The sequence below is a fragment of the Proteus sp. fly-1089 genome (assembly GCF_040138965.1).
GTDB classification, from domain to species: Bacteria; Pseudomonadota; Gammaproteobacteria; order Enterobacterales; family Enterobacteriaceae; genus Proteus; species Proteus vulgaris_B.
In genome coordinates this window covers 123097-175995 of the sequence record NZ_JBEETS010000009.1, presented here as the reverse complement: position 1 = coordinate 175995, position 52899 = coordinate 123097, and the positions used below count along the sequence as shown (strand labels likewise).

General features: G+C 38.5%; 48 protein-coding genes and 1 tRNA gene. 17 read left to right on the top strand and 32 right to left on the bottom strand.

The window, feature by feature from the left end:
- Positions 1–209 precede the first annotated feature (209 nt).
- Positions 210–776: a D-glycero-beta-D-manno-heptose 1,7-bisphosphate 7-phosphatase gene (gmhB, locus tag ABN080_RS17070; protein ID WP_349441590.1), complete on the bottom strand. Its 567-nt coding sequence runs from the start codon at positions 774–776 to the stop codon at positions 210–212.
- A 194-nt stretch (positions 777–970) separates the two neighbouring features.
- Here gmhB and metN point away from each other — a divergent pair, with 194 nt between their 5' ends.
- The 6 genes from metN to proS all read left to right on the top strand — a co-directional run bounded on the left by metN (position 971) and on the right by proS (position 6972).
- Positions 971–2002 carry a methionine ABC transporter ATP-binding protein MetN gene (gene metN / locus ABN080_RS17065; protein WP_196554681.1) on the top strand — a complete coding sequence of 344 codons (1032 nt, stop codon included), beginning with the start codon at positions 971–973 and terminating at the stop codon, positions 2000–2002.
- On the top strand, positions 1995–2648 hold the full coding sequence (locus ABN080_RS17060) for a methionine ABC transporter permease MetI (protein ID WP_036933988.1): 654 nt from the start codon (positions 1995–1997) through the stop codon (positions 2646–2648). Before metN ends, ABN080_RS17060 begins: the two co-directional genes overlap by 8 nt.
- Before the next feature lie 67 nt (positions 2649–2715).
- Positions 2716–3531, top strand: a complete 816-nt coding sequence (locus ABN080_RS17055) for a MetQ/NlpA family lipoprotein (protein ID WP_036933990.1) — start codon at positions 2716–2718, stop codon at positions 3529–3531.
- A 130-nt stretch (positions 3532–3661) separates the two neighbouring features.
- Positions 3662–4072: an envelope stress sensor lipoprotein RcsF gene (gene rcsF, locus ABN080_RS17050; protein WP_082151821.1), complete on the top strand. Its 411-nt coding sequence runs from the start codon at positions 3662–3664 to the stop codon at positions 4070–4072.
- The gene (gene tsaA, locus ABN080_RS17045; RefSeq protein WP_349439621.1) at positions 4069–4776 is read left to right on the top strand and encodes a tRNA (N6-threonylcarbamoyladenosine(37)-N6)-methyltransferase TrmO; all 708 of its coding nucleotides are present in this window, start codon (positions 4069–4071) and stop codon (positions 4774–4776) included. Before rcsF ends, tsaA begins: the two co-directional genes overlap by 4 nt.
- A gap of 480 nt (positions 4777–5256) precedes the next feature.
- Positions 5257–6972 carry a proline--tRNA ligase gene (proS, locus tag ABN080_RS17040; RefSeq protein WP_196554683.1) on the top strand — a complete coding sequence of 572 codons (1716 nt, stop codon included), beginning with the start codon at positions 5257–5259 and terminating at the stop codon, positions 6970–6972.
- A 91-nt stretch (positions 6973–7063) separates the two neighbouring features.
- On the opposite strand, the gene nlpE is transcribed toward proS, so the two are convergent.
- On the bottom strand, positions 7064–7744 hold the full coding sequence (gene nlpE / locus ABN080_RS17035) for an envelope stress response activation lipoprotein NlpE (RefSeq protein ID WP_349441589.1): 681 nt from the start codon (positions 7742–7744) through the stop codon (positions 7064–7066).
- A 262-nt stretch (positions 7745–8006) separates the two neighbouring features.
- Here nlpE and rof point away from each other — a divergent pair, with 262 nt between their 5' ends.
- On the top strand, positions 8007–8267 hold the full coding sequence (rof, locus tag ABN080_RS17030; RefSeq protein WP_072069997.1) for a Rho-binding antiterminator: 261 nt from the start codon (positions 8007–8009) through the stop codon (positions 8265–8267).
- A gap of 36 nt (positions 8268–8303) precedes the next feature.
- Here the strand turns inward: rof and tilS are convergent, their stop codons facing one another.
- From tilS to rpsB, 19 genes are all read right to left on the bottom strand, one after another.
- Positions 8304–9632: a tRNA lysidine(34) synthetase TilS gene (gene tilS, locus ABN080_RS17025; RefSeq protein ID WP_349441588.1), complete on the bottom strand. Its 1329-nt coding sequence runs from the start codon at positions 9630–9632 to the stop codon at positions 8304–8306.
- A gap of 212 nt (positions 9633–9844) precedes the next feature.
- Positions 9845–10588 carry an SDR family NAD(P)-dependent oxidoreductase gene (locus ABN080_RS17020; protein ID WP_349441587.1) on the bottom strand — a complete coding sequence of 248 codons (744 nt, stop codon included), beginning with the start codon at positions 10586–10588 and terminating at the stop codon, positions 9845–9847.
- A 234-nt stretch (positions 10589–10822) separates the two neighbouring features.
- Positions 10823–11782, bottom strand: a complete 960-nt coding sequence (gene accA, locus ABN080_RS17015; RefSeq protein ID WP_196554685.1) for an acetyl-CoA carboxylase carboxyl transferase subunit alpha — start codon at positions 11780–11782, stop codon at positions 10823–10825.
- Between the two features lie 12 nt (positions 11783–11794).
- The gene (gene dnaE, locus ABN080_RS17010; RefSeq protein ID WP_349441586.1) at positions 11795–15277 is read right to left on the bottom strand and encodes a DNA polymerase III subunit alpha; all 3483 of its coding nucleotides are present in this window, start codon (positions 15275–15277) and stop codon (positions 11795–11797) included.
- A gap of 21 nt (positions 15278–15298) precedes the next feature.
- Entirely contained in the window at positions 15299–15889 is a 591-nt protein-coding gene (gene rnhB, locus ABN080_RS17005) for a ribonuclease HII (RefSeq protein ID WP_006535883.1), read from the bottom strand.
- Positions 15889–17061 (bottom strand): lipid-A-disaccharide synthase, encoded by a 1173-nt coding sequence (lpxB, locus tag ABN080_RS17000; protein WP_349441585.1) that lies wholly within the window; start codon positions 17059–17061, stop codon positions 15889–15891. Before lpxB ends, rnhB begins: the two co-directional genes overlap by 1 nt.
- Positions 17062–17068: 7 nt before the next feature.
- Complete coding sequence (gene lpxA / locus ABN080_RS16995) at positions 17069–17872, bottom strand: acyl-ACP--UDP-N-acetylglucosamine O-acyltransferase (RefSeq protein ID WP_072070003.1); 804 nt, start codon at positions 17870–17872, stop codon at positions 17069–17071.
- Positions 17873–17875: 3 nt separating this feature from the next.
- The gene (gene fabZ, locus ABN080_RS16990) at positions 17876–18328 is read right to left on the bottom strand and encodes a 3-hydroxyacyl-ACP dehydratase FabZ (protein WP_006535887.1); all 453 of its coding nucleotides are present in this window, start codon (positions 18326–18328) and stop codon (positions 17876–17878) included.
- A gap of 124 nt (positions 18329–18452) precedes the next feature.
- The gene (gene lpxD, locus ABN080_RS16985; protein WP_196554688.1) at positions 18453–19481 is read right to left on the bottom strand and encodes a UDP-3-O-(3-hydroxymyristoyl)glucosamine N-acyltransferase; all 1029 of its coding nucleotides are present in this window, start codon (positions 19479–19481) and stop codon (positions 18453–18455) included.
- 3 nt (positions 19482–19484) lie between these two features.
- Entirely contained in the window at positions 19485–19982 is a 498-nt protein-coding gene (locus tag ABN080_RS16980) for an OmpH family outer membrane protein (protein ID WP_036934019.1), read from the bottom strand.
- A gap of 90 nt (positions 19983–20072) precedes the next feature.
- Complete coding sequence (gene bamA, locus ABN080_RS16975) at positions 20073–22466, bottom strand: outer membrane protein assembly factor BamA (protein WP_072070005.1); 2394 nt, start codon at positions 22464–22466, stop codon at positions 20073–20075.
- Between the two features lie 39 nt (positions 22467–22505).
- Complete coding sequence (gene rseP, locus ABN080_RS16970) at positions 22506–23858, bottom strand: sigma E protease regulator RseP (protein ID WP_349441584.1); 1353 nt, start codon at positions 23856–23858, stop codon at positions 22506–22508.
- Positions 23859–23867: 9 nt separating this feature from the next.
- Positions 23868–24731, bottom strand: coding sequence for a phosphatidate cytidylyltransferase (gene cdsA, locus ABN080_RS16965; protein WP_349439624.1), 864 nt, complete (start codon positions 24729–24731; stop codon positions 23868–23870).
- Position 24732: 1 nt separating this feature from the next.
- Positions 24733–25434, bottom strand: coding sequence for a polyprenyl diphosphate synthase (uppS, locus tag ABN080_RS16960; RefSeq protein WP_208105101.1), 702 nt, complete (start codon positions 25432–25434; stop codon positions 24733–24735).
- A 281-nt stretch (positions 25435–25715) separates the two neighbouring features.
- A complete protein-coding gene (ispC, locus tag ABN080_RS16955) occupies positions 25716–26909 on the bottom strand; it encodes a 1-deoxy-D-xylulose-5-phosphate reductoisomerase (RefSeq protein WP_349441583.1) in 1194 nt (397 codons plus the stop codon).
- A gap of 191 nt (positions 26910–27100) precedes the next feature.
- The gene (frr, locus tag ABN080_RS16950; protein WP_072070010.1) at positions 27101–27658 is read right to left on the bottom strand and encodes a ribosome recycling factor; all 558 of its coding nucleotides are present in this window, start codon (positions 27656–27658) and stop codon (positions 27101–27103) included.
- A 112-nt stretch (positions 27659–27770) separates the two neighbouring features.
- On the bottom strand, positions 27771–28499 hold the full coding sequence (gene pyrH / locus ABN080_RS16945; RefSeq protein ID WP_023582710.1) for a UMP kinase: 729 nt from the start codon (positions 28497–28499) through the stop codon (positions 27771–27773).
- A gap of 134 nt (positions 28500–28633) precedes the next feature.
- Positions 28634–29485, bottom strand: a complete 852-nt coding sequence (tsf, locus tag ABN080_RS16940) for a translation elongation factor Ts (protein ID WP_023582711.1) — start codon at positions 29483–29485, stop codon at positions 28634–28636.
- 135 nt (positions 29486–29620) lie between these two features.
- Entirely contained in the window at positions 29621–30346 is a 726-nt protein-coding gene (gene rpsB / locus ABN080_RS16935; RefSeq protein ID WP_036934040.1) for a 30S ribosomal protein S2, read from the bottom strand.
- A gap of 597 nt (positions 30347–30943) precedes the next feature.
- On the opposite strand from rpsB, the gene map reads away from it, so the two are divergent.
- The 4 genes from map (at position 30944) to ABN080_RS16915 (ending at position 35857) form a co-directional block, all read left to right on the top strand.
- Positions 30944–31741, top strand: coding sequence for a type I methionyl aminopeptidase (gene map / locus ABN080_RS16930; protein ID WP_072070011.1), 798 nt, complete (start codon positions 30944–30946; stop codon positions 31739–31741).
- A gap of 154 nt (positions 31742–31895) precedes the next feature.
- Entirely contained in the window at positions 31896–34541 is a 2646-nt protein-coding gene (glnD, locus tag ABN080_RS16925) for a bifunctional uridylyltransferase/uridylyl-removing protein GlnD (RefSeq protein WP_349441594.1), read from the top strand.
- 34 nt (positions 34542–34575) lie between these two features.
- Positions 34576–35400 carry a 2,3,4,5-tetrahydropyridine-2,6-dicarboxylate N-succinyltransferase gene (dapD, locus tag ABN080_RS16920; RefSeq protein WP_072070013.1) on the top strand — a complete coding sequence of 275 codons (825 nt, stop codon included), beginning with the start codon at positions 34576–34578 and terminating at the stop codon, positions 35398–35400.
- Positions 35401–35470: 70 nt separating this feature from the next.
- Positions 35471–35857, top strand: a complete 387-nt coding sequence (locus tag ABN080_RS16915) for a DUF3461 family protein (RefSeq protein ID WP_006535910.1) — start codon at positions 35471–35473, stop codon at positions 35855–35857.
- 163 nt (positions 35858–36020) lie between these two features.
- Here the strand turns inward: ABN080_RS16915 and ABN080_RS16910 are convergent, their stop codons facing one another.
- The 6 genes from ABN080_RS16910 to syd form a co-directional block, all read right to left on the bottom strand.
- Entirely contained in the window at positions 36021–36464 is a 444-nt protein-coding gene (locus ABN080_RS16910) for a flavodoxin (RefSeq protein WP_340893695.1), read from the bottom strand.
- A gap of 214 nt (positions 36465–36678) precedes the next feature.
- On the bottom strand, positions 36679–38142 hold the full coding sequence (locus tag ABN080_RS16905) for a hypothetical protein (RefSeq protein ID WP_349441582.1): 1464 nt from the start codon (positions 38140–38142) through the stop codon (positions 36679–36681).
- A gap of 121 nt (positions 38143–38263) precedes the next feature.
- A complete protein-coding gene (ptsG, locus tag ABN080_RS16900) occupies positions 38264–39715 on the bottom strand; it encodes a PTS glucose transporter subunit IIBC (protein ID WP_349441581.1) in 1452 nt (483 codons plus the stop codon).
- Between the two features lie 302 nt (positions 39716–40017).
- A complete protein-coding gene (truC, locus tag ABN080_RS16895; RefSeq protein ID WP_349441580.1) occupies positions 40018–40782 on the bottom strand; it encodes a tRNA pseudouridine(65) synthase TruC in 765 nt (254 codons plus the stop codon).
- 8 nt (positions 40783–40790) lie between these two features.
- The gene (locus tag ABN080_RS16890; protein WP_072070020.1) at positions 40791–41114 is read right to left on the bottom strand and encodes a YqcC family protein; all 324 of its coding nucleotides are present in this window, start codon (positions 41112–41114) and stop codon (positions 40791–40793) included.
- Between the two features lie 466 nt (positions 41115–41580).
- Positions 41581–42132: a SecY-interacting protein gene (syd, locus tag ABN080_RS16885; protein ID WP_072070021.1), complete on the bottom strand. Its 552-nt coding sequence runs from the start codon at positions 42130–42132 to the stop codon at positions 41581–41583.
- Positions 42133–42288: 156 nt separating this feature from the next.
- On the opposite strand from syd, the gene queF reads away from it, so the two are divergent.
- The 3 genes from queF (at position 42289) to xni (ending at position 45352) form a co-directional block, all read left to right on the top strand.
- The gene (gene queF / locus ABN080_RS16880; RefSeq protein ID WP_349441579.1) at positions 42289–43134 is read left to right on the top strand and encodes an NADPH-dependent 7-cyano-7-deazaguanine reductase QueF; all 846 of its coding nucleotides are present in this window, start codon (positions 42289–42291) and stop codon (positions 43132–43134) included.
- A 91-nt stretch (positions 43135–43225) separates the two neighbouring features.
- On the top strand, positions 43226–44593 hold the full coding sequence (gene ppnN / locus ABN080_RS16875; protein WP_036913815.1) for a nucleotide 5'-monophosphate nucleosidase PpnN: 1368 nt from the start codon (positions 43226–43228) through the stop codon (positions 44591–44593).
- Between the two features lie 6 nt (positions 44594–44599).
- Positions 44600–45352, top strand: a complete 753-nt coding sequence (gene xni / locus ABN080_RS16870) for a flap endonuclease Xni (protein WP_349441578.1) — start codon at positions 44600–44602, stop codon at positions 45350–45352.
- 131 nt (positions 45353–45483) lie between these two features.
- On the opposite strand, the gene rlmM is transcribed toward xni, so the two are convergent.
- The 3 genes from rlmM to ABN080_RS16855 are packed head-to-tail and all read right to left on the bottom strand — an operon-like array spanning position 45484 to position 47935.
- Positions 45484–46581: a 23S rRNA (cytidine(2498)-2'-O)-methyltransferase RlmM gene (gene rlmM, locus ABN080_RS16865; protein ID WP_349441577.1), complete on the bottom strand. Its 1098-nt coding sequence runs from the start codon at positions 46579–46581 to the stop codon at positions 45484–45486.
- On the bottom strand, positions 46574–46969 hold the full coding sequence (locus ABN080_RS16860) for a DUF423 domain-containing protein (protein ID WP_087803510.1): 396 nt from the start codon (positions 46967–46969) through the stop codon (positions 46574–46576). Before ABN080_RS16860 ends, rlmM begins: the two co-directional genes overlap by 8 nt.
- A gap of 45 nt (positions 46970–47014) precedes the next feature.
- Positions 47015–47935 (bottom strand): transcriptional regulator GcvA, encoded by a 921-nt coding sequence (locus ABN080_RS16855; protein WP_072070027.1) that lies wholly within the window; start codon positions 47933–47935, stop codon positions 47015–47017.
- A gap of 661 nt (positions 47936–48596) precedes the next feature.
- On the opposite strand from ABN080_RS16855, the gene csdA reads away from it, so the two are divergent.
- A complete protein-coding gene (csdA, locus tag ABN080_RS16850) occupies positions 48597–49808 on the top strand; it encodes a cysteine desulfurase CsdA (RefSeq protein ID WP_349441576.1) in 1212 nt (403 codons plus the stop codon).
- A 5-nt stretch (positions 49809–49813) separates the two neighbouring features.
- Positions 49814–50254 (top strand): cysteine desulfurase sulfur acceptor subunit CsdE, encoded by a 441-nt coding sequence (csdE, locus tag ABN080_RS16845; protein ID WP_072070029.1) that lies wholly within the window; start codon positions 49814–49816, stop codon positions 50252–50254.
- Between the two features lie 116 nt (positions 50255–50370).
- On the opposite strand, the gene tcdA is transcribed toward csdE, so the two are convergent.
- Together tcdA and mltA are read right to left on the bottom strand one after the other, a co-directional pair.
- Positions 50371–51228 carry a tRNA cyclic N6-threonylcarbamoyladenosine(37) synthase TcdA gene (gene tcdA, locus ABN080_RS16840; RefSeq protein ID WP_349441593.1) on the bottom strand — a complete coding sequence of 286 codons (858 nt, stop codon included), beginning with the start codon at positions 51226–51228 and terminating at the stop codon, positions 50371–50373.
- A gap of 108 nt (positions 51229–51336) precedes the next feature.
- Entirely contained in the window at positions 51337–52431 is a 1095-nt protein-coding gene (mltA, locus tag ABN080_RS16835; RefSeq protein WP_196554703.1) for a murein transglycosylase A, read from the bottom strand.
- A 358-nt stretch (positions 52432–52789) separates the two neighbouring features.
- Here mltA and ABN080_RS16830 point away from each other — a divergent pair.
- Positions 52790–52866, top strand: a tRNA-Met gene (locus tag ABN080_RS16830).
- Positions 52867–52899: the final 33 nt, after the last annotated feature.

The following is a 52899-nucleotide window of genomic DNA, read 5'->3' as shown; positions in this document are numbered from 1 at the left end:
CGTTGTTGCGAGGAGGCGTATTCTACATCTTCCTCATTCAGTGTCAAGCGTTTATTTTCAAGGCTTTTCACTTTTTTTCTTTGTTCTCTCAGTCAGTTCGCTTAGCGCCCTGTTCCGTGACAACGAGGACGCATTATAGGGAGTTTTCTGAGGCTGGCAATAGTTTTTTTAAAAAAAATGATTGTTTGTTGGTAAATTAAACGAAGTGCTTATTTTTTGTGGCTTTTTAACCATTTTGGCAAGTCTGCAAGGCTATCAAGGACAAAATCCGCACACTTTTGTGCCTCTTCTGTTATCTCTTTTCCTGTACGAACTAGAATTTTATGACCAACACCTGCATTTTTTGCTGCCAACATATCTTCTTTTTTATCACCAACCATATAAGAAGAAGCCATATCGATGTTTAATTGTGCTTTTGCATCCATAAACATTCCTGCTGCTGGTTTACGACAGTCACATGCTTTTCTATATTCTTCTATATCAGCGTCAGGATGATGAGGACAATAATAGATACCGTCTAAATCAACACCTCTATCCGCTAAAGACCAATCCATCCACTCAGTTAAGTGTAAAAATTGATCTTCACTATAGTAACCTCGGCCAATACCGGATTGGTTAGTCACAAGAACTAAGGCATAGCCCATTGCTTTTAATTCAGCCATTGCCTCAATGACGCCATCAATAAACTCAAAGTTATCAATTTCAGATACATACCCGTGGTCTATATTAATAGTTCCATCGCGATCTAAGAAAATCGCTGAAATCCCCTTACTCACAGCACATTACTCCATTTAGATATTTTTATTAGTATCGCATGTTTTTTCTTATATAGAGAATGATATCCACGGCTTTCTTTCTTTATTAGCCTTCTACTCTTTTTTATTGACTTAGACGTCTAGACGCCTTAACATCTATTTTAACTCGGGCAGAATAGTCTCTATGTCCCATATCTACTTATATAAAGAAAAACATGATTAAACTGACGAATATAAACAAAGTATTTAAGCAGGGAGAGCGTTCTATACAAGCGCTATCAAATATAAACCTGCATGTGCCACAAGGGCAGATTTTTGGTGTTATCGGATCGTCAGGAGCGGGTAAAAGTACACTTATACGTTGCGTAAATATGTTAGAGAAACCAACTTCAGGTGAAGTATTGGTTGATGGACGAGATCTCACAAAATTATCAGATAAAGAATTAACAAAAGCGCGTCGCGGTATTGGCATGATTTTCCAGCATTTCAACTTACTGTCCTCTCGTACCGTATTTGATAATGTCGCATTGCCATTAGAACTTGATAATACGCCACGAACTGAAATTAATAAGCGTGTTAATGAATTGCTAGAATTAGTTGGTCTGTCTGATAAGAAAGAGTATTACCCAGCTAACTTATCTGGTGGACAAAAACAACGTGTTGCAATTGCACGCGCATTAGCAAATTCGCCTAATGTTTTATTGTGTGATGAAGCCACCAGCGCACTAGATCCAGCAACAACACGTTCTATTTTAGAATTACTGAAAGATATTAATCGTCGCTTAGGCCTCACCATTTTATTAATTACTCATGAAATGGACGTTGTAAAACGTATTTGTGACCAGGTTGCGGTTATTAGTGGTGGTGAGTTAGTTGAAAGTGATGCCGTCAGTGAGGTTTTCTCTCACCCTAAAACGCCTGTTTCTCAAGCTTTTATTCAATCAACACTGCAATTAGATATCCCTGAAGACTATAAAGAACACATGAAACCAGAGTGGGAGGAAGGTTTATTCCCATTATTGAGACTTGAGTTTAACGGTCAATCTGTAGATGCACCATTAATGTCTATCGTTGCACGTCGTTTTGACGCTGATATTAATATTTTAAGTTCTCAAATAGACTATGCCGGTGGTGTGAAATTTGGTGTGATGTTAGCTGAACTACACGGTAAGAATGGTAACACTGAAAAGTCGATTGCGTTTTTAGAAGAGCATCATGTAAAGGTAGAGGTTCTCGGTTATGTCTGAAGGAATGATTTATTTATTAATTAGTGGGATCTGGGAAACCTTAGTCATGACCTTTGTTTCAGGCTTCTTTGGTTTTGTTATCGGATTACCTCTGGGTGTTTTACTTTATGTTACGCGTCCTGAACAAATCATGGCAAACCCACCTGCCTACCGCATTATTTCAGCACTCGTTAATATTTTTAGGGCAATCCCTTTTATTATCTTATTAGTATGGATGATCCCTTTTACACGTATGGTGGTAGGGACTTCAATTGGCTTGCAAGCAGCCATCGTGCCATTAACTGTTGGAGCAGCACCATTTATTGCTCGTATGGTAGAAAATACACTATTAGAAATCCCTCAAGGATTGATTGAAGCATCCCGATCTATGGGTGCAACGCCAATGCAAATTATTAAGAAGATTTTATTACCCGAATCTTTACCAGGCTTGATTAATGCGGCAACCATTACTTTAATTACATTAGTGGGTTACTCCGCAATGGGAGGTGCTGTTGGTGCCGGTGGTTTAGGTCAAATTGGCTACCAATATGGTTACGTTGGCTATAATGCAACAGTAATGAATACAGTCATTGTTCTACTCGTTATTCTTGTTTTTATCATTCAGTTTTTCGGCGATCGCTTAGTGAAGCTGACAACACATAAATAAATAGATTGAAGGTTTCTATTATTAATAAGGAAACCTTTTAATTAACAGATCAAATAAGGGTAAATGTATGTCATTGAAATTTAAATCGCTCGCAGTTGTAAGTGCTTTAGTTGGTGCATTGGCATTAGCTGGTTGTGGTGAAAAAGAAAAAGATCCAAACCATATTCGTGTCGGTGTTATTTCAGGCTCTGAACAACAAGTCGCTGAAGTTGCGAAACAAGTTGCTAAAGATAAATATGGTCTTGATGTAGAACTCGTTACTTTCAATGACTTCGTTATGCCTAATGAATCATTAAGTCGTGGTGATATCGATATTAATGCATTCCAACATAAACCTTATTTAGACCAACAAATTAAAGATCGTAATTACAAAATAACAGCTGTAGGAAATACTTTTATTTATCCTATCGCGGGTTATTCTAAAAAGATTACTGATTTAGCCGATTTACCTGATGAAGCACAAGTGGCTATTCCTAATGATCCAACAAACTTAGGTCGCTCACTGCTGTTATTAGAAAAAGTTGGATTAATTAAATTAAAAGATGGCGTAGGTCTGTTACCTACCAAGCTTGATATTATTGAAAACCCTAAAAAATTACAATTAGTTGAATTAGAAGCACCACAGTTACCTCGCTCATTAGATGATCAAAAAATCTACTTAGCAGTAATTAACACTACTTATGCAAGCCAAGTCAATTTAACACCAGCAAAAGACGGTATTTTTGTTGAAGATAAAGACTCACCATATGTAAACATCATTGTTGCTCGTGAAGATAATAAAGACAGTGAGAATGTGAAGAAATTTATTCAAGCTTATCAAACTGATGAAGTGGATAGTGCTGCCAATAAAATTTTTAACGGTGGTGCAGTAAAAGGCTGGTAATACATTAATATTTAACTTAATTATAAAAAAGGCGGACATTTGTTCGCCTTTCTCTTTTTTACTTGGCTAAATTGCATTAAATTAGAGCCGTTTAATTTTTGTATAAATAATAATAAAGAGGATATTACCCATGCACATGCGCTTGCTACTTCTTGGCATCATGGCGCTGTTTATGACAGGCTGTTCAATGCAAAAATCATCTGATGTTGATCAGTCTAAATTTACGGATATGCGTTTAAATAAACCAGGACAACCACAAAAACCCAAATCACAGACGTTACCTTCTGTGCGTATTGTTGAAAAAACAGAAGACCTTTTAGGTGCTCCGTTTAAAGATCTCGGCATTGTTGCCGGTGAATCTTGCCGTCAAACATTACAAGATCCACCAGCAAGTTTGCCTATCGCAAAAAAAAGAATGGCTACAAAAGCAGCTTACAAAAATGCCAATGCTGTTTTATTGCATGAATGCCAAATTGTCACTGGTTTAGGTTGCTACCAATCTGCCATTTGTGAAGGCACAGCATTACTCATTACAAAATGAATACCTACCAAATGAATCCTATAGGGCATATATCAAGTCCTTATAAAGAAAAATTTGCCGTTCCACGCCAACCTGGGTTAATCCAGGATGGCGGTGGCCAACTTATTCTACATACACCTTACAATCACCCAGATGCAGTTCGAGGCTTAGAACAATTTAGTCACCTTTGGCTGATTTTTGTTTTTCATCAAACAGCACAACTGGGTTGGCATCCTTTAGTTCGCCCCCCAAGGCTTGGTGGGAATACTAAAATGGGTATTTTTGCAACTCGCTCAACTTTTCGTCCAAATCCCATCGGCATGTCTTTAGTCGAGTTAAAAAAAGTAAACACACAAAACCAGTCCGTTGTTTTAGACTTAGGCAGCCTTGATTTAGTTGATGGAACTCCTATTCTGGATATTAAGCCTTATTTACCCTTTGCAGAGTCTCGACCAAATGCGATTGCTGGTTTTGCACAAGAAGCACCAGATAATGAAATGTCTGTTTTCTTTTCACAACTCGCTTTAGAACAGCTGCAACATTATGCGAACGAATATCCTCATCTTTCGCGTTTTATTACTCAAGTATTACAACAAGATCCTCGCCCTGCTTATAAAAAAAACGAGCAAAGTGATAGGATCTATGCGGTACATTTACTTGAATTTAATGTTCGCTGGCAAGTCAGTGGGCAACAGACACTTGTTCTTGATATAGAACCGCGGTAACTTGCTACTATCTTCATTGATATTGCTATCATGAATACTCCAATCTGAACGTCATTCTCGTTGTCTTTAAACAAATCAGATTGAAAAAAATGCTTTGCCCCTTTTGGCAGACCTAAGTCACTGGTAGACTAGAGCGTGTTGACCTTTGATGGTCGATTTTTATTCGAATTAAAAGCATTTTAGGCAAGGAGAGGGGCTCGCCGCCTAGTGAACTAGGCTAGCGCCTCTCAACGCAGAATAAAATGAGTGAAACGCCTTTTAATCGAACCCATAGGGCTGTTTTTATTTTTAAGTGGTCATTGTTAATGTCAATCAATGCCCAAACTCAAAATAGTTGAATATGTTGCTTGTTTTATAAATTTCTTTTGCTGTAAAAATAAGCAGCAAAGATCAACACGCTCTAGAGTCTTTCTCTAATTATATTGATGTAGACTGGCGTGACAGTCAGCCTAAGTATTTTTGTTCTAATGGAACCTAATAATGCGTACTAGCCACTATTTGCTCTCTACTTTAAAAGAGACACCTGCTGATGCAGAAATTGTCAGCCATCAACTTATGCTTCGCGCAGGCATGATCCGTAAACTCGCTTCTGGTCTTTATGATTGGATGCCGACAGGGGTTCGTGTTCTGAGAAAAATTGAAAAAATTGTTCGTGAAGAGATGGACAATGCAGGATCACTTGAAATTTCAATGCCCGTTGTTCAACCCGCTGATTTATGGCTAGAAAGTGGTCGTTGGGAACAATACGGTCCTGAATTACTGCGTTTCGCAGACAGAGGCGAGCGTCCATTTGTTTTAGGCCCAACTCATGAAGAAGTTGTCACTGATATTGTTCGTAATGAAATTACCTCTTACAAACAACTTCCTCTGAATTTATATCAAATTCAAACTAAATTCCGCGATGAAGTACGCCCTCGTTTCGGCGTGATGCGTTCTCGTGAATTTATCATGAAAGATGCTTACTCTTTCCATATCTCTCAAGAGTCTTTACAAGAGACTTACGACAGAATGTATGAAGCTTATAGCAAAATATTCTCACGTATTGGTCTGGATTTCCGTCCAGTGTTGGCAGATACAGGTTCGATTGGTGGTAATGCATCTCACGAATTCCAAGTATTAGCAGACAGCGGTGAAGACGATATTGTTTTCTCTACAGGTTCTGACTATGCGGCAAACATTGAGTTAGCAGAAGCCGTAATGCCATCTACACCACGTGCAGCAGCGACTGAAGAATTACGTTTAGTGGATACACCAAACGCAAAAACCATTGCTGAGTTAGTGGAACAATTCAACCTGCCAATAGAAAAAACAGTCAAAACATTGATTGTTCATGGCACAAAAGAAAGTGGTCATAAACTCGTTGCTTTATTAATCCGTGGTGATCACGAGCTTAATGAAGTAAAAGCAGAAAAATGCGCTATTGTTGCAGCTCCTTTAACTTTTGCTACAGAAGCTGAAATTCGCCAAGCAGTAAATGCAGGCCCAGGTTCATTAGGCCCAGTTAATCTGCCACTTCCAGTTATTATGGATCGCTCTGTTTCTGTGATGAGTGATTTTGGTGCAGGTGCAAACGTTGATGGTAAGCACTATTTTGGTATTAACTGGGAACGTGATTTACCGGTTGCTGAAATTGCTGATATCCGTAATGTGGTCGAAGGCGACCCAAGTCCTGATGGAAAAGGCACATTACTTATCAAACGAGGTATTGAAGTTGGTCATATTTTCCAGCTTGGTACTAAATATTCAGAAGCATTAAAAGCAACGGTACAAAACGAAGAAGGTCATAACCAAATCGTTACTATGGGTTGTTATGGTATCGGTGTAACTCGTATTGTTGCTGCGGCTATTGAACAAAATCACGATGCACGTGGTATTATTTGGCCTGATGCGATAGCACCTTTCCAGGTTGCAATCTTACCAATGAACATGCACCGTTCTTATCGTGTTAAAGAAGTTGCTGACAGACTTTATGACGAATTACGAGCCCAAGGCATTGATGTTCTTTTTGATGATCGTAAAGAACGTCCGGGTGTGATGTTTGCTGATATGGAATTAATTGGCATTCCACACACTATCGTTATTGGCGATCGTAACCTCGATAACAACCAAATCGAATATAAAGCACGTCGTAGTGATGATAAATCACTGATTAATGTTGATGACGTTGTTGCCTTTATCAAAGAGCAACTCGCATAATCATTAAGCCTCTTGACGATAAGAGAGGCTTCATTGAGCAATAAAAAACCCGCAAAAGCGGGTTTTTTATTAGGAATAGAATAACTAAAACTTAGCTTCTGCTACCGCGATGGTTTCCACAAGAGCCATGACGATTAAAACGCGGTTTTTCATCAGTAACAACTAATGCTCTATCATATTTACCATCTTCCATTGAAGGGCGAATACTGTAATAACCATTCACTTCAAGGTAAACCGGTGTTCCACCATCAACACCTGTTGAGAAATAACCTTTTTCTAATTCAATGCCATTTGCTGCGTAAACACGTCCTGATTGACAATCTTTAAATGTTCCAGCATCAGCAAAATAGGTAAACTCGCCAGCAAGCAGCTTAGGCTGAACTTTAGCTAAAGTATAATTTAGCTCTGAATTAATGACGTTACCGTCAATATCAAGCATAACTAATTTATCTTCACGAGGTAAATAATAGCTTTTCTCACCATAACTATTAGTCAGTGTCAGCTTATCTTTACCTAATACCCAAGTTCCTGATTCAAAGAAACTACGTTTATCATCAGGTGAGCCTTGGTAGCTTTGCTCCATTACATAAGAGCCATCTTGATTGACAAGAATTGTGGTGTCGATACCAGAACAATCGGCACACGGCAGAATACTGTTGTAAGTTTGGTCTACAATTTTTCCATCAAGTGATAAGCCAATATTATTTTGGCAACCTGATAGTACAAATAACCCGGCAGCAACGGCTGCAAATAAAAATTTTTTCCCCATCATCGACTCCCTACATTCTGGGTACTTTTTAATAAATCATTCTCAATATGATTCTAACATTTTTTAAAATAAAAAGGGGGTAATAAATACGCTTTAAGATAAATGCACCCATAATTGTCAGTTATTTCTCAAATCACTTCGAATAAAGAACTATTTCAGAAAATTATTATAATAACTATTGTGCTCACATCGAATAACAGCATAATGATTTTATTCTGAATTATTCACTGGCGGCTATACCGCCACGAAAAAGTGGTGAGGGAATATGTCAACAAATACAGAATATCAACCAATTAACTGTGATGATTACGAGTATCTGGAGTTAGCATGCCAACGTGGTTTAGCGCTCCATATTGAATTACATAATGGTGAGCTTATTGAAGGCATTGCTGATGATCTTTTCTTAAGCAAAAAGGTTGAATACCTAAAGATAAAGACGTCTGAAGGCTCTAAAGATTTACGACTGGATATCATTGCCAGTTTTTCTAATCCCGAACTTGGGACTATTGTTATAAAATCGGAATAACCGAATAAAGAACAGCCGCCAGCAGGCGGTTGTTCATTAATGAGCCTCTTGCCACTCAATAGTAATTGCATATTCTGATGTTGCTTTTCCCTCAAAAGTCACAAATGTATTAATAGCAGCAATTAACGTATCATTATAATAAATCAAAGGAATTCGCGTCCTACGCCAAGGCGCAACGTCAAGCTCTTGCCAAATCTTTTTACTATGCCGAGCATGTTCTCGTCCAACAATACGCAAAGACGCTTGTGTCAAACCAAAACGAACGGTGACCTTTTCATCCTTTGAAGGTGCTCTAACAGTATTTTTTCCTGTTGCCGTTGTTAGTGATAAAACGCCTAATCCACTAGGTAAAGACAGTGATTGAGTAAGTGACCATTCAATAATTTTATTAACAGGATCATCAATCATTGGTACAAGATAAAGGCGTTGTTTATAACGCCTCACTTCATCTTGATAAAATTGTAATTTAGGCTCAGCATCGGCTTTGGCTAAAGCAACTTCCTTCCATAATCGTAAAATTTGTTGTCTAGAAGGCATGATTTTATTATGTTGAGCAAACCAACGCCTTAATAGCGCATTACGCTTTATCACACTACAAAGAGCAAGTTGCTTGATGTCTAAACTGTGCTCTCTATCCATTAAAGCATTAAGTTCTGGCTCCAACAGCTCATCCAATAGTGCCTCTTGTTCACCACACAGTGCTGCACTACGAGTTACCGATTGTGAAAAATGGGGCCATCGCTGCGTTAATAATGGCATAACTCGTAAACGTAAAAAATTGCGATCATAGCTATCGTCTTGATTACTATCGTCTTCAATCCATGTTAGCCCTTGCTCAGTAGCATAATATTCAATCTCTTCACGAGTAATATTAAGTAATGGCCGAAGCAAATAGCTATGCTCAAATACCATTTTAGCTGGCATTGAAGAAAGCCCTGATGGGCCACTACCTCGCTTTAACGCCAGTAAAAAAGTTTCGGCTTGATCATCTTGATGTTGAGCCGTCACTAACACTTGTTGTGGTTGTAAATTCCGACGAAAAGCTTGATAACGCGCTTCTCTAGCACCATTCTCAAGCCCTCCATCTTTAGGATCGACACGAACTTTTTCACTAATAAAATTTACCTGCCATTGCTGACAAAATTGTTCACAATGAGTAAGCCAATCATCTGCTTTGATATTTAATCCATGATGAATATAGATGGCAGTTAATTCTAAAGGTAATTGGAATTCATCACGTAAACGCACAAGCCCCTGCAGTAAAACAGTGGAATCTACTCCGCCACTAAAGCCCACCAAAATTTTGATGTGAGGATCAATGCGCTGTTTGATTTCTTTAAGAAGTGAGCCGTATTCCTGTTTCATCGCTTTGTCATTTATCAGTGAATTCAGGTGATTATGTTAATCTTTTCTCGCTGATTTTGCACGAGTACAAAGTATTCCTATAAATAAAACAAAGTGTAACGCTATTACACAAACATTAAGAGAAATAGAAATAAGATAAATACGAGGTTATAAAGAAATTAAAGAAGTAAAAAGCAGAATAACGATTATTCTGCTTTCTATTGAAAACAGAATTAAGCTGTAAAACCGCCATCAACCAAATAAGAAGCTCCAGTAACAAACGAAGCCGCATCGCTGGCCAAAAATGCGACAACATTAGCCACTTCCTCTGGTGTACCGAGGCGCCCAATAGGATGCAATGTCGCTAACTTTTGTTTATCTAATTCACGGCCATCCAGCAAAGGTGTATCAATATAACCAGGGCAAACCGCATTAACACGAATACCTTTGTTTGCGTAATCAATAGCCAATGTTTGTGTCAGTAATTTAACTCCGCCTTTTGATGCACAATAGGCAGGAAATTCATGCTGCCCAACAAAAGAACAAATTGAACTGCAATTCACAATCGCACCTGACATTTTGTTTTTTAGCCAATATTGAATTGCTGCTCGATTAATCAAAAAGAGTCCATTTAGATTAACATCTAAAACGCCCTTCCATTTTTCATACTCTAATTTATCAACAATGTTATCTGTTAAAACACCCGCATTAGCAAACAAGAAATCCATTCTTCCATACTTATTTACAACATAATCAACAAGTTGTTCATTTTCTTTTTCACTCTTCACATCCATTTGCACGAATTCACCGACAAATCCCTTCTCTTTTAGGTATTTTTCTGCTTTTTGTCCTCGTGCTAAATTACTACCAGTAATAACCACTGATGCACCTAGGGATAAAAATTTTTCCGCAGAAGCTAAACCAATACCGCTATTACCACCTGTAATAATTCCCACTTTGCCACTAAATGTAATCATCACCGATCCCTCATTTAATAAATCTTATAAAATGATAGGCGGGCATTATTATTTTTTTAGAAAAAATGCGAATTAATATTAATTTTGAGATCAAGTTAACATATTGATATATAATATATTATAGTTAATATCACAGATTCTAATTGTTTCGATAAAGATAGTTTAAAATAGATCAATAAAAAGCCCCATGTCATCAACATGAGGCTTATCTGAATTTATTCAAATATCTCGAGATCAGCAGTAGCCGTATTCCATTAAACGTTGGTAACGACGATTAGTTAGCTCTTCTGAATCAAATGCATCTAATTCTTCTAAATCAGATTGGATTTGTGCTTTTAATGAAGCAGCAATTTCGTCATAGTGACGATGAGCGCCACCTAAAGGCTCAGAAATAACGTTATCAATCAGTTTAAGCTCTTTTAAGCGGTTTGCAGTAATTCCCATTGCCTCTGCCGCTAATGGTGCTTTGTCTGCGCTTTTCCAAAGAATAGAAGCACAACCCTCTGGTGAAATAACGGAATAGGTGCTGTATTGCAACATGTTCACTTTATCACCCACACCAATAGCTAATGCACCACCAGAACCACCTTCACCAATGACAGTACAGATGATTGGCACACCAAAACGTGACATTTCACGTAAGTTACGTGCGATCGCTTCTGATTGGCCTCGTTCTTCTGCACCAACGCCTGGATAAGCACCAGGAGTATCGATAAAGGTGATAATAGGAAGATTAAAACGTTGTGCCATTTCCATTAAACGAAGCGCTTTGCGATAGCCTTCTGGCGCTGGCATACCGAAGTTTCGGCGAATTTTCTCTTTTGTTTCACGCCCTTTTTGATGACCAATAACCATAACAGGACGGCCGTCTAAGCGCGCAATACCACCGACAATCGCTTTATCATCAGCATAAGCACGATCGCCTGCTAATTCTTGGAAATCAGTAAAGATACGATGAATATAATCCAGTGTGTAAGGTCTTAATGGATGACGTGCAAGTTGTGCAACTTGCCATGCACCAAGATCAGAAAAAATCTTACGCGTTAGCTCTAGGCTTTTTTCTCTTAAGCGTGAAACTTCTTCATCGATATTAATATCAATTTTTTCATCATGTTGGCTAACTGCGGTTAGCGAATCAATTTTCGCTTCTAACTCGGCAATTGGCTGTTCAAAATCCAGAAAATTAAGACTCATAACATTCCTATTTTAGTCAAATTCTAATTCTACCTGCTCATTACCCAGCAGAGTTCGCAGATCCGTTAAAAGCATATCTGTTGGCGTTACGCGCCAAGTCGCACCAAATCGTAAGCGTGCGCAGGCATCATGCTTTTCAAAATAAAGATGAACCGGTATCGTGCCTGAACGATGAGGTTCTAAAACGCCGCGAAGACGATTTAATAATTGCTCATTAATTTGCCTGTCTGATAACGAGATAGCAAGTCCTCGTGCATATTTTTCACGGGCTTCGTTGATATCCATAAGTTCGCGGACTGTCATTTTAAGCCCACCATTGAAATCATCAAAGCTGACCTGCCCGGTAGCAATTAAAATCTTGTCTTGTTCTAATAAATGTTGGTATTTATCCAATGCATCAGAAAATAACATAATTTCTAAGCGACCTGAACGATCATCTAAGGTACACACGCCAATTCGGTTTCCTCGTTTTGTCGTAAATACTTTAGACGCTAACACTAAACCCGCGACTTTCACCATTTGGCCACGTGGCGTTGGTACTAAATCTTTTAGACGCGTTCCTGCGGCATATCGTTCAATTTCTTTTAAATAACGAGTGATCGGATGACCTGTTAAATATAAACCTAATGTCTCTCGCTCACCTTCTAAAACAACTTGTTCCGGCCATTTAGGTATATTGGCATAAGAACGCTCAACTTGTTCAGGAGCTTCTGCTAACACGCCAAACATATCCGATTGCCCTATTGCTTCAGCTTTGGCATGTTGATCTGCCGCTTTTAATGCATCTTCTAATGAAGACATCAATGCGGCACGATGAGGCCCTAACTTATCGAATGCGCCTGACATTATCAGTTTTTCCATCACTCGGCGATTCAATTTTTTCGTTTCTGTTCTAGCACAGAGATCAAAAATATCTTTAAAGTGACCGCCTTGCTGACGCGCTTCTACTATTGCCTCAATTGGGCCTTCACCCACTCCTTTTATCGCACCAATACCGTAAACGATTTCACCTTCATCATTTACGTGAAAATGATATAAACCACTATTAATATCAGGAGGAAGAACTTTTAATCCCATTCTCCAACATTCATCAACTAACCCCACCACTTTTTCTGTGTTATCCATATCTGCCGTCATTACAGCAGCCATAAATTCAGCAGGATAGTGGGCTTTTAGCCATAACGTTTGATATGAAACTAAAGCATAAGCAGCTGAGTGCGATTTATTAAATCCATAACCAGCAAATTTCTCCACCAAGTCAAAGATCCGCATGGCAAGTTCGCCATCAACACCGTTTTTGATAGCTCCTTCTTCAAATACAGAACGCTGCTTTGCCATCTCTTCAGGTTTTTTCTTACCCATTGCGCGTCGTAACATATCCGCGCCACCCAGCGTATATCCAGCAAGAACCTGCGCGATTTGCATAACCTGTTCTTGATATAAGATAACGCCATAGGTAGGCTCTAAAACAGGCTGTAAGCTCTCATGTTGCCATTTAACATCAGGATAAGAGATCTCTTCAACACCGTGTTTACGGTCAATGAAGTTATCCACCATACCTGATTGCAATGGACCAGGGCGAAATAAGGCCACTAATGCAATCATATCTTCAAAGCAGTCGGGACGTAGACGCTTGATAAGATCTTTCATACCACGAGATTCTAACTGAAATACCGCGGTCGTTTCAGAACGCTGCAACATATCGAAACTACGCTGATCCGTTAATGGGATCGCAGAGATATCAACTGGTTCCAGTGATTTTTTTTCACATCGGGCATTAATCATTTCTAATGCCCAGTTAATGATAGTGAGTGTTCTTAATCCTAAGAAGTCGAATTTAACAAGACCTGCATATTCAACGTCATTCTTATCAAATTGTGTAACTGGGTTATTTCCTTCTGCATCACAATAAAGCGGTGCAAAATCAGTAATTTTCGTTGGTGATATAACCACACCACCCGCATGTTTACCCGCATTACGTGTCACCCCTTCTAATTTACGAGCCATATCAATAAGAGATTTAACCTCTTCATCGGCTTCATAAATTTCAGGTAACTGAGGTTCTGCGGCAAACGCTTTTTCTAGCGTCATTCCAGGATCTGGCGGTACAAGCTTCGAAATTCTATCAACAAAACCGTAAGGATGCCCTAAAACACGCCCAACATCTCGGATAACCGCTTTTGCCGCCATCGTACCAAATGTAATAATCTGAGATACCGCATCACGACCGTACATATCAGCAACGTGATCAATTACCCTATCGCGTTTTTCCATACAGAAATCGACGTCAAAGTCAGGCATTGAAACACGTTCAGGGTTAAGAAAGCGTTCGAAAAGTAAATCAAATTCTAAAGGATCAAGGTCAGTGATTTTGAGTGAATAAGCGACTAATGATCCTGCACCCGAACCTCGTCCCGGCCCCACAGGAACACCATTATCTTTAGACCACTGAATAAACTCCATCACGATAAGGAAGTAACCAGGGAATCCCATCTGATTGATTACTTTTAGCTCTATATCAAGACGTTCATCGTATTCAGGGCGTCTTTTTTGTCGTTCTTCGGGATCTGGAAACAGAAAAGCTAAACGCTCTTCCAAACCGTCTTTAGATTTTTTAACGAGGAAATCTTCGGTACTCATATCCCCAGTTGGGAATTGAGGAAGAAAGTATTCCCCTAAACGAATGGTAACATTACAACGTTTGGCGATTTCAACGCTGTTTTCTAATGCTTCAGGTATATCAGCAAATAACTCACACATCTCTTCCTCTGTGCGCATATATTGCTGAGGACTATAATTTTTTGGACGCTTGGGATCTGAGAGTGTAAAACCATCATGGATTGCAACGCGAATTTCATGTGCATCAAAATCATCACTATCCAGAAAACAGACGTCATTCGTTGCAACAACTGGTAAGCCTTTTTCAGAAGCGAGTGCTACAGCTTCATGCAAATAGCTTTCTTCGTCAGGGCGACCAGTTCGAATAAGTTCTAAATAATAACTATCAGGAAAGTGAGTTTGATAATACTCAAGACATTGATCAACTAAGGCACGATTTCCTCGGAGCAAGAACTTACCTACATCGCCCATTCTTCCACCCGAAAGCAACAAGAGTCCTTCTTTATAGGTTGTTAGCCACTCTTGTTTAATAATCGGCCCTGCGGCGCCATAACCATGTTTGTAAGCTTCAGAAATCAGTAAGGTAAGATTTTGATAACCTACATTATTGCGAGCAAGAATGGTGAGGTGGGCATATTCATCGCCTAATAATTCTGTTTCGAGGTAAACATCGGCACCAATTATAGGTTTAATACCCGCACTATGTGCGGCACCATAAAACTTCACTAGCCCACATAAGTTAGTGAAATCAGTAATCGCAAAAGCAGGCATTCCCAGCGAAGCCACTTTCTTCACAAGAGGCCCTGTTTTTGCCAATCCATCGATCATTGAATAATCGCTGTGTACCCTAAGATGGATAAAACGAGGATCTGCCATAATATTTAATTACTCTGTGGATTACTTTAAATTTAATGCTCGTTTTACAGGCGCAAAACTTTTTCGATGATAAGGGGTTGCCCCTAATAAGGCCAGTTTTTCCATATGGAAAACTGTTGGATACCCTTTATGTTTAGCAAAACCATAATCAGGGTAAAGCTTATCTAACTCTTCCATTTCTCTATCACGAGTGACTTTAGCAAGTATAGAAGCCGCACTGATTTCTTGAACTAAACTATCACCTTTTATGACTGCTTGAGAAGCCATTGGCAATTTAGGACAGCGATTACCGTCAATCAAAACCATATCAGGCGTAATAGATAATCCTGCAACCGCGCGCTCCATTGCTTTCATCGTTGCCCAAAGAATATTTAATTCATCAATTTCTTCAGGCTCTGCACGACCGATTGCCCAACATAATGCTTTTTCTTTTATTTCGTCATACAGAGCATTACGTTTTTTTTCTGTTAGCTTTTTAGAGTCTGTTAATCCTTCAATCGGGTTTGCCGGATCAAGAATAACAGCAGCCGTCACTACAGCGCCAACCAGAGGTCCTCGGCCTACTTCATCAACTCCAGCAATAAGATTTGCTTTTGGATATACAAATTCCATTATTTCTCTGCCAATTCTAATACTGCATTTGCTGCTTGCTCATCCGCATTACAGCGAATAGCACTATGAAGTTGTAAAAATATCTCTTTTAATTGATGTGCTTTTTCTTTATCTGTTAAAAGAGGTAAAAGTTGTTCTGCCAACGCCCTTGGCTCACACTCTTCTTGTAACAACTCTTTAATTATTTCTCTACCAGCTAATAAATTGGGTAATGAAACATAAGGTGTTTTCACTAACCTTTTTGCTAACCAAAAAGTAAATGGTTTCATGCGATAGCCAACAACCATTGGGCATTTCGTAAGCATACACTCTAATGCAGCCGTACCTGATGCTAACAATGTTGCATCACTTGCTGTCATTGCTTCTCTTGCTTGCCCATCAAGTAACTGAATGTCGAGTTCGGGAGCAATATCTTGGTGGATCTGCTCGAATTGAATACGTCGTTTAGCATTCACCAATGGCACAACAATATGAAGTGTTGGTATTTGTTGTTTTAGTAACTGTGCTGTTTTTATAAAATCAGCGCTCAGCATCTCAACTTCTGCATGACGACTACCAGGAAGGAGAGCTAAACAAGAGACTTTTTCAGGTATTCCGAGATGTTTACGAGCTACTTTTTTATCCGGATTTAAAGCGATTGCATCCGCCATTGTATGACCAATAAAACGACAAGGAACCTGATATTTATCATAAAACGCTTTTTCAAAAGGCAAAAAAGCTAAGACAAGATCTGTCGCTTTACCAATTTTGAAAACACGTTTTTGGCGCCAAGCCCACACAGATGGACTGACATAGTGAATAGTTTTGATCCCTTTTTGCTTTAAACGACCTTCAAGGGTGATATTAAAATCAGGTGCGTCGATCCCCACGAAAACATCAGGCTTTAATTCTGAGAATCGTCGAGTGAGATCTTTTCTGATCTTTAATAATCTCGGTAAGCGTTCAAGAACTTCAACGATCCCCATGACGGCAAGCTCTTCCATCTCATACCAAGCTTCACAACCTTCAGCTTGCATAAGAGGCCCCGCGACGCCGACAAAACGGATATTAGGATGCTTTTGTTTAAGAGCGCGGATTAATCCCGCGCCCAAGATATCACCGGACGTTTCACCAGCGACTAAGCCGATAACTAACGGACGCTGAACAGTAGATAATTGGCCTGACAAGGTCATATCCTAATTAGCGAATGATGCCACGGTTAGATTTTGCTGAGTTTTCCAGAAAATCACTGAACAACTTAACATACGGATTATTATTATCTGCAACCAGTTGTCCAATTTCTTCACGTGCTTCCTCCAGTGTTTTACCATTACGGTAAAGAACTTTATAAGCATTGCGAATTGCATGAAGATCTTCTTTAGCAAAACCTCGGCGTTTTAATCCTTCAATATTCAGCCCATAAGGGGTTGCGTGGTTTCCTTGTGCAATAACAAAAGGAGGAACATCTTGTGCCACACCTGAACATCCGCCCACCATAACGTGAGAGCCAATTTGACAAAACTGATGAACTGCACTCATACCACCGATAATCACAAAATCACCTAAAGTGACGTGACCACCAAGTGTTCCGTTATTAGCAATAATACAGCGGTCACCAATAATACAATCATGTGCGACATGCGTATTAATCATCAGTAAGTTGTCATTGCCGATTTTTGTGATATTGCCACCTTGGGTTGTTCCACGATGGATAGTCACACTTTCACGAATAAGGTTACGATCACCAATAATAACTTGTGTTGGCTCACCACGATATTTCAGATCCTGATTTGCTTCACCAATAGAGGCAAATTGATAAATCTGATTTTCTCGACCAATACGCGTATGCCCATTGATAACAACGTGAGATTTGATATCAGTACCTTCACCAATTTCAACGTTTGCACCAATAACGCAAAAAGGGCCAATGCGAACATTAGCACCAATTACTGCGCCCTCTTCAATAATCGAGGAAGGGTGAATGACTGCGGATTTATCTATCATAGGCTAGACCTCACGGCGGCGAGCACACATCATTTCAGCTTCGCAAGCAATTTCCCCATCAACTTTAGCGACGCCTTTAAAGCGAGCAACACCACGACGTTCTTTAATAAATTCTACCTCTAGGATCATTTGATCCCCAGGTAAGACAGGACGTTTAAAGCGAGCACCATCAATAGCAGCAAAATAGTAGAGCTCACCAGGTTCCAGCTTTCCTACACTTTTGAATGCTAAAATACCCGTTGCTTGTGCCATGGCTTCTAGGATCAATACGCCTGGGAAAATAGGTTTTCCTGGGAAGTGACCTTGAAAGAAAGGCTCATTAAAAGATACATTTTTTACTGCTCTTAGAAATTTCTTTTCTTCAAAATCAAGGACACGATCAACCAATAAGAATGGGTAACGGTGTGGAAGTAAATCTAAAATTTCTTCGATTTGCAGAGTATGATTCTCACTCATTGCAATACTCTTCCTGTCTAATAAAACTGCGTCTAATTAATAATAACACGACCTGCTGTGACTCAAAAAAGTGAGTTAACCCGCAGGTCGCAAAATAGGTAACAACCGTCGATGACGTACTTTGTTACTTGTCGCTACTTTCTACTTGACGTTCAAGCGACTTAAGTCTTTTTTGCATTTCATCAATTCGCAACACAAGTGCTGCGGTTTTACGCCATGCTTTGTTCGGCTGTAGCGGAATACCTGAAGAATAAACTCCCGGCTCAGTGATAGGACGCATTACCATACCCATTCCTGTTACCGTTACTTTATCACAGATTTCCATGTGACCATTGATAACACTTGCTCCACCAATCATACAGTAACGGCCTATTTTCAGGCTGCCCGCCATGATGACACCCCCCGCAACAGCGGTATTGTCACCTATAATGACGTTATGTGCGATTTGGCACTGGTTATCAATGATAACACCATTACCGATAACTGTGTTATCTAATGCGCCTCGGTCAATTGTTGTACATGCACCGATTTCTACACGATCGCCAATAACAACAGAACCTAATTGTGGAATTTTGATCCAATTACCACGTTCATTGGCATAACCAAAACCATCAGAGCCAATAACTGTTCCTGATTGAACTAAGCAATCTTTACCAATAATAACTTCATGATAAATCGATACATTTGCCCATAAACGGCTATTATCGCCGATATGAGCTTTTTTACCAACAAAACAACCTGCGCCAATCACAACATTATCACCAAGGATAACATCTGACTCGATAACGGCATTTGCACCCACTGACACATTTTTCCCTAATTTAACATCAGGAGAAATCACAGCGCTTGGGTGAATATCTTGTGCTGGTTGTGGGGTTGTATCCATAATCTGCGCCATTTGAGCATAGGCAGTATACGGATTTTTTACCACAAGTGCGGCAACCGGACAGAATGGAAGATCAGCTTCTGTTAATACAACAGCAGCTGCTTGACATTCAGTTAATTTCTCACGATAGCGACTATCAGAAAGAAATGTAATTTGTTCGCTATTTGCTAGGCTCATTGAAGCAAGACCGGCGATAGTGATATCACCATCGCCGTGTAACTGTGCATTCAATTGCTGAGCAAGATCAGCTAATCGAATTGAAAACATCTATTATTTAACCTGTTTTTGAACCTGAGCAGTAATATCTTTACCATCTGCGAAATAAGGTACAGTGTTAGCATCTAAAATAACATCATAGCCTTCTTTCTTCGCTACTGCATCAACAGCATCTAATACACGTTTCATGATTTTGTTACGTTCTTCAGCTTGACGACGGCTAAAGTCTTGCTCAAAAGCTTGTGCTTTTTGTGCATATGCTTCACGTTTAGCAACCAGATCTTTCTCTGTATTTGCACGTTGTGTTGCATTCATGGTTGGTGCATCTTTTTGATATTTCTCAACAGCTGTCTGTAATGCTTTACCTAAGTTCTGCAATTCAGTATCACGTGATTTGAATTCATTTTCCAATTGTTTCTCTACCGCATCACGGTTAGGAATTTGTTGGAGAACTTGACCGATGTTCACAACACCTACTTTATCTGCGGCTTGAACACCAGCTGACATGGTCAATGCCATTCCTAGGGCAGCGGCACATAACAATTTTTTCACGATTAAACTCCTTAAAACCAAAAATAATTTTTTGTCAGAAATCGGATGCCTAATTAAATATTAAATTAGGCATCAACTTTACTTACATCGCTACCACGTTCTACCAATATTAAACTGGAATTGCTCTGATTTATCGCCTTCATAATCTTTTATTGGTTTAGCATAAGAGAATACTAACGGACCTAAAGGTGATAACCATTGTAACGCAACACCAGTTGAAACACGTATATCACTTGCTCGGCTATAATCAGGCATACCTGCGGTCCAAGCAGAGTTTGTGCTACTCCAATTGGTATCCCACACTGTACCCGCATCAACAAACACCGATGTTCTAACTGAAGATGAATATTTATCATCGACAAATGGTGTTGGTGTGATCAGCTCAAAGCTTGCCACTGCCATGGCATTACCACCGATTGCATCACTTGATGGTTCACCTGGTTTTGGCTTGCCATTTGCATCAAGATAAATCGCTTTAGGACCGATGTTATTTGAACGGAAACCACGAACAGTACCAGAACCACCGGCGTAGAAGTTTTCATAGAATGGTAATTCTTTACCACCTAAACCATCACCGTAGCCTAAACGGCCTTTAAATAGCGTTACCCAAGATTCTTTTTCATTAATTGGGTAATAAGCCATACCGTCCCAAGTCACTTTATAGTACTTGTTGTCAGAGCCAGGTACAGTCACACGCCCACTTAAGTTACTTCTCACACCAGATGTTGGGAAGAAACCACGGTTTAAGTTATTGAAGGTCCAACCCAAACTGACAGTATAGTCATCAGCGTTAAACGATTCACGTTTATCAAAGCCAGGATTTTCACCCATACTTTCTAGGTAACGCCACATTGCAACCTGCGGTTCCATACGTGACAGACCATTGTGAGTATAGCCTAAGCCAAGACGTGCTGAGTTATATTCATTAATTGGGAAACCTAAAGTTCCATCAACACCATAAGATTTATTGGTATAACCTGATAAATCAGCGTCATTTGCACGGAAGTCGTTATAGAAGATACGACCACCTAAGCTTACACCATTAACGGTAAAATACGGGTCAGTAACAGACAATTCAGCATAAGTTGAGTAATCATTTTTACTCGCATTAATCGCAACTGCGTTACCTGTACCTAACCAGTTATCTTGGGTAACACCCACTTGGAAACTCACACCACTTTCAGTACCGAAACCGACACCAAAGTTAAGAGAACCCGTGTTACGCTCTTTTACGCGATAAACAATATCAACTTGATCAGGTGAACCTGGAATACGTTGCGTTTCTGTTTCAACCGTTTCGAAATACCCCAAACGATTTAAACGCTCTTTACCTTGTTCAACTAAATCGCTACCTAACCATGCACCTTCCATTTGACGCATTTCACGGCGTAAAACAGAGTCCTTCGTGATGTCATTACCTGCGAAACGTACTTGACGAACATAGAAACGGTTTCCTGCATCTACGTTTACATGCAGTTTAACGGTTTTATTTTCATCATTAATTTCAGGATTAGTCATAACACGAGGATAAGCATATCCATAACGACCTAACAGATTTTTAATATCATTTTCTGTTTTAGTCACTTGCGCGCCATTATAAAGAGAGCCGGGAGCAATTTGGATAAGCTCTTCAATATCTTTGGTATAGCCTGCCGTATTACCATTGATTTCGGTATTTTCTACCGTGTATTTATCACCTTCTTTCAGGTTAATGGTAATGTAAATTCCTTTTTTGTCTGGTGTTAAGCTGACATTAGTTGATTCAATATCAAAGCGAGCATAACCACGATCGAGATAGAAACTTCTTAATGTTTCTAAGTCACCAGCTAGTTTTTGTTTTTGATATTTTTCATCCGCAGCTAAGTTCCACCAAGGCACATCATCACGTAATTGGAAGCGGTTAACGAGCTCAGCGGTAGAAAACGCTTTATTACCAACAATGTTGATTTGCTGAATTGTTGCTGATACACCTTCTGCAAATACGAGTTTTAAATCAACACGATTACGAGGAAGAGGTGTAACAACTACTTTTACAGTTGCATTATATTTACCAACACTATAATAGAAATCTTCAAGCCCTTTTTCGATGTTCGCTAACATTGTACGGTCGAGTGTCTCGCCAATACGAATATTAGAAGCCTCAAGATTCTGTTTTAGCATATCTTCTTTGATTGCTTTGTTACCAGAGAAAGTAATGCTGGCAATTGTTGGGCGCTCTTTTACTTGAACAATTAGTGTACTTCCGTCACGTAGAACACGGACATCATCAAAATTTCCTGTCGCAAATAACGAACGGATTGTTCGACTGATATCATCATTGCTAACCGAGTCTCCAACCCGGACAGGCATGTTCAGTAATGCTGCACCAACGGCGACGCGTTGAAGACCTTCAAATTGAATGTCCTGAACTACGAATCCGTCTGAACCGTATGCAGTGGCGCTGCCCAGCAGCAGCGACGCTATAAGCAACTTTTTCATCGCCATCGTTGTTTTGTGTTTTCCTAACCGGTCCCTGCTTACCAATTATAAGCGAGAGAAATCATTGAAAAGTGCAAGTCCCGTTAAAAGCATCAGTGCCATAATACCAATACGATAACAGAAGTCTTGTACACGCTCAGATACCGGCCCTCCCTTTATCTTTTCGATAACCAGGAAAAGCAGGTGCCCGCCATCTAAGACAGGCAGGGGAAACAAGTTAATGATCCCCAAATTGACACTAATAAGCGCCATAAACATCAAAAAATAAACAACCCCAGAATCAGCGGACATTCCTGCGCCTTTCGCGATAGAAACAGGTCCACTAAGGTTAGTTAATTTGACGTCACCAACCACTAACTTGCCAATCATTTTGACAGTTAAACCCATCAACTGCCATGTTTTATCAGAAGCTTCATACAGTGCTGAAAATGGGTTGTATTGTTGCATTATCAAGTATTGCTCATCAGGAGGTAATACTTGTAATTGCGCACCAACTTGCCCTACTTCAGTGCCGTCTTTCAGTGCAATAGCTGTCGGTGTAATCATTAATTCCAATGACGAGCCATTGCGTTCAACAAGAAGAGCCAATGTTTTATTTGGGCTTTGTCGAACAAAATAAGTAAATGGATGCCATGTATCTATTGGCTGACCATCAACTGTAACGATACGATCCCCTGCCTGTAAACCTGCTTTTTCAGCAACAGAGCCTACCGTTACTTCAACAATTTTCGAGTCCAATCTCGCGCCAACAGGCATAATCCCTAAAGATAAGATGGGATCTTGTTTTTCAGGATCAAAATTCCACTGCTGTAAATTCAGTATATTCTCACTCTCAGAGAGAGAATTTGGATCTGATACAACGAATGAAACCTCTTTGGCACCAATTTTACTGACTAATGCTAAACGAACTGAATTCTGATCAGGCGTTTCGATACCTGCAACGGATTTTAGTTCCATTCCAGGCGTTAATTTTGCTTGTTCTGCGATAGAATTCGGACGAATGTCTGCAATTACAGGTTTTAATGCAGGAACACCTATCATAAAAACAATCCAATAGGCGACGATTGCTAACAAGAAGTTGGCAATAGGTCCTGCAGCAACAACGGCGGCTCGTTGCCCTACCGTTTTATTATTAAATGCTAGATGACGTCGTTCAGGTGGAACTTCACCAACACGTTCATCTAACATTTTTACATAGCCACCCAAAGGTATCCATGCGATAACAAATTCAGTGCCGTGTTTATCTACCTTTCGCCAAATAGCTTTTCCGAAACCTATAGAAAAACGCTCAACATAGATCCCACAACGCCTAGCTACCCAAAAATGCCCAAACTCATGTACCGTAATCAAAATACCTAAAACGATAATAAATGCGGCAAGATTCCACAGGATACCCATTACTTACCTTTATAGTTTAAAGCCAGAAGAAATCAGGAAGACTAATCCTGCAAAAACTGGGATAGCTGCAGTCAAACTATCAATTCTATCAAGCACACCACCATGCCCAGGTATTAATTGGCTACTGTCTTTTATGCCCGAAACACGTTTAAACATACTTTCAGCCAGATCACCAAATACCGATACAATGACAACAACACCTGATATTAATAATAAATTATCGGGAACTTCGATTACTGGTGCAAAATGGGTAAATAACCCTGAAGCTACAACAGCAGTAATCAATCCACCGACTAACCCTTCAAGGGTTTTTCCTGGAGACACTTTTGGAGCCATTTTATGTTTCCCCATTAAGCGTCCAAATGCATAAGCACCAGAGTCAGCAGCCCAAACTAATATCATGACATACAATAACCACCATGCGCCTGTGTAAGTATCAGTGTTATACCCCAACATGCGCAATGCCATCATGCCACAATAAAAAGGAACAATCGTCAATATACCGAACAATAGCTTAATAAAAACTGAATTTTTCCACATATTGGCTGAATTCGGATAACTTACAACTAATAAAATTGCGGCTACCCACCAAATTAAACCAGCCCACAAACCATTTTTTATCATTGGGGTGTCGAGTAAGTGGTCAAAATTGGGTAAAGATAACTGCATAATTAATAACAATGCAGCAAAGCCTATCCCTGTTGCAATACGTTTGCCTTGAGAATGCCAGCCAATAAATTGCGCCCATTCCCAACCTGCTAAGCCTGATATTGCAATAATTACTAACCCAAAACCTGCCGGAGGCAGTAGAAATAGTGCTGCAATAACAATAGGGATTAAAATTAATGCGGTGATGACACGATACTTAAGCAAGTTATCCTCCCAGATTTATAGTATCTGTTTCTGATGTAGTACCACCGAAACGTCTTTCCCGTTTAGCAAAAGCATCTAGTGCATTCTGAAAAACTTGTTCATCAAAATCAGGCCATAAAACCTGTGTAAAATAAAGCTCAGCATAAGCTATCTGCCAAATAAGAAAATTACTTATGCGATGCTCACCACCTGTACGGATCACAAGATCGACACAAGGTTGATTATGCAAGCAAAGATGTGAAGATATGGCATTTTCATTAATATCTTCGAGATTAATTTCTCCTTTTGAGAGAGAGGTCGCTAATTGTTTTACACTTTGAGTAATATCCCATCGTCCACCGTAATTAGCAGCAATATTCAAATTAAGCCCTGTATTATTCGCAGTTAGTGCAACAGAATTTTTAATTCTGTCTTGTAGACGGCGGCTAAAACGACTGATGTCGCCAATAACCGTAAGTTTAACATTGTGTTTATGTAGGCTTTTCACTTCGTTGTCTAAGGCGAAGACAAATAATTCCATGAGAGAACTGACTTCTTGCTCAGGCCTATTCCAGTTTTCGCTACTAAATGCGTATAACGTTAGTGATTCAATTTTGTGTTTTACGGAAAAGCTAACCGCATCCCGAACTGCTTTAATTCCCGCGCGATGCCCCGTTACTCGGAGTTTCCCTTGCTTTTTAGCCCAGCGTCCATTGCCATCCATAATGATAGCAACATGCTTTGGTTTTGATGCGGATGAATCGTCACTGGATAAGTTCACTCAATTTAACCCTTTGCTAATCTGATACTGATACAGACAGTCCTCTTCGGATAACCCATGCACAAAAAAACCGTGTCATCCACGGCCTTTGGCAAAGCCTCAAAGTTGCTAAAGCAGTAGCTTTAGTAATGAACTGTTAATTTTCATTATTGTCTTTAGTGATTCGGCAACTATACCATTAGCCAGAAAGACGAACAAACACCCTATATTAAATATAATCGCCATTATACAAATTGAGTGATTATCTGATGAGTTTCTAATCTGGCTAATTTATCAATTTCTAGAACATCATTAATACTTTGAGGCTCTGATAGGTCAAAATGTTCAACAACTTTGCGATTAATTTTAGCAATATCAGTAAACTTCACTTTTTCGTGTAAAAAAGCATCAACAACGACTTCATTAGCCGCATTTAACACTGTTGTTGCCGCTTGTCCACGCTTAGACGCTTCAATAGCAAGTGCTAAACAAGGATAACGTTGGTAATCTGGACGAATAAATTCTAGCGATTGAATCTCAAAAAAATCTAATGCTTTTGCACCTGATTGAGTACGATGAGGATAAGCCATTGAGTACGCAATTGGTGTTCTCATATCAGGTTCACCAATTTGAGCAATAATACTGCCATCACGGTAGCGAACCATTGAGTGAATAACAGATTGAGGGTGAATAATTACTTCCATTTCTTCTTCTGATGCATTAAAAAAATAGCAAGCTTCTATATATTCCAATCCTTTATTCATCATTGTTGCTGAATCAACTGAGATTTTACGTCCCATCGACCAATTTGGATGTGCACAAGCTTGATCTGGCGTCATTGCCTCAAGTTCTTCTAACGGGGTATAACGAAAGGGTCCACCTGATCCCGTTAGTAAAATACTGGTCACGCCTTCATCAGCTAAAGATGCGTGGCCTAAATTTTCTTGGATAGCTTTAGGTAAACTTTGATAAATCGCGTTATGTTCACTGTCAATCGGCAAGACAGTTGCGCCATATTTAGCCACCGCATCAAAAAAAAGACGCCCACTGGTTATCAGTGATTCTTTATTGGCTAATAAAATTCTTTTACCTTTCTCTATGGCTGCAAGTGTTGGTTTTAGTCCAGCAACACCAGTTATCGCAGACATAACTTGATCAGCTTCATCAAGTGCTGCTATCTCATTAATTGCATGGGAACCAGATAAAATCTCTGTTTTACAGGATGTATTGGCGAGTAACTGTCTAAGCTGATTTGCGCTTTGTTCATCAGACATCACTGCATATTTAGGTTTAAAGGTGACACATTGTTGCGCCATTTTATTTGCATTTTTTCCTGCAACTAAGGCAAGAACCTGATACTCGTCAGGATTATTTTCAATAACGGAAAGTGTACTCGTTCCGATAGACCCTGTTGAGCCTAATATAGTTATTTGTTTCATTTATTAATCAATCAGTATGTCTACAACGTTTTAATTAAAGAGAATTATATCAGTATGACAAGGTAAATGAGGGAGAAAGATGAAAACTTTAATAAATAATGTGACAAAAAGAAGGTATTAAGCACGAAATTTCAAATAAATAACCAAAAATAATGCCGCTAAAAGCGGCATTATCAAAAAAAGATATAAAATTAGAATTCCATTAGCTCTGCTTCTTTCAGCGCTAATGCTTCATCAATTTTTTTAATGAACATATCAGTTAATTTCTGAATGTCATCTTGCGAACGGCGCTCATCATCTTCGCTGATTTCTTTATCTTTCAGTAATGCTTTTACTTTATCATTAGCATCACGGCGGATATTACGAACAGATACACGACCTTGTTCTGCATCACCACGAACAACTTTGATTAAGTCCTTACGACGTTCTTCAGTTAATGGTGGGAGTGGAACACGAATAATCGTACCAGCAGATGAAGGATTTAAACCTAAATCTGATGCCATAATCGCTTTTTCGACAGCGGGTGCTAAAGTACGGTCGAAAACCGTAATTGCCAGTGTACGGCCATCTTCTGCAACAACGTTAGCCACTTGGTTTAATGGGGTTGGCGCTCCGTAGTATTCCACTACAATACCGTCTAAAAGGCTTGGAGACGCACGACCAGTACGAACTTTATTAATCTGGCTTTTTAGTGCTTCAACGCTTTTATCCATGCGTTCTTGAGCATCTTTTTTGATTTCATTAATCACGTTATAAACCCTTGGGAACTGGTTATCTTCCAGTCGATATCAAACTCTATCGACATAAATGAATTGGCGTACTATTGATGTTAACGCCAAATTATACCGTTGTCTCTGTGTATTAAGCGTGAGAAATCAAAGTTCCTTCACTTTCACCCATTACAACCCGACGTAATGCACCTGGTTTATTCATATTGAATACGCGGATAGGCAAATTATGATCTCGGGCTAATGTGAATGCAGCAAGATCCATGACTTTCAATTCACGTTCTAATACATCCTGATAAGTCAGTGTTTCATAAAGTACTGCATCAGGATCTTTGGTTGGATCGGCTGAATACACGCCGTCCACTTTCGTTGCTTTTAGCACAACGTCAGCTTCAATTTCGATACCGCGTAAACACGCAGCAGAATCGGTAGTAAAGAATGGGTTACCTGTACCAGCCGAGAAAATAACAACTCGACCATGGCGTAATAAGCTAATTGCTTCTGCCCAACTGTAGTTATCGCAGACACCATTCAGTGGAAATGCAGACATAAGGCGTGCGTTCACATAAGCACGATGCAATGAGTCACGCATTGCTAAGCCATTCATTACTGTTGCAAGCATTCCCATGTGGTCACCGACAACACGGTTCATACCTGCTGCTGCAAGACCGGCGCCACGGAACAAGTTACCACCGCCAATTACAACACCGACTTGTATACCCAATTCAACGAGTTCTTTGATTTCCTGAGCCATGCGATCAAGTACGCTCGCATCAATACCAAAGCCTTCTGCGCCTTGCAGAGCTTCACCACTCAGTTTTAATAAAATTCGCTGATATACGGGTTTTGCATTGGTTGCCATGGTGTTCTGTCCTAAGCAGATTAGTCAATTGGAGGTTTTAGATAGCTTCTCTTTTAATAAAGAAAATAAACAGTCAGTGGAGATTGTAACAAAACAGAACCGCCATTAGGCGGCTCTGTTAACGCTAAGCGTTATTATTTGCTCATTGCAGCAACTTCTGCTGCGAAATCAGCTTCAACTTTCTCAATACCTTCACCTACTTCGAAACGAACGAAGTTGATAACATCAGCATTGTTTTCTTTCAGCAGTTCACCAACAGTTTTGCTTGGATCCATTACGAAGTGCTGACCAGTCAGAGAAATCTCACCGGTGAATTTGTTCATGCGACCAATAACCATTTTTTCTGCGATTTCGCGTGGTTTACCTGATTGCATTGCGATATCCATCTGAATTTGGTGTTCATGCTCAACAACATCAGCAGGAACATCTTCAGGACGAACATATTCTGGTTTGCTTGCAGCAACGTGCATAGCAATGTGTTTGATCAGTTCTTCGTTAGCGCCTTTAGCTGAAACTAAAACACCGATACGAGCACCGTGCAGGTAAGTACCTAATTCTTCAGCTTCTAATACAGCAACGCGACGAATATTGATGTTCTCACCAATTTTAGCAACTAATGCAGTACGTGCTTCTTCGAATTTAGCTTTCAGAGCTTCGATATCATCAGTTTTGTCTGCTAATACAGTAGCCATAACTTCTTTACCGAAAGCGATGAAACCAGCATCTTTAGCAACGAAGTCTGTTTCACAGTTCAGTTCAACCAGCGCACCGAATTTACCATCAGCAGCAACTTCTGCAAGGATGATACCTTCAGCTGCAACACGGCCTGCTTTTTTAGCTGCTTTTGCTTGACCTGATTTACGCATGTTGTCGATTGCTAATTCGATATCACCATTAGCTTCAACCAACGCTTTTTTACATTCCATCATGCCTGCGCCAGTACGTTCACGCAGTTCTTTTACCAATGCAGCGGTAATTCCAGACATTTGTTTCTTCCTCGACTTTTCTATGGGCTAGCCATAGATGTTCTCATAGCAGATGTGTAAAGGGGGCCTATTGAGGCCCCCTAACCAATATATAGCAATACCTGGTTAAATAAGGGCTCTTACGAGCATGCCTTATTATTCAGCTTCGACTAAGCCTTCTTCAGCCTGAACAGCCAGATCTTGAGAACGACCTTCACGAACAGCTGTAGCTGCAGCGGTCAGATATAATTTAACCGCACGGATTGCATCGTCATTACCAGGGATAATGAAGTCGATACCATCTGGATCAGAGTTAGTATCAACGATAGCAAATACTGGGATACCCAGGTTGTTTGCTTCTTTGATAGCAATGTGTTCGTGTTCAGCATCGATAACAAACAGAGCGTCAGGTAAACCGCCCATGTCTTTGATACCACCCAGGCTGTTTTCTAACTTACCAAGTTCACGAGAACGCATTAACGCTTCTTTCTTGGTCAGTTTGTCAAAAGTACCGTCCTGAGACTGAGATTCTAAATCTTTCAGGCGTTTGATTGACTGACGAACAGTTTTCCAGTTAGTCAGCATACCGCCTAACCAGCGGTGGTTTACAAAAAACTGGTCACAGCTTTCTGCTGCTTCTTTAACAGCTTCAACGGCAGAGCGCTTAGTACCAACAAACAGGATTTTGCCTTTACGAGAAGCAATTTTGTTCAGTTCAACCAGAGCTTCATTGAACATTGGAACAGTTTTTTCCAAGTTAATGATATGAACTTTGTTACGCGCACCAAAGATGAATGGTTTCATTTTTGGATTCCAGTAACGAGTTTGGTGACCGAAGTGAACACCGGCTTGCAGCATATCGCGCATTGAAACAGTTGCCATTTTAGACCTCTATAAATTTAAATTTGGGGTTATTTCGTCCACAAATCCCATACGACCGACTCATCAGCTGTAAAGGTTTAACCTTTACATAAGAGCACCCCGGCGTTATGTGCCGATTTGTGTGTGTAATTAACACAATTGAATGTTCAGATTTACTGTTACTACTCTGGATGTGATGCAATAACAGAACTCCGGCGCGCTTTATACCATAAATAACCTTAAGAAACCACTATTACTTGTATTTGATAACGGCGTATTTGACATAAAATTGGAGATATTAAACAGTGAAAAAAGAGATTATTAAAGCGATTGCTGTGAATATTGCTCTAATATCAAATCACTATAAAAAATGCCAAAGAGAAAAGCGCGATATGTAAAGACAATCAGATTCAGAAGGCGTAATGTTTGTAATTATTCTCGATATCAGACAGATTACACACATCCTCTTTATTGGCATGCCCACTTTCTGCTGATATCATAAATGGTAATCAGAATTATTTCTCATCATCATTCATTTAACCCGCAATACAAAATATGAAACAACCAACTTGTGTTATGTCATGAGTATTGTGGCCTTAATCTAAACGAAGAACTCAAATGGCTATTGTAATCAAGACAGAAGAAGATATTCAAAAAATGCGCGTCGCAGGTCGTCTTGCGGCAGAAGTTCTTGAAATTATCGCACCTTTCGTAAAACCAGGCGTAAATACTGCTGAATTAGACCGTATTTGTCATGAACATATTGTTAATGTACAACAGGCAATCCCTGCTTGTCTGAACTACCATGGTTTCCCTAAATCAGTTTGTATTTCTGTTAACGATGTTATTTGCCACGGTATTCCTAGCGAAGAAAAAATCCTTAAAGATGGTGATATTGTTAATATTGACGTCACTGTTATTAAAGACGGTTTTCATGGCGATACCTCAAAAATGTTTATCGTAGGAAAACCAACCATTCAAGGTGAGCGTTTATGTCGTATCACCCAAGAAAGCCTATATTTAGCAATTAAAATGGTAAAACCGGGTATTCGTTTACGTGAACTGGGTAAAGCTATTCAAAAATTTGTTGAAGGGCATGATTTTTCGGTTGTTCGTGAATACTGTGGTCATGGTATCGGAGAAGGATTCCATGAAGAGCCACAAGTTCTCCACTATGATGCAGATGATAGTGGTGTTGTGTTACAAAAAGGGATGGCATTTACCATTGAACCTATGGTTAATACTGGTGATTACCGTATTCGTACAATGAAAGATGGTTGGACTGTTAAAACCAAAGACAGAGGCTGGTCTGCACAATATGAACACACCTTAGTCGTTACTGATAACGGCTGTGAAATCATGACATTACGCAAAGAAGAAGAGCCGTTTATTTCTGCTGTTTTAATTAACGAATAACACTCTTCAGTTTACCGTGTAAAGGCGACATATTTTTTCGAGATGTGTCGCTTTTTTTATTTTATTTGTAATGGAATAGCAGAATTGCTAGTCAGGTTATCATTTTAACATTAGTCTTAATGCCATAGGCAAACATTGAGTAAGAAGACGAATGATGACCACTAAAAACGTATTTCAAACACAACCCCCTTCCCCTTTTTTGCTGACGAAAAACACACAAAATCACACTGAGCTAAAACAATCTATCGAACAATTTCAGTCTTGGTTAGCTGATGCTTTTCACCACAATGTCGATGTAACTTTATTGCTTCAAGCCCGTAGCCATTTTATTGACCAACTCTTAACACAATTATGGCGTTATACTCAATTATCTGATTATCCTGACCTTAGTATTATTGCTGTTGGTGGTTATGGTAGGCAAGAGTTACACCCTCTTTCTGATATTGACCTTCTGTTTTTAAGTGATTCACCTTTATCACCAGAAATAGCCGACAAAATCAGTAAATTAATTACCTTACTTTGGGATGTTCGTCTTGAAATCGGTGTCAGCGTTAGAACAATGGAAGAGTGTCTTTTAGAAGGTCTCTCTGATTTAACGGTAGCGACAAATTTACTAGAAGCTCGCCTTGTTTGTGGTAATCAATCACTTTATCAACAGTTAATTAATCATATTTTCAGCCAAGGATTTTGGCCATCACCTGATTTTTTTGCGGCAAAAATAGAAGAACAAAAACAAAGACATAACCGATTTCATAGTACCAGTTATAACCTAGAACCAGATATTAAAAGTAGTCCCGGCGGTCTTCGCGATATTCACACGCTAATTTGGGTTGCTCATCGACATTTTGGTGCAACCTCTATCTCAGAAATGGTGAACTTTGGCTTTTTAACTCCCGCCGAAGGACAAGAACTACTAGAATGCCAATACACTTTGTGGAAAATTCGCTTTGCATTACACTTGGTACTTTCTCGCTACGACAATCGCCTACTATTTGATAGACAACTTAACGTTGCTCAATACTTAAATTATCAAGGAGAAGGCAATCAGCCAGTTGAAAAAATGATGAAGGATTATTATCGCGTTACTCGCCGTGTTAGTGAGTTAAACGATATGTTACTTCAGTTATTTGATGAAGCCATCCTTGCTTTACAACCCAATGTAAAACCACGACCATTAGATCATGAATTCCAGCTAAGGGGCTCTCTCATTGATGTTATCGATGATAGCTGTTTTCTTGATGATCCTATCGCCATTATGCGCCTATTTTTGCGTATGGCAGAGCATAAAGAGATCACGGGAATTTATTCTACAACACTACGCCATTTACGTTATGCGCGTCGTCATTTAGTCCAACCTTTATGTGAGTACCCACTAGCACGTCAAGTTTTTATGCAGATCTTGCGTCATCCTCATGCCGTTTCTGGCGCATTTGTTCCTATGCACAAACACAGTGTACTCGCAGCTTACTTTCCACAATGGAATAACATTGTAGGGCAAATGCAGTTTGATTTATTCCATGCCTATACTGTTGATGAACACACGATCCGTGTTTTACAAAAACTCGAAAGCTTTGGTTCTCTAGAAAACCATGAAAAACACCCACTCTGTGTTGATATTTACCCACAACTGCCACAACTTGAATTGCTTCGTTTAGCTGCACTTTTTCATGATATAGCTAAAGGCCGGCATGGTGATCACTCTATGTTAGGTGCTCAAGATGTTGCCCACTTTGCCCAACAACATGGCCTAAATCAAAGGGAGTCAGCATTAGTTGAATGGTTAGTTAGTCATCACTTACTTATGTCTATCACAGCACAAAGACGTGATATTCAAGATCCTGACATCATTTTTCAGTTTGCATCAGAAGTAAAAAATGAAAGTCGATTACGTTACCTTTTATGTTTAACTGTTGCTGATATCTGCGCGACCAACAGTAGCTTATGGAATAGTTGGAAACAGAGCTTATTACGTGAGCTTTTTCTATCGACAGAAGCGCAATTACGCCAAGGTATGCATTCTATTCCTGATTTACGTGAACGCATCCGTCATCATCGTTTGCAAGCACTAACTATTTTACGTACAGAGCATGTTGATGAAGAAAAATTACAAGCAATTTGGGGGCGTTGTCACGCCGATTATTTTTTACGGCACACACCAGAACAGATTGCTTGGCATGCCCTTGCTTTAATTGAACATAATAGTGCTACTCCCATGGTATTAATTAGCCAGCAAACAGAACATGGTGGCACGGAAATATTTATTTGGTGCGCAGATAGACCCTCTCTTTTTGCCTCCGTTGCAGGTGAACTTGATAGACGTAATTTAAACATCCATAACGCACAAATATTTACTAACCGCGATAATATGGCTATGGATACCTTTATTGTGTTAGAGCCTAATGGTAAGCCTCTTGCCATTGATAGATATAATGCTATCCGCAACGCTTTGATCCAAGTTGTATCAGCTCCTTATAACACCAATGCGAAAACACGTTCACTACCTGCAAAATTACGCCATTTTGATGTTCCAACAAAAATTAATTTTGTCGAGTCTAATCATAATAAACGCACTTATATGGAATTATTTGCACGAGATCGCCCTGGTTTATTAGCAATTATTGGTAAAGTTTTTGCTGATCTTTCATTGTCATTACATGGCGCAAGGATCACCACAATAGGTGAACGTGTTGAGGATTTCTTCGTATTAACCGATAGTGAAAATAAAGCGTTAAACCAAAAAATGAAGAATGAAGTCGTAGAAAGGTTGACAAAAGCACTAGTTTCAAAGGATAAAATATAGGAACCCACGACAATACATATAGGAAATACTATTGATGCAAGCATTACAATCTATTATTGATAACGCCTTTGAACATCGTGCAGATATCACTCCAAACAACGTTGAGCCTCATATTCGTGATGCAATTAATAACGTTATTACACAGTTAGACAGCGGAAAACTGCGAGTGGCGGAAAAAATTGACGGTCAGTGGGTGACTCATCAATGGTTAAAAAAAGCGGTTCTACTCTCTTTTCGTATTAATCACAATCAAGTGATAGACGGCAGTGAAAGTCGCTATTTTGACAAAGTACCTATGAAATTTGCTAATTATGACCAAGCACGTTTTGAAAAAGAAGGTTTTCGTGTTGTCCCCCCAGCAGCCGTTAGACAAGGTGCTTATATCGCTCGCAATACTGTTTTAATGCCTTCTTACGTTAATATTGGTGCTTACGTTGATGAAGGTAGCATGGTTGATACATGGGCTACAGTAGGTTCATGTGCCCAAATTGGTAAAAATGTTCACCTTTCTGGCGGTGTAGGAATTGGCGGTGTCTTAGAGCCACTACAAGCAAATCCAACCATTATTGAAGATAATTGTTTTATTGGCGCACGTTCTGAAATTGTTGAAGGCGTTATTGTTGAAGAAGGCGCGGTTATTTCAATGGGCGTTTATATTGGTCAAAGTACCAAGATTTATGACAGAGAAACGGGCGAAGTACATTATGGCCGAGTACCCGCCGGCTCTGTCGTCGTTTCAGGCAATTTACCATCTAAAGATGGCAGCTATAGCCTTTATTGCGCGGTTATTGTGAAAAAAGTGGATGCTAAAACGCGTGGAAAAGTTGGTATTAATGAATTGTTAAGAACTATCGACTAATATAAGAACAGCGGATAGAATTAATTCTGTTCGCTATTCTTTCACCCATTTTTCTATCAGGTGCCAATATATGTACGATAATTTAAAAAATTTAGGGATCCCGCATCCTGAAGATATTGACCGCTATACCCTACGCCAAGAAGCTAACAACGATATTTTAAAAATCTATTTTCGCAAAGACAAAGGTGAATTCTTTGCAAAAAGCGTAAAATTTAAATATCCGCGTCAACGTAAAACGATTTCTGATGGTCAATCAGGGCAAGGTTTTAAAGAAGTAAATGAAATCAATACTAACTTACGTTATGTGATCGAAGAATTAGATCAAATTTGCCAACAAGACCAAGTAGAAGTCGATTTAAAACATAAAATTCTGGACGATTTACGCCATCTTGAGCATGTTGTCGCAAACAAAATTGCTGAAATTGAAGCTGATTTAGAAAAACTAACCCGTCGTTGATAATATGATACAAAGACTAATTAATTTTAGTCAATTTAAGACATTAGTTTTGCATAAAGTACCGCTTATTTGCTGATAAAATGGAAATAAGCGGTATTTAAAATATGACACTTTACTCAATTTTCTGTATTGACCAATGAGATTTACCAAATTATTTTCTCATTTAACCCAATTGACTAACCCAGTTCTCTATCCAATCTATTGCAAATATTTCTGGTTCAGCAACATCCATACCATCTATTTTCAGTATGTCACCAATACGCGTTGCTTGATGCTCTTGTAATAGTTCTTCAAACTGTATCCCTGCACCACAAAAATGGTCATAACTACTGTCACCTAAAGCAATCAAGCCATAGCGTAGATCCGGCTGATATCCTACATTATCACGCAGTTCATGAAATAAAGGTGCGATAGTATCAGGTAGATCCCCTTGCCCTGTGCTCGATGTTATCACTAACACAGTTGAATATTTTTGCCAATCCGCAAGAGTTCCTTCTTCATAAACATTAGCTTGGTGTTTATGCTCAAGTAAAATACGTTGAGCCTCTTCAGCAACCGCTAATGCATTACCATAAACAGTACCTACAAAAATACCGATTTTAGCCATAGTAACTACCTATTTATTACAGTTTAAAATTTAATAAACTTAGCTTGCCTAACATATAGAATATTAAACTTTATCTCAAGCTTCTGTGTCTTTAATGACTTCATATCCTATTCGAGTTCAATAGAATAAATGAAACACCTCTTTTACTTTATTGTTCTACTCTTTGAAGTTATCAAAGATAATAATAAAAACATCACATAAATCATGCATATACTTATTTAATAAAAAGCATATTATAAAGTTTATTCCATTCCTTTCTTTCTTTTGAAAAAAACCAAAATATATCATTTTTAGGTTTTGAATCTTTTAGCACTTTAGTTATTAGTCTATTAGCCCATTCGGGTAAATCTCCATTTTTGAAATCATCACTATTTAGTATGGTATTTAGACTTTCATGAATATTCATTATATTACTATGCATTTTACTATTAACATCTAATTTTTTCTGATATGATTTAGGAAATAACGCTTTATATACTTTTGAAAAAAAACTACTATTATCTTCTCTATGGCTATTATTAATAAAAAGTGCGACTGCCATTTCATTAATATGCAATAAAATGTTTTCTTTTGAAATACTACTATTTATCTTAGCAGGGTACTTTTTCAATTTTTCATCCACATCCATTAACAATAAAATTCCTTTATTATAGATTAAGTTACGACAACAACAATTCTCATTTTTTATACGTTTTATTTCGATCAAACTAGATTGATATTTATCCAACTTATTTTTATCTTCTATTTTCTCATTGGAATCTAGCTCATAAATAATATCAATTTTATTCTTAAGTTCTGTTGTACTTCTAGTTAACATATCAACTTCTATTTTAGATAGCTCTTTAAGAGCTAAAAAATCAACAATCTTATTTATTGCAAAAGTTATATCAGCTATTTTTTTATTACTAATGAATTGAAAGGAAAATTCATCTTTAATTAAATTAATTTCATATTTATTTCTTTTTATTTCAGTTGAAAAAAAATCATCTATTGGTAAATTATCTTTATCAACCAAAATGTTATCACCATGATCAACATTTTTCCCTTCTTCTACTTTCATAATGGATAAATTAAAACCATAAAAACCAACTTTATTACTTTTAGCCGAAAATAAATTCAAAAACTTATTCCCCCCCTTACTCTTATCATCTAACTTTTCATTAATATTATCTATTTTATAAAACTTACCATCATTATTTATAAAACTATTTATAATTTTATTTTTATCATTAAAAATAACTTTCTCAAGAGAACTAGTATTATAAATACGCTTACCCACTTTAGTGAATAAACTGTCATTTTTTTTATAAGAAAGCAATCCGGTAAATATCCTTTCAATATCACCAATCTCATTAATATTCTTCACGCTAACTATTTTACCTGTACAATTAAAAAAATCATGAATACCGCCTGAGTTAATCCTATTTTCTAGTTTTTGTATGTGTTTCTTATTTTCACCCTGATTAATATATTTATTTATTGAACTATTTAATTCTTCTTTTATTTTATTTAATAAAATTTTTTTATCATCATTGAAAATAAAAATATCATCATTTCCTTTTTTGAAAAAAAGTGAAATATCATTTTTATTGAATTCAATACTTTTTCTATTTGCTTTATCTTTTATGTCTGTAATGGATAATATAAAACTTCTATGACTATCTATAACGGTTGGCATGATAATTCTCCACTCTATTTAATGCTTAACAGAATGGCATAACCAACATCTATATTATTTCAATAAAAAAACACTCCCTGTCTACACATAAGAGTGTTTTTATAATTCAATCAAAAGCAATTTATTCTTTTTCTGTCGTGTCCAAAGACCGGATATATTCATCCATTTCAGTTTTTAAATTATCTGACTTAGGACCAAAAATTGCTTGAATACCAGAGCCGACAACGACTACACCTGCAGCACCCAATCTTTTCAATTCATCACGATCAACCTTATCGATCTCTTTTACACCAATGCGTAAGCGTGTGATACATGCATCTAAACTACTTATATTATCTTTACCACCAAAAGCAGTAACTAAAGATTGTCCCATCGCGCTTTTATCCGCTTGTTTTGCGTTTTTATCTTCAACTTCTCGACCTGGTGTTTTCAGGTTTAGTTTCACGATTAAGAAACGGAAAATAGAGTAATAAGTTATGGCATAAAGTATGCCAATAATTGGGAACAGATACAGCTTGCTACTATTACCACTTAATACAATAAAGTCGATCAAGCCATGAGAGAAACTAGTTCCATCACGCATACCTAACAAGATACAAATGACAAACGCTAAACCAGCCAAAATAGCATGAATAACATAAAGGATTGGAGCAACGAACATAAATGAGAATTCAATAGGCTCAGTGATCCCTGTCAAGAAGGCAGTTAATGCCGCAGAAATCATGATACCACCAACTTTTACACGATTCTCAGGGCGTGCTGAATGCCAAATCGCAATAGCAGCAGCAGGTAAACCAAACATCTTAAATAAGAAGCCACCTGACAACATACCAGCAGTTGGGTCACCGGCCATATAACGAGGAATATCACCGTGGAATACTTGTCCTGCACTATTTACATATTCACCCACTTGCATTTGGAACGGTACATTCCAGATGTGGTGTAAACCAAATGGCACTAATCCACGTTCTACAATACCGTAAATACCAAAAGCAACAGCAGGATTTTGATAGGCTGCCCATTCAGAGAAACGTTGGATAGCTGTACCGATAGGAGGCCAAATAAAAGCTAAGATAATCCCAACAAAAATAGCAATTAATCCTGAAATAATAGGAACAAAGCGCTTACCTGCAAAGAATCCTAAATACTCAGGTAATTTGATGCGATAAAAGCGGTTAAACATGGAGGCGGCAATAATACCAGCAATAATGCCCCCTAACACACCAGTATCAGTAAGATGCTGAGCCTCAATTTCAGCTGGAGTAAGCCCTAAAACCCAAGGAGCAACCACTATCATGGTTTTAGACATAATGCCGTAAGCCACTACAGAAGCTAGCGCTGATACTCCGTCATTATTGGTAAAGCCTAACGCAACACCAATGGCAAATATAAGTGGCATATTAGAGAAAACTGAACCACCCGCTTCTGCCATAACTTGAGAAACAGAAGAAGGTATCCATGATAGATCTGCGGAACCAACCCCTAATAAAATACCGGCAATAGGCAGTACAGATACCGGTAACATCAAGGACTTTCCGATTTTTTGTAAAACAACAAATAGGTTTTTAAACATCAAGCAGACTCCCGGAATGTGGGTTTTATATGTTGTAAGTTTTTTATTTGTTTAAAGTAGTGTGGGTTCTATTTCATAAACTTATCTAATGATAAGCCTTATTTATTTCACATCATAAAATAAATCGCTTAATGAATACATGATAGCTGTCACGTTTCAATACATGTAATCATAACTAATTGTAGAATTATATATTTTACAAATAGTTAATAGAGCTTGATAGTTTGCGCAAACTATCAAGACTTAAGTGAAAAAGCCTTGATAGTAACGTAATGAAATAAATATTGGGGATAAGAAAGGAATTAGAAGTGATGAGCTAAATCTTTACCATACTGCTCTAATTCAGGTCTTAATCCACGCCAACCAAATTGATTAATAAGGTGTTGCCAAGGGAGATCCCATTTCGCCGTTAAATTTAGCGGTTGCAATGTGATTGGATGAATTAAGTTTAGATGGCTTGCATGTAACATCAAGCGATGAGATTGAAAATGATTTACAACACCACGGTTTTGACGTAAATCACCATGAGCCGTATCGCCGATAATTGGGTGGCGAATGTGAGACATATGGCGACGTAATTGATGCTTACGGCCTGTTTCAGGACACAATTCTAATAAACTAAATCGAGACGTAGGATAGCGCCCAATCGCAACCTCTTTTTCAACGGTTGCTAATGGCTGGCAATGTGTTACACATTCTTGAATTTGTGGTGGCTGAGTTGCAAATTTGTCTGCAATTTTATCTAACTCCTCCACTAAAGGGCTATCAATGACTAACGCTTCTTCAACATACCCTCTGACAACAGCATGATAAATTTTTTCTGTTTTATGTTGTTCAAAAGATTGAGAAAGAGCCCTAGCAACATCAGAAGAAAGCGCCATTAATAGAACACCAGATGTAGGTCTATCTAAGCGGTGTACAGGAAAAACGTGTTGCCCTATTTGATCTCTCAATGTTTGCATCACAAACACAGTTTCATGTCTATCGAGCCAACTGCGGTGAACAAGCCAACCAGCAGGTTTATTCACCGCAACAAGATATTCATCTTGATAAATAATATCTAACATTGTCGGCCTTATGATTTAAACATTGCGTCGAGTTCACGCAAATGATTAAGTAAATCCGTAAAGTCGCGACTTTCATCATCTTTAAATGCTTCTTCGTAATACGGTGCTATTGCAAATGAATTAGGTAATGGCATCTCATTTTCAATCATTGATGACAATCGCGGAATCAATACCCACTGTAACCATTCGTGAGCACTCATTGTATCAATACAAAAAGGTTCAATACTTTCAAATGCTTGCTCAGCAGGTGATCCTAATTGCCATAGCTCAATGTTCTTCATCTCTTCTTCGATTAAGAGCAATTTCGCTAAAATGCGTTGTTCTGGTGTCATCATGTGTTCCTTATATAAAACTTACGAATAAGGATAACATTGGGATGGAATAGCAGAAAACAAATAAAAAAATAAAAGGAGCCGAAACTCCTTTTAGACAAGAAAAATAACTGTCTGTACAACACATGCATCCAAGCAAGACCGTTTTATCTATCCCTGTGATTAAGTCTGTATCCACATTAATGGAAATATCCTATTTCCTGTGCCCTTGATTACTTAACATTATTTCGGCCACCAAGCAGTCCTTTAGTTGGTGAACGTAGAATGCCAATAATTGATTAGTTAAACAACCCACAAAACAAAAGCAATTAAATAAAAATAACCATAAATAAAAACAATAAGTTATTAAGTTATTGCTCTACTTAAATAAATCAAATCTACTCTTATACAAGAGCCCATTGTCTAAAAAAAACAGACTCTTTTTTTGTAAGATATATCTCACACAGAGAGTAGTTTTAGGACTACATCATTCACTATATACCACGACTAATTCTGATAAAAAAACAGATAAATTTTCTGCTAGGACTTCTCTTTTCTTTTGACCAAAAGTTTCAAGAATGACTTCACCAGAAACATTACATACAGAAATTATGTCGTTTTCTGAATCGGTTGTGCCAATAAATAAAGTTGGTGTTAATTTCAGTCGCTTTTGTGTTACCAAATGCCCAATAATATTTTCTTGTAGGCGGATAAAATCTTCTTCGCTCCAAACTTGGATTAAGCTCAAGTGTGTATCTCTAAAGCGAACTTGCATATCTCCCGCATACTGAGTGGTAAAATAATTATGCAATTCAGGGCGGATAATGATCCCCATCGCTTTTTCAACTTTTTCTAGTTTATCCGTTCCCACAAAAGGCTGAGGTAGCCAATAAACGACTTCATCACCGGTTCTTGATATACAAACAGAAGGAACACCGTAGAGATCTGCACTCGCAGGAGGTAAACCTGATTTTTCTTGCCATAACTCAACATATTTTTGGGTGAAGGCTTTTAATTCAGAGGAAATGTTTTCAATCATGGTTATCAGCTTTATCTGTTAAATAAAAATTAGCCTTTATGTTACCTGATTATGTTGTTAATTCAGAGCATCAAAAATAAAGCATTCGTATACTATTGATGTTTCAATAGTATAATTAGTCTTCTTTTATTTTCAGTTAAAGTTAGGATGTAAATTATGTCTTTATATCAAGGTGATAAATCTCTTGAAACATTATCTTTAGGCAAAAAGACTCAATATCATGATCACTATAATGCCGAATTATTACAAGGCGTTCCTCGTAGCCTAAACCGAGACTCACTTTCTTTAACTGCTGAAAATTTGCCATTTCATGGTGGTGATATTTGGACTATGTATGAACTCTCTTGGCTTAATAGCAAAGGGTTGCCACAAGTTGCAATTGGTCATGTTGAATTAGATGCAAAGACTGAAAACCTCATTGAGTCTAAAAGCTTTAAGCTATATCTCAACAGTTTTAACCAAACTCGCTTTGAAAGCTGGGATATCGTTGAAAAAACCTTACTTAAAGATTTAACCTCTTGTGCTAAAGGCAAAGTGAGTCTGGCTATTTACCCACTTTCGCATTTTACATCACAACCTATTGTTGATTTTGCTGGAGAGTGTATTGATGAACAAGACATTGAAATCGATAATTATCAGTTTGATGCACAATGGTTAAACGGATCGACAACCGATACATTGATTGAGGAAACTCTAGTCAGTCATCTGTTAAAATCAAACTGCCTTATTACCAATCAACCAGATTGGGGATCGGTCGCTATCCAATATAAAGGCAAAAAAATTGATCGTGAAAAATTGCTGCGCTATTTAGTCTCATTTAGACAACATAATGAATTTCATGAACAATGTGTTGAGCGAATTTTTCACGACATCATGCAATTTTGTGCACCAGAAACATTAACTGTATACGCAAGATATACACGACGTGGTGGATTAGATATCAATCCTTGGCGTAGTAATTGTGAGTTTGTTCCAAAAATCAGTCGATTAGCCAGACAATAACAGGAATAATGCCTGTATGTTAATATGATCTGTGTTATACCAAGATCAGTTGCACTTCAGTTTGTTATTTCAGGAGAAAAAGGAGTCCTACGTGATAACTCATGTCAGCCCATTAGGTTCCATGGATCTGCTTTCACAGCTAGAAGTTGATATGCTAAAGAGAACCGCAAGCAGTGATCTTTACCAACTGTTTCGTAATTGTTCTCTTGCTGTCCTCAACTCTGGTAGCCTTACTGATAGTAGTAAAGAGCTGTTATCTAAATACCAAGATTTTGATATTAACGTACTGCGCCGTGAACGTGGCGTGAAATTAGAGTTAGTCAATCCTCCTGAAGACGCCTTTGTTGATGGAAAAATTATTCGTTCACTGCAAGCTAACTTATTTGCTGTACTTCGTGACATTTTGTTTGTTCATGGACAAATCACAACAGCCAAACGTGATCTGCACCTTAATTTAGAAAATAGCACTCACATCACTAACACTATTTTCTCTATTTTGCGTAATGCTAGGGCTCTTCATATTGATGAAGATCCTAATATGATTGTATGCTGGGGTGGTCACTCTATCAATGAAACTGAGTACCTTTATGGCCGAAAAGTGGGTAATGAATTAGGGCTGCGAGAACTTAATATTTGTACAGGTTGTGGCCCAGGAGCGATGGAAGCACCAATGAAAGGTGCCGCGGTCGGCCATGCTCAACAACGTTATAAAAATAGCCGTTTCATTGGTATGACAGAACCTTCTATCATTGCGGCTGAGCCACCAAATCCATTAGTTAACGAACTCATTATCATGCCAGATATTGAAAAACGCCTGGAGTCTTTTGTTCGTATTGGACATGGTATTATTATTTTTCCTGGTGGTGTGGGAACAGCCGAAGAATTACTGTATCTACTTGGTATTCTTATGTCTCCAGAAAACCAAGATCAAGTATTGCCACTGATTTTAACTGGCCCAAAAGAGAGTGCCGATTACTTTAATGTACTCGACGATTTTATCGCAAATACATTAGGTGACGAGGCTCGACGCCATTACCAAATCATTATTGATGATGCACCAGAAGTGGCTCGCATTATGAAAAAATATATGCCTTTGGTAAAAGATAATCGTCGTAGTACAGGGGATGCTTATAGCTTTAACTGGTCAATGAAGATCAATGCTGATTTACAGCTTCCTTTTGAACCAACACATGAAAATATGGCATCACTTAACCTAAGTACCGACCAATCACCTGAAAAATTAGCAGCTGACTTACGTCGCGCATTCTCTGGTATTGTGGCGGGTAACGTAAAAGAAGTGGGTATGAAAGCAATTGAAGCTTACGGCCCTTATAAAATCCATGGTGATCGTGAAATCATGCGTCGCATGGATATTTTATTAGCAGGCTTTGTTGAGCAACATCGTATGAAACTTCCGGGTGGTACAGCTTACCAACCATGTTACGAGATTATCAGCTAATTTATTATGATACATTTGCTGATTATTGATGCTTTAAATCTGATCCGCCGCATTCATGCGGCGTCAGGTTCTTCTTGTCTAACTGTGTGTGAACAGAGTGTCAACCAACTGCTTGGTCACACACAACCTACTCATGCCGTAGCAGTCTTTGATGAAGATGACAGAGATGGTAGTTGGCGACATCAACTCCTCCCTGATTATAAAGCTGGGCGGACACCAATGCCTGATGAGTTGCGACAACAATTGCCAGAAATTAAAGCAATGTTACTCAATTTAGGAATACAAAGCTGGCATTCTGGTGGAGATGAAGCTGATGACGTTGCCGCAACATTAGCAACGAAAGTAGCAAATGCTGGTTTTCGTGTCACTATTATTTCAACCGATAAAGGGTATTGCCAGTTACTTTCACCTTCTATTCGTATTCGAGATTATTTTCAGCGGCGCTGGTTAGATTTAGAATTTATCAAAGCAGAATTTGGTGTCGAGCCATCTCAGCTTACTGATTATTGGGGATTAACAGGAGTCAGTAGCAGCAAAGTTGCTGGAGTTCCCGGCATTGGCCCTAAAAGCGCTACAGAGCTTTTGCAAATTCATCCTAATTTAGAGTCACTTTATCAGCATATTGATGACATCCCTACAAAATGGCAGAACAAGCTTATTACTCACAAAGAGTCTGCATTTATTAGTCGGAAAATCACAACATTACACACTGATATTCAATTAAACGGTAATCTACAACAATTACGTTTAAATAGTTAAACTCTAAGCAATTAAGACTCAGTCAGCTGATAATTTTAATATAATGATATAAAGTAAAAAAGCTAAGCCTATAAATAGAAGCTTAGCTTTTTTATTGTCATCAATAATATATTGATGGATCCTTATCATATTTAAAATTCACGATCTGGGCGATATGCAGCCCAAATATTTTGAATATGAACAGTTATTTCTTCTCTATCATGATAAAGATGTTTTGCTTGGATTTTAACGTTAATCCCTTTTTCAGCTAACTCCGTCTTTATTTTTTCAAGAATATGAGAAACTTCCTCATAACGCTTTTTCATTGGTAGTTTTAGGTTAAAAATAGCCTCACGACACCATTCATTAGCTATCCATGTTGTCATTAACGCAGCCACTTTGGCAGGTTTTTCAACCATATCGCAGACAAGCCATGTGATATTTTTAGAGGTAGGTTCGAATTTAAAACCATCAACTTGGTGATGACGAACTTGTCCTGTATCCATTAAAGATTGTGCCATTGGACCATTATCGACTGCATGTACCATCATACTGCGTTTCACTAATTGATAAGTCCAACCACCGGGACAGGCACCTAAGTCAACAGCTTTCATTCCGCTTGCTAAACGCTCTTCCCACTCGTCATAAGGAATGAAAATATGAAATGCTTCTTCAAGTTTCAGCGTAGAACGACTTGGTGCATCTGAAGGGAATTTTAATCGAGGAATACCCATATAGAATGCGGAATTATTGAAGCTATAAGAATAGCCAACATAACAACATCCAGGCGCAATGAAAAATACATGGATAATAGGACGGCTAAAATTCTCTACTTTCAGTAAAATTTTTTCATTACGTAAATGATTACGTAATGGCACCGTAAATTTACGGCAAAATTTTAATAACTCTTTACTTTCGTTTGTATCAGCAACTTCAACTCGAAGTTCACCCGCTTTTTCAACAGCACCTTTTAACATTCCGACAATAGGTGTAATTCTATCTTCTGGCGGTAAATCTTTAAGTAATTCACTTGTCACAAACATCTGGCGAGCAAAAATTAATTCACGGAAATTTACTTCACGCGCGATCTTGTCTGCTTCACCTTCTTGGTAGCATTCAAAAATCACGTAGCCACTTCCTTCTTTAACACGAGGAAAGCCATAAACGCCGATTTGGCCTGCTTTATCCGTAATCTCAGCCGCGCACTCTTTTTCAAAACCTTGGCGACAATATAATGCAACTTTATTCATGGCGAGACGCCGGTGCCCTTAGACGCAAAGCGCCAATAAAAATTAAAGTCCAACCAATAAGAAAGCTAAAACCACCAATTGGCGTAAAATAAGATAACAATCTAACTTGTGTTAGCGCCATACAATAAAGGCTACCACTGAAAAGTAGAATACCAACACTAAAGAAAATACCAGCCCAATAAAACCATAAAATAGTTTTTCGCATTAATATTGTTGCGATCCCGACAAGTATCAAGGTATGTACAATCTGGTAGCGCATCGCTAACTGGATGTATTCCCAATGTTGTGGCGATAAATGAGGTGCTAGCTTATGTGTTGCAAATGCACCAAAAGCGACATAAAAAAAGCCACTAATCGCGGAAAACATAAGCAATGTACGACTATTCACTGTTTATTCCTTCCTAATTTAGGAGATATTTTGCCAATCATAATATTAAGATGATGTCAGTAAACCCAGCTTTTCTTGTTCGTTCGCTGCTTGTGATAAAATCCATTGGCGAAAAGCCGCAATTTTACCCAATTCAGCCTGACTATCTTGGCAAACTAAATAAAATGCATTTTTACTGACAAGGACATCTGGGAAAGGTCTAACTAATCGACCTGATTCTATTTCACTACGTGCCATAACATTATTCACTAATGCAACGCCTTGTCCGTGTACAGCAGCCTGTATCACCATTGAGCTATGGCTAAAAATAGGTCCTTGTTGCACATTTATCTGATTTTGTATCTCTAACTGGCGAACATAAGCTTGCCAGTCTCGGCGAGATGTATCATGTAGCAGTGTATGATAAATCAGATCGGATGAGGTTTTTAGTGGTTTTTCACCTGTAAGTAAAGATGGTGCACAAACAGGGATCAAATATTCCGCATAGAGGCGATCTGTACGTAGCCCCGTCCAATTACCTCGACCATAAAAAATAGCCACATCAACATCATCAGCAAGCTTATCTTCTTCTCTATCAACCGCCTGAATTCTTACATCTATTCCCGGATAAGCCTGATTAAATCCTGATAATCTTGGAACTAACCATTGAATAGCAAAACTTGGAGATAAGCTAACTGTTAGTGCACCTTTCGCGCTTCTTGCTAATAATTTGCGAGTTGCCTCGTTAATTGATGAAAAAATCTCCTTGATATCGAGGTAATAACTCTGCCCTTCTTCTGTTAACAAAAGAGAGCGATTGCGCCTTCTAAATAATTTTAGTCCAAGGAATTCTTCTAATGTTTTTATTTGATGGCTGACTGCTGCTTGTGTCACAAATAATTCTTCAGCGGCTTTAGTAAAACTTAAATGACGTGCCGCTGAATCAAAAACCCTAAGTGCATTTAATGGCGGTAAACGTTTAGACATAATCGGTTCTCAAACCCCTATTTTGGCTATTAGTAGATCCTAACTTTCATCATTAGTTTTTTTTATGCGAAGCATTATAAATTGTCCCTTGATGATTAGCCAGTAAATACCTATAGTAGGCGCACTTCCTAAGCCGGAACGAAAAGTTGTGTAGTAGCAATACTGCAAAACTTTTGGCTTTGTGGTTGTGATGTTGTGTTTGCAAGTTGTCTGGAAATTCCAGACTTAGTAGCTTATGCTACTGTTTTTTTTCACTTCCTGTACATTTACCCTGTCTGTCCATAGTGATTTTATAGTGCACCGCCAAGGCGGTGCTTTTTTTATCCCCTATTTTTCTCTCTTTTTTCTCCACTCACCTATTCAGTTTTGATGTTTTCATCCATTTCTTACGCTAAATTTATTGTCATTATGCTGAAAAAATACATCTGATCTTTTTTCAAATAATTTTTAATCAGCAAAAACAGGATATCAATCTAATGTGAGTGATTTTTATTGAGTGAACTTTCATCCGATTTATCGTGTTACTATAGCGTTAATAGCCTACAACAAACGGATATTTTTAGTTTTCCGTTATAAATAAATATAATTAACCGTATAATCAATACGCCCTATTTTTAACGATTATCATCAAACATTATTCGTCTACTAATACAGCCTAATTATGAACGCATTTTCATCTGATTTATTTCGACAACAATTTCCTGCACTTGAAGAAAAAACGATTTATCTTGATAGTGCAGCGACTGCATTGAAGCCTCTTGCAATGATAGAAGCCTCTGATACATTTTATCGCCATAACCTTGCGACGGTGCATCGTAGCCAATATCAACAGGCGAAAGAAACCACACAACAGTTTGAAATGACTCGTCAACAAGTTGCTGAATTAATCAATAGTGCTGATAGTGACACCATTATTTGGACAAAGGGCACGACAGAATCGATTAACCTTGTTGCTCAAGGTTATTTTCGCCCACGCTTACAAGCCGGTGATGAAATAATAGTGAGTGAGCAAGAACATCATGCCAACCTTATTCCTTGGTTAATGCTGGCACAACAGACAGGTGCACAGGTGATCCCTTGGGCTATTGAAGGTGATTTTCTGCCTTCAATTGAGAACCTTAATCGCTTGCTCAGTGAGCGGACTCGTGTTGTGGCAATCAGCCAAATGTCGAATGTAACTGGTGCTCAAATCGCATTAGATAAAGTGTCTCAATGTGTACGCCAATATCATAATTGCTTATTGGTTGTTGATGGTGCGCAAGGTATTGCACACCACTCAACGGATGTGAGCGCACTTGATATTGATTTTTATGTTTTCTCCGCACACAAGCTTTATGGTCCTAATGGATTAGGTGTTTGTTATGGTAAACGTGAGCTTTTAGACGAGATGGCACCTTGGCATGGTGGTGGGAAAATGCTAACTAATGCAACCTTTAACAGTTTTACACCTGCAACTATTCCTCACTGTTTTGAAGCGGGAACACCTAATGTCGCTGGTGTTATCGCTTTCTCAGCGACATTAGCATGGTTAGAAACACAAGATATGTATCAGGCTAATCAATATACATTAGAGCTTGCTGATGAAGCTGAAAGACGCCTGCGTGAGTTAGATGGATTTATCAGCTATCGCGCACCAAACTCATCCGTCATCTCTTTTAATTTTGCAGGCATCCACCATAGTGATTTAGCAACATTAATCACAGAGAAAGGCATAGCATTACGTTCAGGGCAACATTGTGCACAGCCTCTTATTGATTCATTGAATATTTCAGGCTGCCTACGTATCTCTTTTATGCCTTATAATCAGCGTGCAGATATTGATGCTTTAATTGATGCAGTTAATTTTGCGCTAACACTTTTAAAAGACGAATAATCATAATGACTAATATCACAACACAACACCCTTTTGGCAATGAAATTACCCTAGACGTTTTGCTTAATGATTTTCAAAAATCAAAAGCATGGGAAGATAAATATCGTCAATTAATTCAACTCTCACGAAAATTGCCAACATTACCTGATGCATTAAAAACAACAGAAAAAGAGATCAAGGGTTGTGAAAATCGAGTCTGGTTAGGAGTTGAATTAAACAATGATGGTAAATATCACGTCTATGGTGATAGTGATGGACGGATCGTAAAAGGCTTACTCACTATTATCTTAACGGTAGTTGAAAATAAAACGGCACAGGAAATAGCTGATATCGATATATTAGCGATTTTTGATCAATTAGGATTGGCTAATCAAATTAGCCAATCTCGCACTGACGGAGTGAATGCGATTATCGCACGATTAAAATCACTCACTTCTCAATCTTAGCCTCAACTTAAGCTCAAAATCTCAATATATAATGCTACAAATATATACTCTAAATAATTCAAGTCACAGCTAGGCGACAAGTGAATAAGCCGCTAGGAGCATACATAAGTATGTGACTAGTGCGAATGAACACTGTCAACAACGCTGTGGTTTGAAGTATGACGAGTATCACGAGCACGCTGTGCTTTCGCTAGCATCTTCTTCAATGCATGAGACACCGCAATAAAGCCAAAAGAAGCTGTTACCATCGTTACTGCGCCAAATCCCGCAGAACAATCCATTCGCTTTACACCATCAGCAGTGCTTTTCGCTGCACAAACTGTACCATCACTCTGTGGGTAAACCAGTTGTTCAGTAGAAAAAACACAGTCTATACCTAGCTTACCTTTGCTATTTTTCACAACATTAAAATCAGATTTTAAACGTTCTCTTAATTTTGCTGCTAAAGGATCTTGAATTGTTTTTGCTAAATCAACCACTTGTATTTGAGTTGGATCAATTTGCCCACCAGCCCCTCCAGTTGTGATCACAGGAATTTTATAACGGCGACAATAGGCTAATAATGCTGCTTTTGGTCTAACACTATCAATCGCATCAATCACATAATCAAAATTGTTATTCATCATCTCAGCGACATTATCAACCGTGACAAAATCATCAATACTAGTGACATTACATTCTGGGTTGATTTCCAAAATACGCTGTTTCATGGCGTCACATTTAGGCTGCCCCACATTTTCTTTTAATGCATGTATTTGCCTATTCGTATTAGTTACGCAAACATCATCCATATCAATTAAGGTGATCGCACCAATGCCACTGCGTGCCAGTGCTTCTGCAGCCCAACTACCTACCCCACCTATACCCACGACACAAATATGAGCCTGAGCAAAATAAGACAACGCTTTTTGCCCATAAAGTCGTCCTATTCCAGAAAAGCGTTGTAAATATGAATCTGATAATGAATTTTGCATGATGCGATAACAACCTAAATAACAGAAATAATTATGGTTATTGATATCAATAGCCATGTCGTTTACTTGATTTTGCCGTTAATAATAACCTGATAAATAGTAAATCGTTTACGACGAAGGATTTAGCAAGTTAAGCTGTGATTTTTTTAATACCCAAACACGCCCATAATGATTATAAAAACCTGCCATATGACCCGCATCTTTACCAATCCCATGATAAATATCGAAATGATGCCCTTTAATTGCGCCACCTACATCTAATGCCACCATTAAACGCATTTGATATTCACCTGTAAACTTACCTGAATTATCAAGCACAGGAATTTCAGCCAGTAGTACGGTTCCCGCGGGAATAATACTTCTATCAGAAGCCACTGATGCTAGTGCAATTAATGGAATAGCACTAGCACCTCTTACTGGTGTAAAGGGCTCTGGTTTAAAAAAAACAAATGAAGGATTTTCTTCTAATAATTTTCTCACTTCAGTATCGTTATGTTTATCAGCCCATTCTCTAATAGCGAGCATCGACATATCTTTTCTTTCTACTTCACCATTATCGATTAGCACTTTACCTATACTTCGATAAGCATGCCCATTTTTCCCTGCATAACCGAAAAATGTAAGCGGTTTTCCATCACCAAAATCAACGTAACCACTTCCCTGAACTTCCATCATAAAATTATCCATAATGGAATTGCTGTAAGCCGCAATTAAAGATTGGCTTAATGCACCATTATAGATAGCCGCACGTGAAGGGAGTTTCGAGCGACTATTGGCAGGCATTTTATAAAGAGGATATTGGAATTCACCTTGTCGTGTTAAACGAGCTTCAAGAACTGGCGTATAATAACCAGTAAATTGAACGTTACCATAGTTATCAACACCTTCCATTTGAAATGCAGAAAGATTAAATTGACGTAATTGGCGAGTATCAGCCCCTGAACGTAGCCAGTTTTCAACTGCTTGATAAGTCTCTTTGTTACTATTATACAAACGAGATGATGTTTGATTGATCTGATTAACTTGTTGCAGATAATCTGGGCCATTAATCGGTGTACCTTGTGTATTTGGCGAGCTGACTTCGATCAAGTCCTGTTTAAGCTTTCCATCTTTATATTGCTGACCTTGCTCTGTTGGACGATGACATCCTGTCAAGGCAAGCGCTAACATGCCTAAAATTAACGATTTTCGCCAAGTAACCATTTTTTGCCCGCTTAATGACTAAATTTGAGTGTTGATTTTGAATTAGAAAGATACCAAAGCCAAATCAATAAAGATATGAATATGGATATACCGATAGTTAAGGTTTTTCTATTATCCCCTAATCAATATAACTTTTAAACATTAAGTCACAACAAGTGAAAATAGATAGGGAAACATAGATAAACGATGGGACTCCACTGAGCATAATTAGCTTCTACAACCTTAAGCATAACGAGTATAACTGCCTAAAATTGCATCCTCATGTATTATTTCTGACCGTTTTTAAAAGAAAACGATAAAAATTTCATAAAAAACTTGCAACTCAGCAGATCCTGAGTATAGTGCCCCTCTGTGGAGACGCGGGGTGGAGCAGCTTGGTAGCTCGTCGGGCTCATAACCCGAAGGTCGTCAGTTCAAATCTGGCCCCCGCAACCAATTCACAAAGCAGTAAGTTATAGTATCAGTCGC

Excerpts from the sequence above, each read along its gene's own strand:
- bamA (WP_072070005.1), bottom strand. The coding sequence starts at position 22,466 with ATGGCGATGAAAAAGTTGCTTATAGCGTCGCTGCTGCTGGGCAGCGCC.
- tilS (WP_349441588.1), bottom strand. The coding sequence starts at position 9,632 with ATGAAACAGGAATACGGCTCACTTCTTAAAGAAATCAAACAGCGCATT.
- ABN080_RS16915 (WP_006535910.1), top strand. The coding sequence starts at position 35,471 with ATGTACGATAATTTAAAAAATTTAGGGATCCCGCATCCTGAAGATATT.
- rnhB (WP_006535883.1), bottom strand. The coding sequence starts at position 15,889 with ATGGAATTTGTATATCCAAAAGCAAATCTTATTGCTGGAGTTGATGAA.
- lpxD (WP_196554688.1), bottom strand. The coding sequence starts at position 19,481 with ATGTTTTCAATTCGATTAGCTGATCTTGCTCAGCAATTGAATGCACAG.
- dapD (WP_072070013.1), top strand. The coding sequence starts at position 34,576 with ATGCAAGCATTACAATCTATTATTGATAACGCCTTTGAACATCGTGCA.
- mltA (WP_196554703.1), bottom strand. The coding sequence starts at position 52,431 with ATGGTTACTTGGCGAAAATCGTTAATTTTAGGCATGTTAGCGCTTGCC.
- lpxA (WP_072070003.1), bottom strand. The coding sequence starts at position 17,872 with ATGATAGATAAATCCGCAGTCATTCACCCTTCCTCGATTATTGAAGAG.
- xni (WP_349441578.1), top strand. The coding sequence starts at position 44,600 with ATGATACATTTGCTGATTATTGATGCTTTAAATCTGATCCGCCGCATT.
- ABN080_RS17055 (WP_036933990.1), top strand. The coding sequence starts at position 2,716 with ATGTCATTGAAATTTAAATCGCTCGCAGTTGTAAGTGCTTTAGTTGGT.
- ABN080_RS17020 (WP_349441587.1), bottom strand. The coding sequence starts at position 10,588 with ATGATTACATTTAGTGGCAAAGTGGGAATTATTACAGGTGGTAATAGC.
- ABN080_RS16910 (WP_340893695.1), bottom strand. The coding sequence starts at position 36,464 with ATGGCTAAAATCGGTATTTTTGTAGGTACTGTTTATGGTAATGCATTA.
- ispC (WP_349441583.1), bottom strand. The coding sequence starts at position 26,909 with ATGAAACAAATAACTATATTAGGCTCAACAGGGTCTATCGGAACGAGT.
- accA (WP_196554685.1), bottom strand. The coding sequence starts at position 11,782 with ATGAGTCTTAATTTTCTGGATTTTGAACAGCCAATTGCCGAGTTAGAA.
- ABN080_RS16855 (WP_072070027.1), bottom strand. The coding sequence starts at position 47,935 with ATGTCTAAACGTTTACCGCCATTAAATGCACTTAGGGTTTTTGATTCA.
- rcsF (WP_082151821.1), top strand. The coding sequence starts at position 3,662 with ATGCACATGCGCTTGCTACTTCTTGGCATCATGGCGCTGTTTATGACA.
- tcdA (WP_349441593.1), bottom strand. The coding sequence starts at position 51,228 with ATGCAAAATTCATTATCAGATTCATATTTACAACGCTTTTCTGGAATA.
- ABN080_RS17060 (WP_036933988.1), top strand. The coding sequence starts at position 1,995 with ATGTCTGAAGGAATGATTTATTTATTAATTAGTGGGATCTGGGAAACC.
- syd (WP_072070021.1), bottom strand. The coding sequence starts at position 42,132 with ATGATTGAAAACATTTCCTCTGAATTAAAAGCCTTCACCCAAAAATAT.
- rpsB (WP_036934040.1), bottom strand. The coding sequence starts at position 30,346 with ATGGCAACTGTTTCAATGCGCGATATGCTGCAAGCCGGTGTTCACTTC.
- metN (WP_196554681.1), top strand. The coding sequence starts at position 971 with ATGATTAAACTGACGAATATAAACAAAGTATTTAAGCAGGGAGAGCGT.
- rlmM (WP_349441577.1), bottom strand. The coding sequence starts at position 46,581 with ATGAATAAAGTTGCATTATATTGTCGCCAAGGTTTTGAAAAAGAGTGC.
- ABN080_RS16905 (WP_349441582.1), bottom strand. The coding sequence starts at position 38,142 with ATGCCAACCGTTATAGATAGTCATAGAAGTTTTATATTATCCATTACA.
- ABN080_RS16890 (WP_072070020.1), bottom strand. The coding sequence starts at position 41,114 with ATGACACCAGAACAACGCATTTTAGCGAAATTGCTCTTAATCGAAGAA.
- dnaE (WP_349441586.1), bottom strand. The coding sequence starts at position 15,277 with ATGGCAGATCCTCGTTTTATCCATCTTAGGGTACACAGCGATTATTCA.
- proS (WP_196554683.1), top strand. The coding sequence starts at position 5,257 with ATGCGTACTAGCCACTATTTGCTCTCTACTTTAAAAGAGACACCTGCT.
- glnD (WP_349441594.1), top strand. The coding sequence starts at position 31,896 with ATGACCACTAAAAACGTATTTCAAACACAACCCCCTTCCCCTTTTTTG.
- csdE (WP_072070029.1), top strand. The coding sequence starts at position 49,814 with ATGACTAATATCACAACACAACACCCTTTTGGCAATGAAATTACCCTA.
- truC (WP_349441580.1), bottom strand. The coding sequence starts at position 40,782 with ATGTTAGATATTATTTATCAAGATGAATATCTTGTTGCGGTGAATAAA.
- tsf (WP_023582711.1), bottom strand. The coding sequence starts at position 29,485 with ATGTCTGGAATTACCGCTGCATTGGTAAAAGAACTGCGTGAACGTACT.
- ptsG (WP_349441581.1), bottom strand. The coding sequence starts at position 39,715 with ATGTTTAAAAACCTATTTGTTGTTTTACAAAAAATCGGAAAGTCCTTG.
- rof (WP_072069997.1), top strand. The coding sequence starts at position 8,007 with ATGTCAACAAATACAGAATATCAACCAATTAACTGTGATGATTACGAG.
- map (WP_072070011.1), top strand. The coding sequence starts at position 30,944 with ATGGCTATTGTAATCAAGACAGAAGAAGATATTCAAAAAATGCGCGTC.
- queF (WP_349441579.1), top strand. The coding sequence starts at position 42,289 with ATGTCTTTATATCAAGGTGATAAATCTCTTGAAACATTATCTTTAGGC.
- pyrH (WP_023582710.1), bottom strand. The coding sequence starts at position 28,499 with ATGGCAACCAATGCAAAACCCGTATATCAGCGAATTTTATTAAAACTG.
- rseP (WP_349441584.1), bottom strand. The coding sequence starts at position 23,858 with ATGGGTATCCTGTGGAATCTTGCCGCATTTATTATCGTTTTAGGTATT.
- lpxB (WP_349441585.1), bottom strand. The coding sequence starts at position 17,061 with ATGACCTTGTCAGGCCAATTATCTACTGTTCAGCGTCCGTTAGTTATC.
- uppS (WP_208105101.1), bottom strand. The coding sequence starts at position 25,434 with ATGGATGGCAATGGACGCTGGGCTAAAAAGCAAGGGAAACTCCGAGTA.
- csdA (WP_349441576.1), top strand. The coding sequence starts at position 48,597 with ATGAACGCATTTTCATCTGATTTATTTCGACAACAATTTCCTGCACTT.
- tsaA (WP_349439621.1), top strand. The coding sequence starts at position 4,069 with ATGAATACCTACCAAATGAATCCTATAGGGCATATATCAAGTCCTTAT.
- fabZ (WP_006535887.1), bottom strand. The coding sequence starts at position 18,328 with ATGAGTGAGAATCATACTCTGCAAATCGAAGAAATTTTAGATTTACTT.
- nlpE (WP_349441589.1), bottom strand. The coding sequence starts at position 7,744 with ATGATGGGGAAAAAATTTTTATTTGCAGCCGTTGCTGCCGGGTTATTT.